This window comes from Haemophilus parahaemolyticus (assembly GCF_002015035.1).
Taxonomy (GTDB): Bacteria; Pseudomonadota; Gammaproteobacteria; order Enterobacterales; family Pasteurellaceae; genus Haemophilus_A; species Haemophilus_A parahaemolyticus.
On the sequence record NZ_MUXY01000003.1, the window covers coordinates 57,672 to 115,342 of the forward strand.

A 57,671-nucleotide genomic window follows, 5' to 3' on the forward strand; every position below is an offset into this window, starting at 1 on the left:
AATAAATGCCATCAAAGACACAATGCATCACCGTTGTTTTTTTCTCTTCAGGAATAAGTGTGTCAAAAAAACGTTGTTGATAATGATTAAAGGAAAATTGATAAATACCGTGCGGAGCATTCTCTACATAAGCTGGCAATTCAGGCAGGTTATAATGTAATAATAATGGGATAAGATAAAAAACGTGCTTGAAATGGGCATCATTTGAAGCCAATGCTCGACGAATGCGATATTGATCCAATGCATTCACTTTTATAATTACTTTGGCAAGTTGCACATCAGCATGAGAGGAAAGATCACGATCAATAGAACGCATATGAATCGAATTGAGAGCTATTGATGTTAGACTTTTCACCTTAGAGTCCCTTCTATTAAATTTTGTATCACTCTAACAGTTTAAACAAAAAAGTAAAGATAAAGCCTCTTTGCTACAAACAAGAAGATTAATTTTGCCCAAAGAACAGCTCGGATCACATAATCAATTCGCTAAAATGGTTCAGAGAAAAGGCAAAATTGTGTAGAATAAAGCAGTTTTTCTGGCTTTCTCATTATTTTGATGAAAGTTTGAACGATTTATTATATTTCCAAGTACTTGAAGGATAAAAGATGAAAAGAGTCGTTATTACAGGTTTAGGTATTATTTCTAGTATCGGTAACAACAAAGAAGAAGTGTTAGCTTCATTAAAAGAAGGTAAATCAGGGATTGAATTCGTACCTGAATTTGCAGAAGTAGGAATGCGTAGCCAAGTGGCCGGCACCATTAAATTAAATCCAGCAGAGTTAATCGACCGTAAAGTTTTTCGTTTTATGGGGGATGCTGCCGCTTACGCTTACCTTTCAATGAAAGAAGCGATTGCAGATTCGGGCTTAACCGAAGAACAGGTTTCAAATGACCGTACAGGTTTAGTGATTGGTGCAGGTACAGGTTCTGCACACAGTCAATTGGTGGCGTGTGATGCGGTGCGTAGTCCACGTGGTGTGAAAGCGATTGGTCCTTATGCGGTAACCAAAACCATGGCATCGAGTGTTTCTGCTTGTTTAGCAACACCGTATAAAATCCGCGGGGTGAACTACTCAATTAGCTCAGCCTGTGCGACTTCAGCTCACTGTATTGGTCACGCAATGGAGTTAATCCAATTAGGCAAACAAGATGTGGTTTTCGCAGGTGGCGCGGAAGAACTTTCTTGGGAGTGTGCAACCGAATTCGATGCAATGGGTGCTGTTTCAACTAAATATAATGATACCCCAACTAAAGCAAGTCGTGCTTATGATGCAAACCGTGATGGTTTCGTTATCGCGGGCGGTGGTGCGGTTGTTGTAGTCGAAGAATTAGAACACGCTTTAGCACGTGGTGCAAAAATTTATGCAGAAATCGTGGGCTACGGTGCAACGTCAGACGGTTTCGATATGGTTGCACCAAGCGGTGAAGGTGCAGAGCGTTGTATGAAACAAGCGATGGCAACCGTAAATGGTGAAATTGAATATATCAATGTTCACGGCACATCAACCCCTGTAGGTGATGTGAAAGAGTTAGGGGCAATCAAAAATATATTTGGCGACAAAACTCCAGCAATTTCTTCAACTAAATCAATGACGGGGCACTCATTAGGTGCTGCGGGTGCACATGAAGCAATCTACTCATTATTGATGTTAGATAATGGCTTTATCGCACCAAGCATCAACATTGAAACATTAGATGAACAGGCACAAGGCTTAAATATCGTAACAGAATACCAAGACAAAGCATTAACAACCGTAATGTCAAATAGTTTCGGCTTCGGTGGTACTAATGCTTGCTTAGTGTTCCAAAAATATAACGGTTAATAAAATAAATTTATAATGAAAACTAAATGCCTTTACGGTTAAAATCGTAAAGGCATTTTCCTTTAGCGGTTAAAAAGAAAGAAGATTTGTAAAATACTCTGTAAAATAGACCGTTTACTCACTTTCATCAAAATAATGATGTTTTTTCCACAGTTTGCACTACGCAAACGTTTTCTTTTTTTGTAAAATAGGGCGGATATTGCCCGTAGAGGTTTATATGGTTGATATTATTATCGTTGGTTTGATTGCATTTTCTATTCTGATTAGTTTATGGCGCGGCTTTGTGAGTGAAGCATTATCGCTAGCTGGTTGGGTATTGGCGTTTTGGGTAGCAAGTAATTTTTACCCTTATTTGAGTGGTTATCTTACCCAAGTTAACTCCATTTACTTGCAAAATTCAGAATATTTACGCAATGGCGTAGCGGCGGCAGCACTTTTCGTGCTCGTGCTGATTGTATGCGGTGTCATCAATGCGTTATTAAATAAAATTATTTCAACCACGGGTATTTTATCTACTACAGACCGTATTCTCGGTGGGGCATTTGGTGCATTGCGTGGGATTTTAATCGTCTCTGTAGCACTTTTCTTCCTTGATACCTTCACATCAGTAAGCCAAAATGAGCTTTGGAAAGAATCGCAACTTATCCCGCATTTTGACTTCATTGTGCAATGGTTTTTCGAGCAATTACAGGCAAATTCTAGTTTCTTAAATTCAACTAAATAGAGGTTACTTTTTTATGTGCGGCATTGTCGGGATTATTGGGGGATCGCCTGTAAACCAAGCGATTTATGATGGTTTAACATTACTTCAACACCGTGGGCAAGATGCCGCAGGTATTGTCACCATTGATGAGGAAAATCGTTTTCGCTTACGTAAAGCCAATGGCTTAGTGAGCGAGGTTTTCCACCAAGAACATATGTTACGCTTGCAAGGTAATGCAGGTATCGGGCACGTACGTTACCCAACCGCAGGCAGCTCAAGCGTTTCGGAAGCTCAGCCTTTTTATGTGAATGCACCGTTCGGCTTAACCCTTGTGCATAACGGTAACTTAACCAACAGTGCAGAATTAAAATCCTTGCTTTTCACAGAAGCACGTCGCCACGTGAACACCAATTCTGACTCAGAAGCATTACTTAATATCTTCGCTTACTATCTTGACCAATATCCAACCCCCCATCTTTCTCCCGAAAATATTTTTGAAACCGTTCGCAAAACCAACCAAATTATTAAAGGTGCTTACGCTTGTATCGCAATGATTATTGGGCATGGTATGGTGGCATTCCGTGATCCATTCGGAATTCGACCTCTTGTGTTAGGTAAACGTGTGGTTGATGGCAAAACAGAATATATGTTTGCCTCTGAAAGTGTGGCGTTAGATATTGTGGGCTTTGAATTCGAGCGTGATGTAAAACCAGGCGAGGCGATTTACATTACCTTTGATGGCGAATTCCACTCACAAATCTGTGCGGATAACCCAACGCTTAATCCGTGTATTTTTGAATATGTTTACTTTGCCCGTCCAGATTCGGTCATTGATGGTGTATCAGTTTATGCATCACGCGTGCATATGGGCGAAATGTTGGGCGAAAAAATTAAACGTGAGTGGGGGAGAATAGTGGATGAAATCGATGTGGTTATCCCTGTGCCTGAAACCTCAAACGACATTGCGGTTCGTATTGCGAATGTGCTTTATAAACCGTATCGTCAAGGTTTTGTGAAAAATCGTTATGTGGCTCGCACCTTTATTATGCCAGGTCAAGCACAGAGGAAAAGCTCGGTTCGCCGTAAACTTAACGCGATCGCGGCAGAATTTAAAGGCAAAAATGTGTTGTTGGTGGACGATTCTATCGTACGTGGCACAACCTCTGAGCAAATTGTTGAAATGGCACGTGCCGCAGGAGCGAAAAAAGTGTACTTCGCTTCCGCAGCACCAGAAATTCGCTATCCAAACGTGTATGGGATTGATATGCCAACTAGTGAAGAATTAGTGGCGTATCATCGCAATGTGGATCAAATTGCAGAGATGATTGGTGTAGATAAATTGATTTTTCAAGATTTAGATGCCTTAATAAAAGCGGTTCAAACTGAAAATCCAGCAATCAAAAACTTTGATGCATCGGTGTTTACAGGCAAATATATTACAGGCGATGTAGATCAAGTATATTTAGAGGCAATTGCTGCAGCTCGTAACGATAAAGCGAAAGCAAGAAATGCGGCTCAATCAGGCAATTTAGAAATTCACAACATTAGTGCAAGTGCATAATCGGTGAAAATCGGGTAAACTAAGAAAAAAGGGCGTTTTTTTACGCCCTTTCTCTCATTCTTTAACAGGAAAATATGATGGCACTTTTACCTCTCAACGAGGCTTTGGCAAATATGCTTGCTCAGCTTCCAACCCCAACAGAAACAGAAACTCTTTCCCTTAATCAAGCAGCAAATAGAGTACTCGCTCAAGATATTATTTCTCCGATTAACGTCCCAAATTTTGATAATTCAGCGATGGATGGCTATGCAATCAAATTGGCGGATTTAGATCAATTTTCTACTTTTACCATTGCAGGCAAAGCTTTCGCAGGTAAGCCGTTTGAGGGCGAAATCAAATCAGGCGAGTGTGTGCGAATTATGACGGGTGCAATGCTGCCAACAGACTGCGATGCCGTGATTATGCAAGAAGAAACCGAACAAGCGGGCGAAAATCAGATTAAATTTACCAACAGTATTAAGCTTGGGCAGAACATCCGCCGCGTGGGCGAAGATGTGGCTAAAGGTAGTCTTGTGCTTGCTAAAGGTAGTTTATTAAACGTGGCGAGTTTACCGTTGTTGGCATCGCTTGGCATTGCGAAAGTAGAGGTATTTAAACGCACTAAAGTCGCCATTCTTTCTACAGGTGATGAATTAGTGAGTGTGGGCAAACCACTTTCTACAGGGCAGATTTATGATACTAACCGTTTTGCGGTACGTTTAATGCTGGAGAAACTGAATTGCGAGATTTTAGATTTTGGCATTTTGCCAGACGATCCAACCATTTTCGAAGAAACTTTTGTTAAAGCACAACAAGCGGCAGATGTGTTAATTACCAGCGGTGGCGTTTCTGTTGGTGAAGCGGATTTCACCAAAGATGTGCTGGAGAAATTAGGCAAAATCGCATTCTGGAAAATCGCAATAAAACCAGGTAAACCATTCGCTTTTGGTTTTTTGGGAGAGAGTGAAAAACAAACGGTGTTCTTTGGTTTACCTGGCAACCCTGTTTCTGCATTGGTCACTTTCTACCAACTAGTCCAGCCAGCATTAGCAAGACTTTCAGGCTTAAACGATGATTATCTTGCAAATTTAACGCCAAAAATGACCGCTTGTGCGGCAACTAATTTAAAAAAAGCAGCTGGTCGTCAAGATTTCCAACGTGGTTTTTATTTCATCAACGAGCAAGGAGAATTGATGGTAAAACCAGTCGGGCAGCAAGGCTCGCATATTTTCAGTGCTTTCTATGAAAGTAACTGTTTTATCGTGCTAGAGGCTGAACGTGGTAATGTGCAAGCAGGAGAAAAAGTGACCATTCAGCCGTTTAATGGCTTACTGAGATAGTTAAAAATGGAATTAACCGATCACGAAATGTTGCGTTACAACCGTCAAATTAGCTTGAAAGCAGTAGATTTTGACGGGCAAGAAAAGCTCAAAGAGAGCCGCGTGTTAATTGTCGGTGCGGGTGGGTTAGGCTGTTCTGCAAGTCAATATTTGGCAAGTGCTGGAGTGGGTAAAATCATTCTGGTGGATTTTGACACTATCTCGCTTTCTAATTTGCAACGCCAAATTCTTTATACAGATGCCGATATAGGTAAACCTAAAGCGGAAGTAGCAAAGGTTCGTTTGCAAGCAATTAATCCGAATATTGAAGTGCAAGCAGTCGTGAAAAAATGTGATGATGCAGAATTTGCCGAACTCATTAGGCAAGTAGATGTGGTGGTGGATTGTACCGATAATATTGATGTGCGAAACCAGCTCAACTTGCAATGTTTCGAGCAAAAGCGACCGCTTATTTCAGGTTCAGCAATCCGTTTTGAAGGGCAAATTTCCGTTTTTACCTATGCTGAAAATGAAGCGTGCTACCAGTGTTTAAGCCAGCTTTTTGGAAGTGATACGTTAAGCTGTGTAGAAGCGGGTGTTATTTCCCCCATTGTAGGCGTGATTGGCAGTTTACAGGCATTGGAAGCTATCAAAGTCCTACTCAATATTGGTAAAACTTTAACAGGAAAATTGTTAATTATTGATGGTTTACATTTTTCTGTGCAAGAAATGAATTTGCCGAAAATGGCGAGTTGTTCTGTTTGCAGTGTATCGCACGAGTAAGATGCATAAATAAGGCTAATATGACTTATAATTTTATTTGTGAAATAATCAGTTTGACAGCTAAAACGCTTTAGCCTAAAATACTAACCGTTTTATTCCTCCTTAGTTCAGTCGGTAGAACGGTGGACTGTTAATCCATATGTCGCAGGTTCGAGTCCCGCAGGAGGAGCCAACTAATTTCCTTTAGTTTTACTTTTGTTCTTGTTTTATTTGTCTCCTTTTGTAAAACAGTAATTCTTACCTCCAGAATTAGAACAAAAGATTTGCCCTATAGCCCTTTTGCTATAGGGTTATTTTTTATCTTAAAACAAGTACTATTATTACTCTAAATTACACTCCAATTGATCTTTCTTTACATTTGAAAACCACGTTACATAATCAAATTGGTCGTAATATTTCCGCCCGTTCCAGCCTGAAAATTCAAATAAATTACCAACTTGTCCTCTTTTCTCAAAACCTTTGATGTAAAAACTAGATTTGATTTCAGGGTAAGGCTTATGTGTAAACACTACTTTATGTTTAAATGGCAGTTGGTCAAAATCTTGTAAATCTTGCTCGGTGCAATTATCGCGATCTGTCATCATAATAAACAGATTATCTAAATTTAGTCTTTTGAGACGCTCTTCCCATTTTGCTTTCGCTTCTTGCTCACTGTGATAATGCATAAAATGTAGCGTAATATCACTTAATTTTCCTACTGGATAAGGCTTATCAGTCGTTATAAAACCTAGCTCCATCTGATTATAAGCGGTGAAATTTTGCAGATATTTTACAAAGTCAGCTGGCTCAAGATAGAGATTAACAAAAGGAGAGCGGAATCGTTCGCCTAAATCGTGCAGAATAAACGCACCATTGCAATTACTGGCAATCACAGACATTTCGTGATTGGTCAAACGCTGTTGATTTTTCTGGTCAATTGATTTTCGCATCTGGCGATTAAACCAATTTCTAAATTTAGTAAATAACAAAATACTTTCCTCTTTCCAAAAATACAAAAGAACAGCAATTTATGGTTGCTGTTCTCTATGACAAAAAGTTTAAAGTGAAGTTTAGAATGTTTCTTTCGCTTCTTTTAATAATGCTTCTGGAATAGTAATACCATAGGCTTTTGCGGTTTGCGTATTTACAGAAAGCTCCATTTTGCTCACTTCATGTGTTGGAATTAAACCTGCTTTTTCGCCTTTTAACACTCGAGCCGCCACTTTACCTGTTTCCACGCCAATATCATATTGATTTACCGCATAAGCCGCTAATGCCCCACGTTTTACCGTGTCACGGTCAGCTGCAATCACAGGCACTTTAATTTCTAATGCAGCTTTGTGCAATGCTTCATAAGCAGAAACCACTGCATTATCTTCAGAGATATAAATTGCTTGCACTTTACCCGCTAAACTGCGTGCTGCTGTGCCAATATCTGCACTACGTTGTACGGCAACAGGCACTACTTTGATATTTGCTTTCGCAGCTTCAGCCTGCAATTCTTTTAATACAATCGCTGAGTTTACTTCACCTGCACTAAACACATAGCCAACCGCTTTAAGCTCTGGTACAAATTTATGGATCAACTCCAATTGCGGTTCAATCACTTTATGGTCTGAAACACCTGTTACATTCGTGCCTGTTGGCTCCCAAGATTTGACTAACTTAGCGGCTACGGGATCAGTTACCGCAGAATAAACCACAGGAATAGTTTTAGTTGCTGCGACAACAGGTTGAGCTGATGGGGTTGAAATTGGAATGATGATCTCTGCTTTATCGCCTACAAATTTACGGGCAATTTGAGCCGCTGTTGCAGTGCTGCCTTGAGCAGATTGATAGTCGATTTTAATCGTTTTACCATCTTCAAAACCTTGATTTGCGAGCTCATCGACAATCCCTTTACGAATAGTATCTAACGCAGGATGCTCAACAATGGCAGTAATTGCCACCTTCGGCAGTTCTTGAGCAATTGCATTGAGTGAAAACGCAACTAAAGCAGAAATAATTAAGGTTTTATAAGATTTCATAACATCATCCTCTTTAAAATCAAATTTAACTTCAACTGAACTATTAAACTAGTACATTTAAATTAAAGATACTCTACCTTTTAAAGAATGTAAAGCAAAATTATTCAATATGGTACTCTAGGTGGATATTCTATCTAGTTATATCAAATAGTTTTTTGTCTCTACAAATTTAATCAAAATGGCGTATGCTTAATCCAACTTTAACCTAATTCAAAATAAGGAATTTTCCATGACAATTTATACAGACAACTCATACACCATTGGTAACACCCCTCTTGTTCGCTTAAAACATTTCGGCAATAACGGTAATTTGGTCGTAAAAGTAGAATCACGTAATCCAAGCTTTAGCGTGAAATGCCGTATTGGTGCGAATATGGTATGGCAAGCGGAGAAAGATGGTATTTTAACCAAAGGCAAAGAGATTGTAGATGCAACTAGCGGTAACACAGGGATTGCACTTGCTTATGTAGCAGCTGCTCGCGGTTATAAAATTACTTTAACAATGCCTGAAACAATGAGTCTTGAGCGTAAGCGTTTATTACGTGGTTTAGGCGTAAACCTTGTATTAACCGAAGGTGCAAAAGGGATGAAAGGTGCGATTGCAAAAGCTGAAGAAATCGTAGCAAGCGATCCAAATCATTACGTGATGTTAAAACAGTTTGAAAATCCAGCAAACCCAGCGATTCACCAACAAACGACAGGCCCTGAAATTTGGAATGCGACTGAAGGTAAAGTGGATGTTATTGTGGCTGGCGTCGGAACAGGTGGTACAATTACAGGGATTTCTCGCCATATCAAACAAGATCAAGGTAAACAGATTATTTCTGTTGCTGTTGAGCCGAAAGAGAGTCCAGTAATTACGCAAACCTTAAATGGCGAAGAAGTGAAACCAGGTCCTCACAAAATTCAAGGTATCGGTGCAGGTTTTATTCCAAAAAATTTAGATTTAAGTTTAATTGATCGTGTAGAACAAGTTTCAAGTGATGAAGCTATTGCAACCGCTCGTCGATTGATGGCAGAAGAAGGTATTTTAGTGGGTATTTCATCAGGTGCTGCAGTAGCCGCTGCGAATCGCCTAGCACAACAACCTGAGTTTGCGGATAAGTTGATTGTAGCCATTTTACCATCAGCATCAGAGCGTTACTTAAGTACCGCATTATTTGAAGGTATTGAGATTTAATTTATTGTAATATTTTAGAAGGCAAGGATAATCCTTGCCTTTTTCTCGTCTTTACGTTTTTATTTCAATTCATCTAAATACGCTTTATTTGCTTTTTCAAAAGTTTCAGATGTTTTGGCATTTGGTGCTGGTGTAATGAGAGAAATCACGACAATCATCAGTGTTGCAAGTAAGAAACCAGGGATCATAGAATACATTTCTGGCAGTTCAAATAAAGCGGTTAAATCTTTCCAGAAATACACAATTAATGCACCTGTGAGCATTCCGGCCATTGCGCCTAAACCATTCATTCGTTTCCAGAATAACGAAAGCAAGACGATAGGGCCAAATGCTGAGCCAAAGCCAGCCCACGCATCTTTTACTAATCCAAATACTTGGCTGTTTGGATCTTTAGCGATGTAAATCGCAAGCACAGCAACAGCGAGCACCATTAAACGACTTAACCAAACGAGTTCTTTATCAGAGGCTTTTGGACGAAGGATGCCTTTGTATAAATCTTCGGTAATTGCACTTGAGCAGATCAAAAGCTGAGCTGAAAGCGTGCTCATTACAGCGGCTAAAATGGCGGAAAGTAAGATGCCTGCAACCCAAGGATTGAATAATAATTTTGCAAGCTCAATGAAAATCTGTTCGTTGTTTTGGCTCACTATACTGGCTTTTTCTGGATATACGAAGAAATAAGCCATACCAAAATAGCCGATACCAATTGCACCTGCAAGGCAAATAATCATCCACGTCATACTAATACGACGAGCATTTTCGAGTGATTTAACACCTTCTGCCGCCATAAAACGAACGACAATATGAGGCTGACCAAAATAACCTAATCCCCATGCCATTAAACTCGCTACACCTAGCAAGGTTGTGCCTGTAAACATATCGTTGTAGTTGCGTTGAGTTATTGCTTCTGTGTACTCAATAGCGGTTTCCATTACCTCAAAACCACCAATATTTATTAGAACAAAAACGGGCGTAAGAATTAACGCAAAAAGCATTAATGTAGCTTGAATGGTATCCGTCCAACTTACCGCTAAAAAGCCACCGATAAAGGTATAAAGAATTGTAGCAACGGCACCATACCAAATTGCATCCGCATAAGGAACACCAAATAGGTTTTCGAATACGCGAGCACCAGCCACAACCCCAGAAGCACAGTAGACTGCAAAGAAAAGTAAGAAAATCAGTGCAGATAAGATTTTAATGATGCGAGTTTTATCGCCAAAACGGTTGTGGAAATATTCTGGTAAAGTTAAAGCATCGCCAAAATATTCAGTTTGGGCACGTAAACGACCTGCAACCAATTTCCAGTTAAGATATGCCCCTAATGTTAAGCCAATTGCCAACCAGGCTTCAATTAAACCACCTGCATAAATTGCCCCTGGTAATCCCATCAATAACCAACCAGACATATCTGATGCCCCCGCAGAAAGTGCGGTAACAAAGCTACCTAAGCGACGGCCGCCTAAGATGTAATCAGAAAGATTATTGGTAACACGATAGGCGGTAAAGCCAATAAAGATCATTCCTAACAAATAAATCAGAAAGGTAGTTACGGTTGGATCTAAGCCAAACATTATGCATCCTCTTAAAATTTTAAAGGAAAAAGATTACTGATTTTTAGTAAAATTTCAACTTAAACCGCATAAAAAGGAAGATTTTTTTGATTTAATCGGGCTTATTCCGCAATAATTAAATGATGCAGTGGTTTATCCCAAGGTTCAAGCGGTAACTTTTCTACACACTGACAAGCGTGAGCCAGCCCTATGCGAGTAGTATTCGGATTTTGTTCAAAAGTGCGATCGTAAAAACCACCGCCATAGCCAAGTCGCCCAAGCTGTTTATCACAACCAACAAGCGGTGTAACAATCATATCAATTTGCGAAGTCGGGATCACATTTCTCACATCTAATTTCGGTTGTAACAAACCCCACGGATGTTTTTCTAACGGGGTGTCTGATTCAAAATGAGAGAAAAGCAAATTTCCCTTTGAAAAAGGATGAATAATTGGTAAGTAGCATTTTATGTCCCGTTTGCGTAACTCTTCAACTAATACAAGCGGTGAAATTTCGTGTTTAAATGGCAAATAAACGGCGATATGTTCAGCTTGCTGTTTTTCGATAATATCTAATGCAATAGGAACGAGATCGTGTGAGGCTTGTAACTGTTTTTCAGCCGATAAATGTGAGCGTTTTTCAAGAAGTTGTTTACGAAGAACTTGGCGGTCTGTTTGAATGGAAGATTGCATAGCAAATAGATGATGAGGTGTCCGAAGTGCCGCTATCGGTAATAGTCCTTGAACCAGAAGGTTCAAGGGAGTCGAACGTATTTGTTTTTAGGCTTCTTACTTAAAGTAAGCATGCTCACCAACAACTGGATGTCCAACTCAAAGTTTTAAATTATCGGCTCAGGGACGTAACCAACAACGCACACCCCAGACTGGTTAGAATATTAACGGAATTTTGCCTTTTTTCCTAGTCTTAAACGTAATTTATTTTACGTTTGCCTAGCTTTTAGGCGAGCATATAACAGTTATTCATCAACCGTAATTGATGCGGCTGGCTGAAGTTTATTCAATGAACTATCTAGCTGCTGAATGCAGTTTTGTAACACATTTTTATTGTTTTCATTGCGTTGTTTTTCAAGCTCAAGTTCATAGTTTAAATTAAGTGCCACGATTGCCAATACTTTTTCTAACTGAATAATGCCTGATTGTTCTTTTAGAACGCCTACACGTTCTTCCAAACGTTGAGCAGAGGCAAGTAAATTATCTTTCTGTTCTGGTGGACAATGTAATCGTAAAACTTGCCCAAAAATTTGTATCTCAATATTATTTGCCGACATAACAAGCCGCCCTTATAAAGAATAAATTAGTTTATTATGCCATTATTCAATTTAATCATAAATAGAAAAATCGCTAAATTCCATTCAACAATTTTAATTATTTATAGGTAAATCAGTATAATAGCCCGATTTTTATCCCTTATTTTATGTTTTTTTGCTATTATGCGAGCCTGATTGATCATCCTCTGATTTTATTAATATGACAATACAAGTAGAATTTAAACAACTCGTTGCCCAACTGCAAATTGAGCTTACACCTGCCGAATTTCACGGCTTTTTAAGTGGCTTAATTGTTGGCGGTGTTCAAGATGAATCTTGGAAAACATTAACCTACCAATTTACCAATGATGGGCTCGCATTTTCTCAAGCTCCTCTCAAAACATTGGAAAACTTTTATCAAGAATTGACCGCTAGTTATGCGGAAGCTAACACGCTTTTCAGCCTTTGGTTACCTGAAGATGAAAATGATGGCTTCGCTCTTGCTGACAGCATTGCGGAATGGACAAGCCACTTTATTTTGGGTTTAGGTTTAGCACAACCCAAATTAAGCGAAGAAAAAGATGAAGTAGGCGAAGCAATTGATGATTTAGAAGAGATCTCACGCCTTGGCTACCAAGATGATGACAAAAACGAAGAACTCATCGAAGCGGGCGAAGAAGTCGTCGAATATTTACGCGTGCTGGCTCTTTTCTTGCACAGCAATTTCGCATTAAATGTCACACCTGCAAACAAAGCTCAACTGCACTAATTTTGAAGAATAAGGATAATTATGACTCAGCTTAAAAATGATCGTTATTTAAAAGCCCTATTACGCGAACCTGTGGATATGACGCCCGTTTGGATGATGCGTCAAGCAGGGCGTTATTTGCCAGAATATAAAGCAACCCGTGCACAAGCAGGCGATTTTATGTCGCTTTGTCGCAATGCTGATTTAGCTTGTGAAGTGACTTTGCAACCTTTACGCCGCTATGCACTAGATGCAGCGATTTTATTTTCAGATATTTTGACCATTCCTGATGCAATGGGCTTAGGTTTAAGTTTTGGTGCAGGCGAAGGTCCTAAATTTGCTCGCCCAATTGAGAATAAAATCCAAGTGGATAACTTGCCCATTCCCGATCCTGAAGGTGAATTACAATATGTAATGAATGCAGTTCGCACCATTCGCCATGAATTAAAAGGCGAAGTACCGTTAATCGGTTTCTCTGGCAGCCCATGGACTTTAGCGACTTATATGGTCGAAGGCGGTTCAAGCAAGGCATTCACTAAAATTAAAAAAATGATGTATGCCGATCCGCAGATTTTACACGCATTATTAGACAAACTTGCAGACAGCGTCATTCTTTATTTAAATGCACAGATCAAAGCGGGTGCACAAGCGGTCATGGTGTTCGACACTTGGGGCGGCGTGTTGGCTCACGAAGAATACAAAACCTTCTCATTGCAATATATGCAAAAAATCGTGGAAGGCTTAATTCGTGAAAATGAAGGCAGAAAAGTACCTGTTACACTTTTCACCAAAGGCGGGGGCTTATGGCTTGAAGCGATTGCAGAAACAGGTTGCGATGCAGTTGGTTTAGACTGGACAGTCGATATTCGTGAGGCGAAAAAACGCGTAGGGCACAAAGTAGCACTGCAAGGCAATATGGATCCGAGCGTATTATATGCTCCAGCTGCACGCATTGAGCAAGAAGTTAAAAACATTCTTGCAGGTTTTGGCGAAGGCTCTGGTCACGTATTCAATCTAGGGCACGGCATTCACCAAGATGTTCCAACCGAAAGCCCGAAAGTGTTTGTAAACGCTATTCACGAGTTTTCGAAGCAATATCATAAATAATTAGCTGCAAGCGGTGGAGTGTTGTAAAACTTTTACGAATTCGACTGCTTTATCATTAACTATCGCGAGGAATTATATGCGAAACCCCATTCACAAACGTATGGAACGCTTTGAACCTTGGCAACACCTGACCTTTATGGCGTGTTTGTGCGAAAGAATGTATCCGAATTTCCAAATGTTCTGCCATGTAGCTGAACAAGAAGAGAATACGAAGCTCTATCAGAATATCTTAAATCTTGTCTGGGAGCATCTCACTGTTAAGGGAGCGAAAATCAACTTTGATAATCAGCTCGAAAAATTAGAAAACATCATCCCAGATGTGAACGAATATGAATTTTTCGGCGTGCTTCCTGCCCAAGATGCGTGCGAAGCACTTTCTGAATTGCTACACAGCATCATTGCTGGTGCAACACTTGAACAAGCGATTCGCATTAGCCAAATCTCGCTTGGCACAGTGGCAAGCTATTTAGAGATGCAAAATGAACGAGAATTAAGCGAAGTAGAGCTAAAAAATTCAGAAGAAATTCAAGAAGAATTAGACGTACAATGGCAAATTTACCGCCTTCTCAATGAATGCGAAGAGCGCGATGTTGCCTTGATTTTAGACCTTAAAAATGAGATCAGAAGTGCGGGAATAAGCAATATTGGTGTGATTTTTAACCAGTAGAATTATTTTTCAATAAAAAATAATATTTGCCTATTTGAGAAATTTGAACTTTGAATTAAGCTACACCAAGTTATATCAACCCTTTCGGCGATTTTCGCCATAACTAAACAATCTTTGAGGATTAAACTATGAACAAAAGTGAATTAATTGATGCTATCGCAGCAAAAGCAAACTTAAGCAAAAAAGATGCTAAAGCAGCTTTAGAAGCAACGTTAGAAGCCGTATCTGAAAGCTTAAAAGCTGGTGATGCTGTTCAATTAATCGGCTTCGGTACATTCAAAGTAAACAAGCGTGCAGCACGTATTGGTCGTAACCCAAGTACTGGCGAAGAGATCCAAATCGCGGAAGCTAAAATCCCAGCTTTCGTTGCAGGCAAGGCATTAAAAGATTTAGTGAAACAGTAATAGAAAATTGCCATTAAAAAACGTTCTAAACCTTATATGATAAGCATAAGGTTTAGACCGTTTTGATGTCTTTTATGCCAGATTATTTTTGTTCTTCTTTAAAAGGTTGTGATTTAGATTCAGCATTTTGTTCTGGCACAATTTCATACTTCTTTATCAATTCTTCTTCTAGTGTCTTACCTTCTTTTGCTACTTGATCTAATTTTGCCTGTAATTCACTAAAGATTTTATGTGACTCTTCCGTTGGTTGGTGAACTACTTTTTCTCCTTCTGTCATCAATTGTATGCCCAATGATAAAGCTTCTAAAGATTTTTCTTTAAGCTGTTTTACTTTCTCATCAGCAATTTGCAAAGTATCTGCACTTTGTTTAATGACATTAGCTTGAGCTAATAACGCTCTATTCATTGCATCACGCAATAATTTTTCATCTTTCGCTTTGTCGCCTAGTTTTTCTACTTCAGTGGTAATCACATTTTCGATACCTTGTTCTTGAGCTTTTTGCCATTCACGGAATTTTTTGTAATCTTCCGCTCCAGTGTCTACTGCTTCCGCAGATTTCTCCTCAGCTTTCACTTCCGCTTTTTCTTGATTGCTTGACGCAGTTTCTTGTTCCGTTTTTGTTTGGGCTGCTGGTGCTGTGTTTGCAACATTAGCTGTTGTTTCTGTAGGTTGATCACAAGCGGTTAAAAGTACAGATAATAATGCAATCGCACTTAATGTTTTTAATTTAGTCATATTAACCTCAAAAAAATGGCTAGCGAAACACTAGCCATTGTTATTATTGTTTGAATCTAAAATTATTCGCCGAAAGTTTGTTGTAATTCAGCTTGTAATTGTTGTAACACATTGCCTTCTTGGATAAGTTTCTGTGTTTTCTCTGCTAATGCATTTTGTGATTCAGGCGTTGGCTGAGACATTACTTTTACAGAATCTGCTACGATTGAACTAGATAAAGTTAAAACTTCTTTAGTTTTTGCTTTAAATGCAGCAACTAATGGGCTTTTGACTTCTACGGCATCTAAAGTTTTTACTGTTTCATCTACAGTTTTTATAAATTCAACTAATGCTGTTTCTACTTTTTGGGGGTCATTTGTTGCTAATTCAGTTTGAAGTTTTTGTTGAGCTGCATTTGCTGCTTGCTCTTGTGCTTTGTTCCAATCTAAGATTTTTTGTAAATCTGCTTTACCTTGAGCTAACTCTTCTGCACTTAATTGCACCGCTGGTTTTGCGGTTTCAGTTTGAGCAGGTGATTGAGCTTGTGCTGCTGGTGTTGTGGTTTCAGCTTGAGCAGGTGATTGAGCTTGTGCTGCTGGTGTTGTGGTTTCAGCTTGAGCAGGTGCTTGAGTTTGTGCTGCTGGTGTTACTTCTGCTTTTGGTGCTTCAGAGGCTTTATCAGCTGGTTTATCACAAGCGGTTAAAAATAATGCAAATAATGCTGTTGCACTGATTTTAGTAAATTTAGTCATTTAAGTTTCCTTTGTCTAAAATAAATATCCCTCAATAGAGAGGTTTCTATATTGTACGCTGTATAGACCGACTTTCAAAACAAATGTTCCGTAAAGTCTTGTATATTTATGTAAATTTAAGCTTTTTTGTGATGTTTTTCTAAACTACGATGGCGAATTTGCACTTTTTTGCCTTTCGCTTGGAAATATTTGGCGAGCTGTTCGGTCACAAAAACAGAACGGTGTTTGCCTCCCGTACAACCAATTGCAATAGTTAAATAACTTCGGTTGTTTTTTTCAAGCTGAGGCAACCACTTTTCTAAATAGTTACGTGTATGATAGATAAATTGGTGCACCTCTGTTTGTCGCTCTAAAAAATCAATTACAGGTTGCTCTAGTCCTGTCATTGGACGCAGATCTGGATTCCAATGCGGGTTAGGTAAGAAACGCACATCAAACACATAGTCAGCATCAGCTGGCAAGCCATATTTAAAGCCGAAAGATTCAAACACGATATTTAGCTCTTTCTCTTGATGCCCTTGTAACAGTGTTCTTAAATTTTCTGCCAGTTCGTGTGAAGAAAGGTGGGAGGTATCAATAATGTAATTGGCTTGTTGAAGCAATGGTTCAAGTAAGCGTTCTTCCAAATCAATCGCACTTTCGAGAGATAAATCTTGGCTAGAAAGCGGATGTAATCGGCGAGAATCACTGTAACGGCGAATAAGCATGCTCCGTTCGCAATCTAAGAATAACAATTTTACGTGATAAGGTGAAAGCTGGGCAAATAGTTCATCTAAAACTTTTGCATCTTCTGGTAAATTTCGGACATCAAGACTAACCACCGCTGATTCTTTTGACTTAGAGAGATATTCTGCTAATTGAGGGATTAACGGAAGCGGAATATTATCCACGCAGTAATATCCAACATCTTCTAATGCACGTAATGCAACCGATTTACCCGAGCCTGAACGCCCACTAATAATGATAAGTTCCATAATCCCCCTACCAACTACTCTTCTGTTTCTGATTGTCTATCAATATATGCCAAAATCTGCCAGATTTCATCTGTCGATTGTGTTGCTCTGAGCTGTTTGGCTAATGTTTTATCGCTAAGTTTTTGGGCAATTTGCTGCAAACAGCCTTTGTATTTTTCACAACAGCCTTCAGGAAACATCATGGCATAAACCAAATCAACCTCTTTATTGTCACTGGCTTCATAATCAATCGGTTGTTCTAATTTAAAAAAGAGAGCAATGGGTTGATTAAGTTCAGCACAATCAGATGGTAATTTTGCGTGTGGTAATGCAATACCATTACCGATGCTAGTGCAGCCTAATTTTTCACGTTTGAACAAATTTTCAAAACAGATAACAGGGCATACCTCTTTTTCATTGAGACGGTATTCTAACTGGATAGATTCAGCAACTGTTTTGCCCACTAACTCTAATAAGCGTTTTTTACTTGAAACGACCACATCATGATAAATATGATCTGGGGTTAAAAATTCTGTTAATTGCATAATAAAAGTGCCATTGAAATTCAATGGCATTTGTTATTGGAAGGATTAAAGTTTAAACTGATCACCTAAGTAAACTTCTTTTACTTTTGGATTTTCAAGCACTTGGCTTGGTGTACCTGTCGCAATCATCTCACCACTACCGACAATATAAGCACGCTCACATACATCAAGTGTTTCACGTACGTTGTGATCGGTAATCAACACGCCTAACCCACGTTCTTTTAGATTGACGATAATTTTTTTTATATCAATAACCGAGATTGGATCCACCCCTGCGAAAGGTTCATCTAACAAGATAAATTGCGGATTAGCCGCCAGTGCACGAGCAATCTCCACGCGACGGCGTTCCCCCCCTGAGAGCGCTTGTCCAAGGCTGTTGCGGATATGCTCAATATGAAATTCTGAAATTAACTCATCAGCACGTTCACGGCGCTGTTTATCATTCAGATCTTTACGCACTTGCAACACTGCCATCAAGTTATCATATACACTTAAACGGCGGAAAATGGAGGCTTCTTGCGGAAGATAGCCGATCCCTTGTTTTGCACGATCGTGCATAGGTAGCGAGCTAATATCTTCGTGATCAATACGAATTGTACCGTTATCATGGCGAACTAAGCCCACCACCATATAGAATGAAGTAGTTTTACCCGCCCCATTCGGACCAAGTAATCCTACAATTTCACCCGTATTTACGTGAAAGCTCACATCTTTCACTACCTTACGATTTTTATAGCTTTTCGCCAAATGTTCTGCATAGAGCGTTGCCATAACTTTCCTATTTTTTATTCTGATTTAACTGATTGGGAATAAGTACCGTTTTCACGCGTGTTTTTCCACCGCTTGTTGCTTTAAGCTGCTGTTTTTTTACATCATAAGTGATTAATGGCGCCTTAATAAAGCTATCTAATTGCTTCAATTCCGCATCACCCGTTAAAGTTAAAAATTCACTATTCAAATCATATTTTACGCTTGAACCTTTCCCATTTACAGGTTTACCATCATCCAGAGTTTGCTGGAAAGTAACAGGCGAACCTACTGCATCTAATGTCTCTTTTTTACCTTCTTGACGAACGATTGTCACTTTATTCGCTTTCACAATAATTGAACCTTGTGTAATGGTAACACCATCAGCAAAAACGACCGTGTTTGTATTCATATCTAATGATTGACTACCTGAATCAATGTTAATCGGTTGGTCAGTATCATTTTTTAGTGCCTGAGCTGATAAACTCACGCCTAATAAAGCGGTTAAAATTGTTGTTTTTATTGCAAATTTCATTGTTTGTCCTTCTCTTGCTCATTTGCTGCCTTAATTACCGTCGGCTCAATATAGCTTTTCACATCTTTTAGCAAGGTTGCCACTTGCTGTTTTAAATTTCCTTTCAACCCTATACCGCTAGTAGTAAAACCTAAGCCTTGTGATTTAACTTCACTGTCAGTAAACACATCTTGCGTAGTTAAATTAACTGAAAGATGATCCGTTTCAATACGTTGTAATTTTGAAGTTGGCTCAAGTGCTTGCAATGTTACATTACCTGAAAGAGTTAAAATTCTCTCTGCATTGATTTCTGCGTGATCTGCACTCAATTTCCACTGCTTTAAAGCGGTCAATTTATCAAATAAATTAACTAACGGGTTTGTAAATTCGGTTTTTTCGCTCTCTTCATAACGCTTGATTTCTTCCGCTTCAGCGTAATATTCTGGTTTGCCTTCTAAATCAAACACCGACGTAGACATTCGATTACCTGTGTAATCTGGCATTCCCTCTTTTTTAATCAGATTATCTAGTCCGTTTGTCTCGTCTTTGGCTTGATATTGCATCCAGCCTAGCAAGGTAGCCACAATCACCAATAGCAGGGCAGTTATTCGTTTATTCATATCCCATACCTATAAATTTAACGCTAAATCATAACATAATTTTGATATTCATAGAGAAAGTTAGTTCAGGGATTTTGTAAATTTTGTAAAAAAATAAACCGCTTGTAAATTTTTTAATACTTACAAGCGGTTAGTTTTCACGGTAGTTTTACTAAACTCTAACCTGTATTTCGCATTCCTGCTGCAATCCCCGTGATAGTAATCATCAAGGCTTGTTCAAGCTCTGGATCTGGGTTCTCCGTTTGGCGTAAACGGGCAAGCAACTCAACTTGTAATAAGTTAAGTGGGTCAGTGTACACATTACGTAAGGCGATAGAATCGGCAATCCAAGGTAAATCACCCATTAACTGACCATCGCTTGATAAAGCAAGGATGGTTTGAATATCCTCACTCAATTGCGTACGGAGATTTTGCCCTAGGCGTTGCAACTCTTTAGCGACTAAGCGTTGATCATAATATTCTGCCAACCATAAATCTGCTTTGGAGAACACCATCTCAAGCATACCGATACGGGTTGAGAAGAAAGGCCACTCTTTACTCATCTCTTTAAGCGTTGTTTCATCACCTGCTTCAATCATTTTACGCAATGCAGCTCCCGCACCAAGCCATGCTGGTAGCATTAAGCGGTTTTGCATCCACGCAAAGATCCAAGGAATAGCACGTAAACTCTCCACGCCACCATTTGGATTACGTTTTGAAGGGCGTGAACCTAGCGGTAATTTCGCCAACTCTTGTTCTGGCGTTGCAGAACGGAAATATGGCACAAAATCAGGTTCGCCACGCACCACGCTGCGATAAATTTCACATGAAATTTCTGAGCCTTTATCCATTACATCACGCCAGCTCTGTTTGGGCTCTGGCGGCGGAAGTAAGTTCGCTTCTAACACCGCACTCGCGTATAAATTCAAGGTATCAACAGCCACTTCCGGCAAGCCAAGTTTAAAGCGAATCATCTCACCCTGTTCTGTTACACGTAAGCCCGATTTCAATGAGCGAGGCGGTTGTGATAAAAGTGCTGCGTGAGCAGGTGCACCGCCACGACCAACCGTACCACCACGACCGTGGAATAAAACGAGCTCAATATTATGTTTTTCTGCCAAGTTCACTAAGGCTTCTTGTGAGCGATATTGTGCCCAAGAAGCGGCTAACATTCCCGCATCTTTTGCAGAATCGGAATAGCCGATCATTACCATTTGGTAGTTATTGATAATGCCGCGATACCAGCCGATATTGAACAAATCGGTCATTACTTTTTCACTGTGATCTAAGTCATCCAATGTTTCGAATAGCGGGGCAACGGGAATCGTATATTTACAGCCTGCTTCTTTGAGTAATAAATGCACTGCTAACACATCCGATGCTTCACGAGCCATAGAGATCACATAAGCCGAAATCACGCCTTCTGGCTGCTCAGCGACAACTTTGCAAGTGTCTAAAATTTCTTGCGTTTCTGGGCTTGGCGTCCAATTAGTTGGAATAAGCGGGCGGCGTGAGCTTAATTCACGCACTAAAAACGCCTGTTTATCATTTTCAGTCCATTGTGAATAGTCGCCTAAGCCAATATAGCGGGTGATTTCTGCAATTGCCATTTCATGACGGGTACTCTCTTGGCGAATATCTAAGCGAGAAAGACTTAAACCAAAGCAGCGAATGCGACGTAAGCAATCTAGTAAACCACCGTTTGCGATGATACTCATTCCGCAAGCGTGTAACGATTGGTAGCAATCGAAAAGCGGTTCCCAAAGCTCTTCGTCATTAAATAACACTTCATCTTTTCTGATGGTAACGGGTTTACCTTCAATTAACTCGCCAAAGTAAGTTAAAGTATTTTGTAATTTGCTACGTAAGCCTTTTACCACCACACGGTATGGCTCGATATGATCGCCATATTTTTCACGGAATTCAGGCGTGCAGTGCACCACTGAAAGCTCTTCAGCTAAATTACTAATATCGCGTAAGAAAAGATCTGCGGCTTTCCAACGGTTCATATAGAAAACTTTGCGAGTTACTTCAGAGGTCACAAACGGATTGCCATCGCGGTCGCCACCCATCCAGGAAGAGAAACGCACAGGGACAAGTGCTACATCGTGTTGCACGCCAAAATGTTTTTCTAATTGGAAATTCAACTCGCGGCAGAAGTCTGGCACAGCAGTCCAAAGGCTATTTTCAATAATAGCCATTCCCCATTTAGCTTCATCAATTGGAGTTGGACGAGCGGCACGAATTTCATTGGTATGCCACGCGAGTGCAATTAACTGCATCAAACGGCGTTGTAGGCGGAATTTTTCGCCCTCGGTTAAATCATCGTGCTCTAATTGTTCTAAACATTTATTGATCTCAACATGTTTATGCACTAAAGAACGGCGTGTTACTTCGGTTGGGTGAGCGGTTAAAACAAGCTCAACCAGTAATTTTTCAACGGTTTGAATGACTAACTCAACAGGCGTATTTTGTGCTTTCAAGCGGGCGAAAAGTGCACCTAGAGCACGATTACCTAAGGTTTCATCATAATCATGTCGAGAGATCGTTTGATATTGTTCTGCAATATTGGTGAGGTTTAAGAATTGGCTAAAAGCTCGTGCCACAGGCAAGACATTTTCTGTCGAAATATGAGCAAGTTTATTCAGCAACTGCTCGCGGGCTTGTTCATCACCACTACGAGATTTTTTTGAAAGCTGACGAATGCTCTCAATGAGATCTAAAATTTCGCTTCCTTGTGCTTCTCGAATGGTTTCTCCTAAAAATTCGCCCAACATATGAATGTTTTGACGCACGCCAGAATGAGGTTGGCTCATAATGTTTCCTCTTTAGATTTTAAAAATTAACTGAAAATAGATATATCGAATTTGAGTTAAAATTTCAACCTAGAATTTTTTTATTTATGAAAAAAATAATAAAATACGAATTTTATTCTGGAAATAAAAAAACGTAGAGCATATCACTCTACGTTTAACTTACATAATTAACCTGCAACAGACGGTAAAATTCCAGCTTGCATTAAGAATGGAATGACCATAATAATCACGCCCATAATCAACGCAATCACTAACGCGGTATTCCCACCTGCAACACGATATGGTAGATTTGGGTGCAATTGACGAGCACGCCATGCCAAGCCGATTGGAAGCACTAATCCGTAGAAAGCAAAGAGTAAACCTGCATAGCCTAAGGCTGCGATAAAACCATTTGGATAGAACAATGCAAACGCAAGCGGTGGAATAAAGGTTAATGGTGTCAAAATCAAGCGATTGTTTGGCAATTGTACGCGTTTTAATAAGTCGCCCACACCTTCAAAAATCCCCATTGCTACTCCTAAGAATGAGGTAATTAATGCTAATGTGGAGAAAATTCGTACCATTTCACCTAACACGGTGTTGCCCGTGATTTGACTTGTTGCTTTCACTAAGCCGTTTAAGGTTGCATCTTGTTTTAATAATGTCGCAAACTCATTTTGGCTCAACACCCCGTGCGTTGCCAATTGCCATAATAGATAGGCTGAGAGTGGGATAATGGTTCCGATTAACACCGCAACACGGATTTTTTTGATGTCTGCTTCTAAATAGCTGTTGATGCTCCCCATAATCACATGGAAACCAAACGACGTGAAGAAGATAGGAATTGCAGAAATCACTAATAAATTATCTAACGGCACGGAGGTGAGGTTTTCTAATTTAGCTTTTGGAAGCATCATCATCAATACGCCAATGAATGCTACAATTTTTCCTATAAAGAGTATACGGGTTAGGCCATCGACACCTTTAATCCCAATAACAACAAAAGTACCAAGAATAAAGGTAAAAATTAAAATCCCGAGTTTTAATGCATTATCTGCCCCTAAATTTTCAGGCAATACCCCTGAAACCAATGAGCCACCACCCGTAATATAGGCAGCTAATAAGGCATAAAGTAAAATTAATAAGCTAGCGGTGGCAAGTACACGCCCTGTGATACCAAAATATTGCTCGGCAAGCGTTGCTACGCCGACATCTTGCTGTTTAGCTGTTTGGTATACTTCCATAAAAAGCAAGCCTGTATAGGTAAGTAATAACCATAAACCAATGAGTAAGACGAGCGTCATGCCAAAGCCCATTCCTGCAGAAGTAAGCGGCATCGCTAACATTCCCGCGCCAATGGTCGTGCCTGCAATCATTAAGGCACTGCCCAAAATTTTATTTTTCATAAGATCTCCTGTATATAAGAAGTTTGCATTCTAGCAAATCTAAAAGTATTCATTTAAAGCGATGGTTGTTTTCTATGCTAAATTTCATTATTTGTAGCGATACAAGCAGTGTTTTTTATCTATTTTAGACAAATTTTAATGCATCTTCTACAATTGACACATTCGCCCCTGGTTTACACGCATTTTCACTTAAATGGCGACGCCACTGTCTTGCACCTTTGCAATTTTGGAATGCTCCAAGAATATGACGAACGATATGATTAAGGTAAACCCCTTTCGCTAATTCCTGTTCGATATAAGGCAACATCTTTTCCACTGCTTCTCGGGCAGTAACAAGCGGTCGATTTTCGCCAAAAATTTGCGAGTCAATTTCTCCCAATAATGAAGGATTTTGATAAGCCTCGCGCCCCACCATCACACCATCAACGAATTGAAGATGATGTTTAATTTCTTCAATGGTCTTAATACCACCATTGATAGAGATGTTGAGATGTGAAAAATCACGCTTGAGCTGATAAACGCGTTCATAATCAAGTGGTGGAATTTCTCGATTTTCTTTCGGGCTTAAGCCAGAAAGCCATGCTTTACGAGCGTGCACGATAAAATCGTTCGAATAAGGTTGCACTTTTTCAATGAAATCGCAGAGAAATTCGTAGCTGTCTAAATCATCAATTCCGATGCGATGTTTAACCGTCACAGGGATTTGGACTGCATCTTGCATTGCTTTAATGCAGTCTGCAACTAAATCGGCTTTACCCATCAAACAAGCGCCAAACATGCCATTTTGTACGCGATCAGACGGGCAACCTACATTTAAATTCACTTCCGCATAACCGCGTTCTTCTACCAATTTTGCACAATGTGCCAGCTGTTTTGGATCGCTTCCGCCTAATTGCAATGCTACTGGGTTTTCAGCAGGATTGTACTCCAACAGATCATATTTGGCATGAATGATTGCTGGAGCGGTGATCATTTCGGTATAAAGCAAAGCGTGTTGGCTAAATTGGCGATGAAAATAACGGCAATGACGCGTAGTCCAATCTAGCATAGGGGCAACAGAAAATCGCCCTGAATAAAAATTTTTCTGCATAGTTTTATAAATTGAAAGGGATTAAATTTTCTGAGAGTTTTGCAAAAGAGTTCAGAAATATAACCGCTAGTGATAAGGATGAAATATGGCAAGATAATACTATAAATCAAAGCGCTTTGCTTTAATTTTCTGGTAAAAAAGAAAGATATACACAAGATATCCATAAGCAAAACAACACAATATATTGTGCTTTTATAACACTGAAGCACAATATATAGAACAAAATCGTCTAAAAGATTTTCTCTTTATAAATCAATAAACTAGTAAAGGAGGAGTAGAAAATGTGCTCAAAAGCATTTTGTCAAGACTTGTTCTTACCAAAGAAATTCCCTAGAATTCGCCCTCAATTTCAACAAGGAAACATAGGGCAAAGTATGAAAAGACGTAATCTTTTTGAAAAACGCTTGAACATCAAACCATACGAATATCCTGAGCTACTTGAGTTTAAAGATGCTATTCGTCACTCATATTGGCTACACACCGAATTCAATTTTACAGGTGATATTCAAGATTATCGCACAACCATTAGCGACCACGAACGCCACGTTTTAACACGTGCAATGCTGGCGATTTCACAGGTAGAAGTGAATGTAAAACGTTTCTGGGGTGAGCTCTATCATTATTTTCCAAAACCTGAAATGGATGATGTGGGGGGGACTTTTGCTGAATCAGAGGTTCGCCACAAAGATGCTTATTCATTTTTGCTTGAAAAATTAGGCTTAAATGAGATGTTTAGCCAAATTCAAGAGATTGAGCCGTTAATGAACCGCATCCGCTACATGGAAGCCTTTATGAAAGATAAAGATGCAGGCAAAGGCGAGTTTGTACTTTCTTTAGTGCTTTTCTCTTTATTCGTTGAACATATTTCATTATTTGGTCAATTCTTGATTATGATGTCTTTCAATAAGTATAAAAACTTATTCAAGGGGATTTCAAATGCGGTTGAAGCAACTTCTAAAGAAGAAGAGATTCATGGTAAATTTGGTATTGCATTATATGAAATTTTACGTGATGAACATTCAGAATTATTTACAGATGAATTCTTCGTTGAATTAAAAACCTTAGCAGATCAAGCATTTGATGCAGAAAAAGACATTTTAGATTGGATTTTTGAAGACGGTGATTTGAGCTTTATTAGCAAAGAAACTGTGCTCAATTACATTAAAAGCCGTTGTAACAATTCATTGATGATATTAGGTTTAGAACCACCACACGACATCAATCCTGAATTGTTAAAAGAAACAGAGTGGTTTGATATTGAGATTCTTTCAACCAAAGAAACGGATTTCTTTAACAAACGTAGTACCGATTATAGTAAAAAAATGAAACAGATTACCGCAGATGATTTATTCTAGTTCCCGTCCCGATTTTGCTTGGCTAAACAAAGATAGCCGTTTATTTTTAGAACGTGGTTATTTACTTGAAGGAACAACCGCTTTAGACCGTATCCGTTATATTGCTGAACACGCTGAAAGAAAATTAGGTATTGAAGGTTATGCGGATAAATTCTTCCACTATATGGCTCGTGGTTATTTCTCACTTTCATCGCCAATTTGGTCAAACTTTGGCTTAGACCGTGGTTTACCAATTTCTTGTTTTGGTAGTTATATTGGGGATTCTATCCACGAAATTATGGAAACTACTGCAGAAGTGGGGATGATGAGTAAAATCGGTGGCGGTACATCAGGCTATTTTGGCGATATTCGTCCACGTGGTTCATCAATCAGAAACAACGGTAAATCAGATGGCTCATTTAATTTCAGTAAGTTATTTGACACCGTTATCGATGTAATTTCTCAAGGGACTTCCCGTAAAGGTCAATTCGCAGGCTATATTGATATTGAACACGGCGATATTAATGAATGGTTAGACATTCATACTGAAGGTAATCCAATTCAGTTAATGTATTATGGTGTTTGCGTAGGGCACGAATGGTTAGAGTCAATGAAAGCTGGCGATCCATATAAACGCCAGCTTTGGGCAAAATTACTGCAACGTAAAACCGAAACGGGTATTCCATATCTATTCTTTAAAGACAATGCGAATGCAGGTCTCCCAGACGTTTATAAAGATAAAAATATGACCGTACATGCTTCAAACTTGTGTACGGAGATTATGTTGCCATCAAGCTCTGATGAGAGCTTTGTATGCTGCTTATCTTCAATGAACCTGCTCTATTTTGATGAGTGGAAAGATACCGATGCACCAGAAGTATTAACCTACTTCTTAGATGTAGTAATGAGTGAATTTATTGAGAAAAGTAATGAAATTCCATTCTTGCATCGTGCAAATAAATTTGCTCGTCGCCACCGTGCATTAGGTTTAGGGGTATTAGGCTGGCACAGTTATTTACAAGCGAACAACATTGCGTTTGATAGCTTCCAAGCGATGCAAAAAAATAATGAAATTTTCCGTACCTTACAGGAAAAAACATTAAAAGCGTCAAAAGAATTAGCACAACGTTTTGGTGAGCCTGAAATCTTAAAAGGCTACGGACGCCGTAATACCACATTGATGTCAATAGCACCAACTAAATCAAGTAGCTTTATTTTAGGTAGCGTATCGCCATCGGTTGAACCATTTAAATCGAACTACTATGTAAAAGATTTGGCTAAAATCAAAACCATTTACAAAAACCCATTCTTAGAGAAATTACTCAAAGAAAAAGGTTTAGATAACGAAGAAATTTGGGAATCTATCTTACATAACGACGGTTCTGTGCAACATTTGGCACAACTAACTGATGAAGAGAAAGAAATATTCAAAACCTTTTCTGAAATCAGTCAATTAAGTGTAATTCAACAAGCAGCACAACGCCAAAAATATATCGATCAAGGTCAGAGTATTAATATTATGGTGCATCCTGCAACACCTGCAAAAGATTTGAACCAGTTATACTTAACCGCAGAAGAGTTAGGTTTAAAATCAATTTACTATCAATACTCAATGAGTGCAGCACAAGTGTTTAACCGCAACTTATTAAGTTGTTCAAGTTGTGAAGGCTAATCCTAGAAATGAAAAAAGCAACTGTGTTTTTAGGTAAACACAGTTGCTACAATACACAAATTTTATTTATTCGTTTTATGATTGTCCTTCATATTCGAGAAAATATTTGCTAAAACTGGACCTGAAACGTTGTGCCAGAAACTAAATAAAGCACTTGGTACAGCAGCTATTGGATTAAAATGTGCAGCGGCTAATGCGGCACCCAATCCTGAATTTTGCATTCCTACCTCAATGGCAATAGCTTTGCTATCGACTACATTTAATTTGAATAATTTTGCAGAAAAGAAACCAATTAAATAGCCTAAACAGTTGTGCAACACTACTACACTGAAAATCAACAAGCCTGATTCTACAATTTTATCTTTACTTACCGCAACCACAGCAGCCAAAATTAATACAATTGAAATAACGGAAACTAACGGCATGGTTTGGCTTGCTTGTTCAATTACTTTCTTAAATAATGCACGCACAACTAGTCCCAAGAAGATTGGGAAAAGCACCATTTTTAATACGGATAAGAACATTGCAGATGCATCAATATCTAACCATTGGCTAGCAAGAACGTAGAAGATTGTAGGCGTTAATAATGGTGAAAGCAACGTAGAAATCGTTGTACAAGCAACTGAAAGAGCCGTATTTCCTTTTGCAAGATACGTCATTACATTTGAAGAGGTGCCGCCAGGACAAGAACCGACTAAAATAACCCCAACGGCTAAATCAGGCGGTAAGTCAAAGGCTTTAGCAAGAACAAAAGCGATTGAAGGCATAATAACAAATTGTCCAACTACGCCAATAAAGACAGATTTTGGATGCTTTGCTACTTCGCCGAAATCATTAAAGGTAAGCGTAATCCCCATACCAAACATAACTAAACCTAATAGGTAAGGAATATAAGGTGCGAAGATTTTAAATTCAGAAGGGAAATAGAAAGCAAGAACAGCAAAAACAATTGCCCAGAGTGCAAAAGTTTTACTAACAAATTGTGTAAGTTTAAGAAGAGTTTGCATATAAAGTCCTATTCATTATTAAAAAATTAAGAAAGGTTCTGATTTTAGAGCGGATTATCCTACTTGTCTATCTCCACGATAAAAAATCAGAAACTACCAAACCACACTCATTTATTTTATCTTTACAATCCGATCTTCATTGCTAACCCAACAAAAATGGTGCCACAAATTTTATTTAACCCGCTGCCAATTGTTTGATTATTTCTTAATAAACAACCCAATGGGGAGGCTGCTATCACTAATATGATGCACCAAACGGTACTTGTGCCGAGTAAAGTGAAGCCCAGTAATAAAAACGGTAAAAAGGTATTTTCTAAGTTTGAGGTAACAAATTGTGGCAATAATGCCAAGAAGAATAACACCACTTTAGGATTTAATATGTTAGTAATCACGCCTTGACGATAAATTTTACCGAGTGGTAATTTGTCTAAATTTGGATTATCAATGACCAAAGGTTCACGCCACATTTTGATGCCTAAGTAAAGCAAATAAGCTGCACCTGCATATTTTAGAATGGCAAATAGCATTGTGGAGTGAGCAACCACGCCCGCCAAACCTAAGGAAACGGCTAACACGTGAAATAGCATTCCCGTTTGAATACCGAGAGCGGAAACTATGCCCGATTTTTTGCCTTCCGCAATGGTGCGGGTAATAATATAAATGGTATCCGATCCAGGAGTAAGATTTAATAAAATACAAGCGGTTAAAAATCCCCAATAATTTACAATATCATTCATCGTTTTAATCTTCCTTGTCTGAAATTATCAATAGTTAATAATGTAATTGAAATGGCTAAACAGATCATTAATATATAAGATTTCGAATCTAAACTTTCGCCAATAATAAATGAAATAGCAAGCATAACTAAAGGCTCCATATAACCTAATAGCCCCAATACATTCACAGGCAATAGATTACTAGAAGCAATATAAAAAATAAAGGCTATACCATTTACCAATCCAAATAGAGCAAGAATCGCATAAAGATAATGATTTTCCATTAAAATTAGCTGCATATTTGTTTGAGAAATAAAATATAACGCAAAGGGGGTAACTAACAATAATTCAACAAAAAATGTGGCAAGATTATTAATATTAAAATAGCGACGTAATGTAATATAAAGAGGATAACCAATACCTGCAACAAGTGTTGCCCAAGAAAAAGAGCCAGTTAAAATAATATTCGTGCTTACGCCAATAATTGCAAAAATTAAAGAAAGCCACTTTAATAAAGTAAAATGTTCTTTAAACACGATTTTACCTAATGCTACAGCAACGATAGGTAACAATAAATAGCCAATAGACACAGGAATAGCCTGACCATTATTAGGAGCCCACATAAAAAGCCAAAGTTGTACACCTATGTTTAGTGCAAGTAATAATAAAATAAAGATAAGCGGTGGATTTTCCTTTATTTTTTGCCAAAGTTGTTTAAAATTTTGTATCTGTTTAAATAATAAAATCGCCAGTAAAATAAATGGAATCAATACAATAATACGAAAACCAAACATACTTTCGCCATTTAACGGACGCAATAAAATTGCAAAATAATACCCTAAACCAAATAAAAAATTAGCGGTGATACAAAAAAACATGCCTTTTAACATTACTTTACCTTCATTTGTGCTTTATATTTTCGATGGCTACAGCGAACAGCCTGAATACCGTCTAATATTAATAATAAAACGGCAATTAATAAGCAGGACATTAAAATATAAGCATCGGGATTTAATTTTTCACCAATTAAAAATGAGATGAGTAACATCACACACGGTTCAACATAACCCAATAAGCCTAATAAATTAAAAGGTAAAATAGTGCTTGCCAACGTATAAGAAATTAAAGCTGCCCCGCTAATAATGCCTAATAAAGCAATAAAAATATAAATATGTGGATTCACCTGTTGCACTGTTTGAATGTCGGTTTTAGAAATAAAATAAATTGCCACAGGAATTAAAAATGCAATTTCAAATACAAAACTGTGTAAATGACTTAAGCCAAATTTTCGGCGTAAATAAAAATAAATTGGATAACCCGTACAAACAAACACGCTTTCTAAAGAGAGTTTCCCCGCTAACATAATGTTACTTACCACGCCAATAAAGGCAAAAATAATTGCCAGCCATTTATTTCTTGAAAGTGGTTCTTTATAAACGATTTTGCCAAAAGCAACCATAACAATAGGCATTAATAAATAGCCTATGGAAACTTCAATCGCTTTCCCGCTATTTGGTGCCCATAAAAATAGCCACATTTGCCCGCCAACAATCGTCGAGGTGGTAAGAATCAACAGAAATAATTTTGGCTCACGTTTTAATCGTTGTAGAAATAAACTAAATTCATCCCACTTTTTAAATAATAATAAAGCCAAAAATAAGCAAGGAAGCGTTAACACCATACGAATACCGAAGATGCTTTCTCCTGCAAGTGGTTTTAAGTGAATAGCTAAATAATATAAACAACCAAATAAAAAAGAGGCTGTTAAAGAAAAGAGGACGCCTTTTAACATAAAGAATGGATAAATGAGAAAATTTATCCTCCCCCATTTACGGAAGGAGGAAGCAAAAGGATAAAAATTAATCTTGTTTATAAGTTTTTAAGAATTTCGCTAATCGTCCAAGTGCTTCTTCAAGCTGATGGACATAAGGCAGAGTTACCACACGGAAATGATCTGGTTTATGCCAGTTAAAGCCAGAACCTTGCACCAGTAACACTTTTTCTGCTTGAAGCAAATCGTAGATAAATTTCGCATCGTCTTTAATGCCATACATCTCGGTGTCTATTTTCGGGAACATATACATCGCCCCTTTTGGCTTCACGCAGGTAATACCTGGAATTTGTATCAATAACTCCCACGCTTTGTTGCGTTGTTCGAGTAAACGTCCACCAGGGAGGATAAATTCATTGATGCTTTGATAGCCGCCCAGTGCGGTTTGGATCGCATGTTGCATTGGTGTATTTGCACACAAACGCATTGAAGCCAACATATCCAAACCCTCAATAAAGCCTTTCGCTTGGTTTTTGGGACCGTTCAACACCATCCAACCTTGGCGGAAACCTGCCACGCGGTAAGCTTTGGATAAACCGTTGTAAGTGACTGTCAACACATCAGGTGCAAGAGCTGCGATATGGTGATGAACTGCACCATCGTATAAGATTTTTTCGTAGATTTCATCAGCAAAAATAATCAATCCATGTTGGCGTGCCAGTTCAGCAATTTCTAACAAAATCGCACGGCTATACACCGCACCCGTTGGGTTGTTTGGGTTGATGATCAAAATTCCTTTGGTACGTGGGCTGATTTTTGCTTTGATATCTTCAATATCAGGGAACCACTCGTTCTCTTCATCGCAAAGGTAATGCACCGCTTTCCCGCCTGCTAGCGTTGCTGCTGCCGTCCAAAGTGGATAATCAGGCATTGGAATAAGGATCTCATCACCTTCATTCAAGAGTGCTTGCATTGACATCGTAATCAGTTCTGACACACCATTACCGATATATACATCATTCACGTCCATTCCACGCATACCTTTTGATTGGTAATACTGCACAATCGCTTTACGTGCAGAATACAAGCCTTTAGAATCACAATAACCTTGTGCGGTTGGTAGGTTACGAATAACGTCTACTAAAATCTCATCAGGGGCTTCAAACCCAAATGGAGCAGGGTTGCCGATGTTGAGTTTGAGAATTTTATTGCCCTCTTCTTCTAATCGAAGAGCCTCTTTGTGAATAGGACCGCGAATATCGTAGCGAACCTGTGCTAATTTATCTGATTTTGGAAAACGTTCCATAATGCTTCCTGTGTTGTGTTTGGATTTAAAACGGATTTTTGAACTTTACTCTGATTTTTAAGGAAAAAAAAGAGGATTTGAGCTAAAATAAACATCTTTTTTACAAATAGCGGTTTGATTTTCTGAAAATTTTGCGTATGTCAGTTTTTACTCAATTAGAACAACAACTTAGCGAGCAACTTTCACAGCTGCAATCAACTCAAGGATGGATTCAACTGACGGCAGAAGTCAATTTATCTGTAGAAGAATCCTTGTTATTAGGCTGGCTAAAATCGCAAAATCAGCATTTCCCACACTTTTTCTTTGAAAAGCGAGATGAAAATCAAACGATTGCTACTATTGGGGCAGTAAAAACTTTTTCTTCGTTAGAAGAGGCACAAGTCTTTGTACAATCTACCTCACTTTCGCTCGTCGGAGGCATTCAATTTGAAGGTATTTGCCAATTTGTCTTACCACGCTTGATGCTAGTAAAAAATTCGCAAAATTTGACCGCTTACCTGACATTAAACCTAAGCGAGCAAGCGGTTGATTTTACTGAATTTTTTACCGAGCTAAATTCAACTTCTCCTGTTAAAAACTATCAAATATCAGCACCTCAATCTGCTTGCACATTTGAACAATGGGAAATGAATATTGAACGAGCTATTACCCAAATCAGCATGGGCGATTTGCGTAAGGTCGTGTTAGCGAACGCCATTCAACTTACCTTTGAAAATCTCATTTCTGCTTATGATTTAGTTGAACAAAGCAGAGCAATTAACCTTGGTTGCTACCATTTTTTATGGGCAGAAAATGCACAGAATGCTTTTGTGGGCTCAACGCCTGAGCGTTTATATTATCGCAAGGGCAATCAACTTTTTACTGAAGCTTTGGCGGGAACAGTTGCCGTTTCTGATAACCCAATCGAAACCGAGCAAAACGCCCAATGGTTGTTAAAAGATGCTAAGAATATCTACGAGAATCAGCTTGTGGTGGAAGATATTGAGGAGCATTTGAATGCTTATGTGGAGGCATTTGAGGTACATCTACCTGAAATCAAACGTTTACATAATGTGCAACATTTAAGAAGACGGATTGAGGCAACCTTAAAAGCCGATGTGCTCGATCAAGATTGCTTACGACAGATTCACCCCACCGCAGCTGTTGCAGGCTTACCGCGAGCTAAGGCGAAACAATTTATTGCCCAAAATGAACCTTTTAAACGTGGTTGGTATGCGGGGACATTAGGTATTTTCAACCCGCAAGAAGCCGAATTTTGCGTTACCCTTCGTTCAGCCAAAATTGAATATAATCAGATCACTCTTTATGCAGGGGCGGGCATTGTTAAGGAATCAGAGCCTGTTTCTGAGTGGCAAGAAATTGAGAGAAAATCGCAAGCATTGTCTAAATTATTAGGTTAATCACGCCAACCCAATAAAAATCGCTAATAACAATGGTGCAGCAAGATTTACGATAAAACCAAAGCTAATTGCAAGCGGTACAACTTGCATTCCGCCCGATTTTTGAATAATAGGCAAAGTACAATCTAATGAGGTTGCACCGCCTAATCCAACTGCAGTGGATGGGAAATTCCGCATAAAAAATGGGATCATAAAGAGACATAAAATTTCACGCGAAAGATCATTGAAAAAGGCGATACTTCCATAAAAAGCCCCCCACGCATCGTGCATCAAAACACTTGAGAGAGAATACCAACCAAAAGCAGAAGCGTAAGCAAGCCCTTTCATTACAGAGAAATCAAGCCACCAAGCAGCAATCACACCTCCAATCAAACTACTCACCATAAAGATAATTGAGGCTTGGATACCTCGCTTATTCAAAAAAACTTCTCGCAATGGAATACCGCTATTTCTGAGTTGAATGCCCACGCCTAAAATCATTACTACCAGCACAACAGAACTTGCGTGCGAAGGAAATACAAAGAAATCTTTGGTGAAAAAGCCAAATAGCCCACCGAGAATAGTCACCCCGATCAATTTTAACGACATCATTAATTGTGCTAACCGAGAAGGCATTTCATCTTGTGCAACAACTTTGCGAGCCATTGGCTGCCATTTATCATAAATCACAAGGCTTAAGATGTTGCAGGTATGAATAGAAAGGCTAAATACCAATGCTGCTGAGCCAATTTGTGGGAGTTTTTCGACAATATTATCCAACTGCCCAAGCGAAACACCGATGACGAGCAAAATCAAATAGAGGCAAAGGCTGACAATGCGATTGACCCAATACAAAATCATTGGGTGAGAAATGCGAGAAAAATAACCTAAAAAGAGAGGGATGAGCACAATCGACAAGCCGTATAACATTATTTTATGCCTTGGACAATGAATTATTGTGGAAATTTTACCAGTATTTAGCTAAAATAAAACTGGTTTTATATCCATTTGTAAGCGGTGTGTTTTGAAAAAAATTTTACAAATGACGGCAGAGCAAAAAACGAGAAAAATTATCCATATTGATATGGATTGCTTCTATGCCGCCGTTGAAATACGGGAAAATCCTCTGTTAAAAGGTAAGCCCGTTGCGGTGGGTGGCAAAGCAAATCAGCGAGGTGTGCTCACCACTTGTAATTATGAAGCTCGAAAATTTGGCTTGCATAGTGCAATGCCAACGGCAACCGCCTTAAAACTTTGCCCAGGCCTAATTTTGCTGCCTGTTAATATGCCGTTGTATAAATCGGTTTCTGCTCAAATTCATCAGATTTTTCGCCGTTACACACAAATTATCGAACCGCTTTCATTGGATGAAGCCTATTTGGATGTAACCGATTGTGAACAACATTCTGGCTCTGCAACTTGGATTGCGGAAAATATCCGCCAAGCAATTTGGAATGAATTGCACCTTACAGCTTCAGCAGGTGTCGCTCCGCTTAAATTTTTGGCAAAAATTGCTTCCGATCAGAATAAACCAAACGGTCAATTTGTGATTCCGCCTGAAGAGGTGCAAAATTTTGTTAAAAATCTACCGCTAAAAAAAATCCCTGGTGTGGGTAAAGTCACTCAAGAGAAGCTCGCACAAATGGGCTTGCTCACTTGCCAAGATGTTCAACAAAGCTCGCAAACGGTGATTTATCAAGAGTTTGGTAAATTTGGACAACGCCTGTGGGATTTCTGCCACGGCATTGATATTCGTGAAGTGGAGATTGATCGCCCGCGTAAATCCCTTGCAGTGGAAAATACGCTTTTGCAAGATATCAATACACTCGCACAGGCAGAACTGATTATCGATGAACTTTATCACAAGCTGCTTTTCCGAATTCAACGTAATTGGGCAGATACACCTCTGCATGAATTTAAAAAACTGGGCATCAAACTAAAATTTGAAGACTTCAACCAAACAACGATTGAACGCACCACAGAGGGGCTTGAATTTGAACGATTTAAAGAATTACTACATCAAGTTTGGACACGCAGAAATGAGCGTAATATTCGTTTAATTGGCTTAAATGTACATTTTCCAAGCAGAAAAATTACAAATCAGTTAAATTTATGGGAATAAATGTTGTCTGATAGCTTGAATTCTCACACATTTCCCTCATTATAGGGAGAATTTTCTTACCTTTATTTGGAGTTTAATCAATGGCAAAACGTGTCATTCTCTTTTTATTAACCAACCTTGCGATTACCTTCGTATTAGGGATTGTGTTAAACATTATTTTTAAAGTAACGGGTATTCAAAGCCAGAGTACCGCAGGCATTTTGGTGTTATCGCTTGTGTTTGGTTTTTCAGGTTCTTTAATCTCCCTGTTCTTATCAAAAACAATGGCATTACGTTCAGTAGGGGCGGAAGTAATTCAACAACCTCGCAACCAAGCAGAACAATGGCTGTTCAACACCGTTCAACGCCAATCTCAACAAGCGGGCATTCCAATGCCAGATATTGCGATTTACCACTCTGCTGACGTAAATGCATTTGCAACGGGGGCAACTAAAAATAACTCGCTTGTCGCAGTAAGTACAGGTTTGTTGGACAATATGACCGAAGATGAAGCAGAAGCAGTTGTTGCTCACGAAATTGCCCACATTACGAACGGTGATATGGTAACAATGACTTTATTACAAGGTGTGTTAAATACCTTTGTGATTTTCCTTTCTCGTATGATTTCAACTGCAGTGGCAAGTACCAAAGATGAAAATGGTAATTCAAGCACAAACACAATGGTGTTCTGGATTACAGATATTGTTTTACAAATGGTATTTGGTGTGATTGCAACCATGATTGCAATGTGGTTCTCTCGCTACCGTGAATACCGTGCGGATGCGGGCTCCGCTAAATTAGTAGGCAAAGAAAAAATGATTATGGCATTACAACGTTTACAACGTGTTCATGAACCGCAAGAAATGGAAGGTTCATTAGCAGCATTTATGATTAATGGTGTACGTTCAAAAGAATTGTTTATGAGTCACCCTCCACTTGAAAAACGTATTGAAGCGTTGAGAAATTTATAAACTAAAAGGGCAGTTCTACATAATATCAAATTGCCTTTAGCATGCTGAAATAAATATCGAAAATACGCCGTCATAATAGATAAAACAGTTGCTAATGTTTATTTTTCAAAATATTAGCAACTATTTTTATTTAGAAAATCCTTTATAAACATAACCTGATATCTTTTAGTTCATTCGTTGTGATTATTTAATTGGTGCTTAAGATGCTTAAATAATCCCTCAAGTCTATTTTCGTCCTTTCAATTTTTATTTCGGCATGATTTTCGAAGATAAAATTCATTTTTGAACTCTCTAGCAATATTTTTGCAATTATTTTTAACTTTTTACTCGCTTGTGATTGATGTTTTTTCCTTAACTTTCTCATCACGATGGCTATCATATGAAACTGGCACACCTGCACTGGTGCATTAAAAAGATCTTTTATTAGACCTTGCCCACCCTCATGGGTAATTGGCTGAATTATATAATCTTTTCCTCGTAATCGGTCCAAAGTAAGCGTGTAGTAAATATCTTTTTCTATCCAATAAAATGATAGCTAACAACCTTATCTGTTTTCGAATCCATCAGGACTAAAATATCTGAACAGCGATGGAAAAATATATCCATGATGCTCAGATATCTATTTTTAAATGCGGTTTAGAGGCTTTATCAATATATCTTTGGATTGTGCTGACCAAACATTGATATTTTATTGAAAGTTACTGGTAGGTTTGTTTTCCAGAAGTGTAATCAGACTAAATTTTAATAGAAGCTAATTTATTCCTAAGGATAAAGGTTTTATTACATTGATGGTAAAAGTAACGCTGAACATTATTTTGTTCATTTTTCAAAAGAGGGCTTAAAGCCTTGTAATATAAGGCTTTAAGCCACTTTTTACCAACACTTTGGTCTATTATATAGAGATTATTGAATCGCTTTCGTTCTTGTTGTTTTCTTTACCTTCACCGCTTTACTCGGCACAATTTCAATACCAAGCGGTGGATTTTCAAGGGCTATAGCCAACACTTCGTCAATAGTTTCCACGGGGTGAATAGAAAGTGCTGCTTTCGCATTAGCTGGAATCTCTTCCAAGTCTTTCTCGTTCTCTTTTGGAATGATGACAGTAGTAATGCCGCCACGATGTGCCGCTAAAAGTTTCTCTTTTAAGCCACCGATTGGTAACACTTTACCACGCAAGCTGATTTCTCCTGTCATCGCTACTTCTTTACGCACAGGATTACCTGTGAGGCTAGAAATCAAGGCGGTACACATTGCAATGCCTGCACTCGGGCCATCTTTTGGCGTTGCTCCATCTGGAACGTGGACGTGAATATCGCGTTTCTCATGGAAGTCGTCAGCAATACCGAGTTTATCAGCACGTGCACGCACGACCATCATCGCCGCTTGGATAGACTCTTTCATCACATCGCCTAAAGAGCCTGTGTAAGAGAATTTACCTTTACCTGGTACAGAAGCAGTTTCAATGGTAAGCAAATCTCCTCCGACTTCTGTCCACGCCAAACCGGTTACCTCACCTACGCGGTTTTGATTGTCCATTTTGCCGTAATCAAAACGTTTCACACCTAGATAATCGGTAATGTTATCTTCATTGACAGTAATAGATTTTAATTTTTTATCCAACACTAACGCTTTTACTGCTTTACGGCAAATTTTGGCAATTTCACGCTCAAGGTTACGCACACCCGCTTCACGGGTATAGTAGCGAATAATACTCATAATCGCCCCATCTTCGATAACCAATTCACCTTTTTTCAAGCCGTTATTTTCTTGCTGTTTCGCAATTAAATGCTCACGAGCAATGTGTAATTTTTCATCTTCGGTATAACCTGAAAGACGAATCACTTCCATACGGTCAAGCAACGCTGGCGGAATATTCATTGAGTTTGAGGTTGCCACAAACATCACATCAGACAAATCGTAATCCACTTCTAAATAATGGTCGTTAAACGCTTTGTTTTGCTCTGGATCTAACACTTCTAATAATGCCGAAGCAGGATCGCCACGCATATCTTGTGCCATTTTGTCTATTTCATCAAGCAAGAAGAGCGGATTTTTCACACCTACTTTTGCCATTTTCATCATCAACGAGCCTGGCATTGAACCGATGTAAGTACGACGATGCCCGCGAATTTCTGCTTCATCTCGTACACCACCTAACGCCATACGCACATATTTACGCCCTGTGGCATTGGCAATCGATTGACCGAGTGAGGTTTTCCCTACTCCTGGTGGACCTACCAAGCAGAGAATAGGACCTTTGAGCTTGTTCAAACGACTTTGTACTGCAAGGTATTCCACAATGCGTTCTTTCACACGCTCTAAGCCGTAGTGATCTTTATCTAAAATCTCTTGTGCTTTGGCTAAGTCTTTTTTCACGGCTGATTTTTTGTGCCACGGCATTTGTAAAATCCAGTCGATATAACCACGGATCACCGCTGCTTCAGAAGAACTTTGTGGCATCGCTTTGAGCTTTTTGAATTCTGCTTCTGTTTTTTCTAACACATCCACAGGTAATTTCGCTTCATTGATTTTTGCTTTCAGTTTATCTAATTCGCTCTGCTCAACATCTTCATTATTGCCGAGCTCTTTTTGGATCGCTTTGATTTGCTCATTTAGATAGTAATCGCGCTGATTTTTTTCCATCTGCTCTTTCACGCGTGCACGAATGCGGCTATCCATCTGCATCGAATCAAGCTCAGTTGCCATTGCAATCAACAAAGCTTCGAAACGTTTGAGTAAGCTAGCCTCTTCTAAAAGCTCTTGTTTTTTCGCAACAGGCGTTAAAAGATTGGCTGAAATCGTATCCACTAAGCGTTCTTGATCGCTGATTTTCTGCAATTTAACTAAAATCTCAGTGGGAATTTTTTTATTATTTTTAACGTAATTTTCGAACTCAGCAAAGGTAGTTTTTGTAAGTGCAGCTAGCTCTTCAGATTCGGCATTATCCGTTGTTTCAATCACGCTTAGCTCTGCCCAAAAACCAGATTCATCATCGTGAGCCTTCTCAATTTTGGCTCGAGTCTGACCTTCCACCAACACTTTCACCGTACCATCTGGTAGATTTAGCATTTGGATAATATTAGCAGTTACACCGATGTCATACATATCATCTAATGTCGGATTTTCATTTTGCGGATCTTTTTGGGTAACAAGAAACAGTTGCTTGTTTGCATCCATCGCAGCACGTAGTGCAAGCACCGACTTTTCACGTCCAACAAATAATGGCATTACCATATTCGGGAACACCACTACATCACGCAGTGGCAAAAGTGGCAATGCAATAGTTTTCTTTTTTCTTGGTGCCATAAATTTGCTCTCTTCTTTAGTTTTAAAATAATTTTCTCATTATGGGGGGTAAAAATGGAAAAACAAGTAATTTTATTACTTTTAATAAGAGTTAAATAAAAATTCCCTCACTAAATAGCAAGGGAATAAGTAAAAGTGAGTATCAATGAATTATCCAGCTCTTCTTGCCTCAATCACATCATCAAGAAGCGTAATACGAGCCAAGATTTTATTCAGCATTGCCACATTGTTCATCTGAATTTCCATATTGATAATTGCAAGGCTACGTTTGGCATCAATACGGCTAGCAACGCTTAATACATTGACTTTCTCGTTTGCCATAATTGCACTCACATCACGCAGTAAACCATTACGGTCGTTGGCAATAATACGAATAGTAAGACTTAAGCCTTCGCCAGCATAACTTCCCCATTGGGCTTCTACCACACGAGTTGGATTAAGGCTTTGTAATTCAAACAGCTGTTCACAATCAGCTTTGTGAATTGAAATACCGCGACCTTGAGTGATATAGCCTACAATCGGATCGCCTGGAATTGGTTGGCAACAGCGTGCAATGGAGTGCATTAAGTTACCCACGCCTTCAATAATTACTTGACCATTTTGGGCTTTTTGATGCGAGTTTTTATTAAGCTGTTTCAATACCGCTTCATCTTCTTGCTCGGCGGTAGGTTTAATTAAACGGCTTTGTAAATAGTGGCTGAGCTGGTTGAGTTTAATATCGCCACCACCAATGCCCGCATACAGATCATCCATCTGTTTGAGGTTGTAACGTGGCAATGCATAAGTTTCGATTTGCTTGTGCGTTAAGCCTAATTTGATTATTTCTGCCTCAAGGGCTTCACGTCCAATCGGGATATTTTTCTCACGATCAAGTTTTTTGAACCATGCAATAATTTTAGAACGTGCTTTTGAGGTATTCACAAAACCTGTGTTTGGATTGAGCCAGTCACGACTTGGATTAGGTTGTTTTTGAGTAATAATTTCAACCTGATCGCCCATTTTGAGATTGTAGGTAAATGGCACAATCTTGCCCGCTACTTTCGCCCCAATGCAGCGGTGACCAATTTCGCTATGAATTGCATAAGCAAAATCAAGAGGCGTTGCATCTTTTGGTAAATCAATCACTTCGCCACGCGGAGTAAAGACATAAACGCGATCGTCAAACACTTGTGAACGCATCTCATCGAGCACATCGCCAGAGTCCGCAATATCATTTTGCCACGCTAAGAGTTTACGCAGCCAAACAATTTTCTCTTCATAGCCTGAACGCCCCGCAGTTGCCCCTTCTTTATATTTCCAATGAGCAGCAACGCCAAGTTCAGCATCATCGTGCATTTTTTGCGTGCGAATTTGCACCTCAATGGGCTTATCTCCTTTGCCGAGTACTACGGTGTGAATAGATTGATAGCCGTTAGGTTTAGGTTGAGCGATATAGTCATCAAAGTGCTCTGGTAGATGTTTATATTGGGTATGAATAATACTCAGTGCAGTATAGCAATCTTCTAATTTTTGCACGATGACGCGAACAGCACGAATATCAAACAATTGATCGAAACGCAGATTTTTTTTCTGCATTTTTTTCCAAATGCTGTAAATATGTTTTGGACGACCATAAACCTGCACTTCGTCTAATTCTTCTTTTAGTGAAGCGGTTAAATCCGCCACAAAATTTGCAATATATTTTTCACGATCGACACGGCGTTCTCCAAGATCAAATTTCGCAATTTGGCGGTAACATTGCGGGTGCAGAGCACGAAAGCAGTAATCTTCAAGCTCCCATTTCAATTGCCCAATGCCCAAACGATTGGCAAGAGGTGCATACACGTGCGAGCACTCTTTTGCCGCAAGTACAATATCTTCTTCGCTATAACGATTTTTGGTTCTGAGATAAGTGATGCGTTCGGCAAGCTTGATGACCACACAGCGGAAATCATCCACCATTGCCAACAGCATACGGCGAATATTGTCGATTTGCAGATCGGAAGCAGAATTAGATGAGAGTTGGCGGATGTTTTCCATCTCCAACACGCCTTTTACCAAGTTTTTCACTTGGTTGCTGAAATCTTCTTTGACTTGCACAAGGTCAATAATATTGCCTTTAACAAGAGGGAAAAGCATTGCGGCAACAAGGCTATCATCATCCATATTCAAGCCATAGAGAATTTCTGCCATTTCAATGCCATCCCACATCAATTCATATTGAGTGGGGTCTAGCTTTTCTTGCGAATATCGCCACGCATTCTGCAATTTATCAAAGGTAACAGGAGACATATGCAACGACTCACTCCAACCAGCGAGTTCAAATGTTGCAGGGTTAAGTTCGTGAGAGTGTCGAATAGCTACCATAAAACCTCCATTGTAATGCAGAGTATAAACGTATTAGGTTGCACTCCATTATAGCCTAAAATAGGGTGAAAAAAAGCCTAGAATTTCCATTCTAGGCTCTCAATTCAAATTGGCTTATAGATAGAATTTCTCTACAAAGTTTAGTTTGTCATCAAGTTTTAACACTAATGGCTGCCCCGTTGGGATTTCGAAATCCATAATTTCAGCATCAGAAATACCTATAATGTGTTTTGCTAATGCACGTAATGAGTTACCGTGAGCCGTTACAAGAACACGTTTACCAGATAATAATGCTGGTGCGATTTGGTCTTCCCAGAAGGGTAAAACACGTTCTAATGTGATTTTTAAGTTCTCAGCATTTGGAATCACATCCTTTGGTAAATGTGCATAACGGCGGTCATTGTGTGCAGAGTTTGGATCGTTCGGATCTAAATCTGGTGGTGAAATATCGTAAGAACGACGCCAGATATGAACTTGCTCATCACCATATTGTTCCGCTGTCGCTTTTTTATCTAAGCCTTGTAATGCACCGTAGTGACGTTCGTTTAAACGCCAGTTTTTCACTTGAGGAATCCATAGTTGATTAGATTCTTCTAATACAATGTTACAAGTTTTGATTGCACGGGTTAATACAGAAGTGAATGCGATATCAAATTCGTAACCAGCGTCTAATAATTTTTTACCCGCTGCTTTTGCCTCTTCGATACCACGTTCTGTTAAATTAACATCACGCCAACCTGTAAATAAGTTTTTAGCATTCCACTCACTGAAACCGTGGCGAATAAAGACTAATTCCATAGGAGCTCCTATTAAGTTGAGTTGATTATGAAAACGGGCTATTTATAGCAAAAAATCCTTGATTTTTAAAGGGTGAGCCACTTTCTTTTTGTAAAAGGGTATAAAAAGTCGTAGAAAAGCTGATTTTCCTCAAAAATTTCACTAGAATAGGCACTGTTTACATCTGCTCTCTTAAGGAATTTTTTGTGAAAATTCACCATCTTTTTGTTCTTATATTTAGCTTATTTGGTTTAAATAGCCTAATTGCGATAAGCAACGCTAATCAACTTTCTGAAATCAACCAAAAAATCGAAAAGCAGAAAAGTAAAATCAATGAAAACCGCCAAAAACGTAATACACTGCAAGCCACACTTAAACAACAAGAAGTGGAAATGGGGCAAGTCTTTACCAAGCTAAAAGATACCGAGAGTTCATTGGCGGATATTCGAGCTTCGATTAAACGTACCGAGCAAGAGATCAAGCGGTTAGAACAGCAAGAAAAAGAGCAAAAAGAGCGATTAAAAGAGCAATTGGAATCAGCGTATCGTTCGGGCATTCATCCTTCTGTGCTTGAGCGGCTGATGTCCGATTCTGCAAAAAATGCAGACAGAATGACCGCTTACTATGAACATATCAATCAAGTTCGCATTGATTTAATTAACGATTTACGCCATACTCAAGAGGAGCTAAAAGCTCGCCGAGATGAGCTAAAAGAGCAGCAGAAGGGACATCAGACGCAGCTTTCGACCCAAAAGAAGCAAGAGCAAGATCTGAAAAAAATGCAGCGTGAGCGTGAAAATACGTTAAAGGCGATTGATAAAACACTGGAAAAAGACCAAAGTCAGTTAGAAGAATTAAAAGCAAATGCTGTAGCTCTTCAACAAAAATTGGTAGTAGCAACTCGCCAAGCAGAAGAGCAGGAAAAACGCGATATTGCTCAGTTAGATGCCAAGAAAAGCCGAGAGGAGAACCGTAAAGCCACGGAAAGCGAGAAGCAGCAAGTGCGAGCTGGCAGTGGTTTAGGCTCAAGCAAATATCCTATGCCTGTTTCAGGTAAAGTGATCACTAAATTTGGTAATGGCTGGAATGGCGTGGTAATTTCAGCTAGTGCTGGCACCCCTGTTCAGGCAATTGCTGGCGGTAAAGTGATGGTAGCGGGCTGGTTACAAGGCTATGGCAATGTCGTAGTCATTAGCCACGGTCGTGAGGATTTATCTGTTTACGGTTACATCCAAAGCATTTTAGTTAAAGAAGGCTCCCGTGTTTCTGCAGGGCAAACAATTGCAACCGTGGGGAACTCTGGCGGTCGAAGTAGCCCCGCCCTTTATTTTGGTATTACCCGTGCTGGGGTAGCGGTAAACCCGTTGAGGTTGGTGAGATAAGTTTATTACTGTCAGTACCATCCTAAGACTCTCGCTCTAGATTATGCATCAATCGGCTCCTATAGGGCTAAAATGACCAAATGATTACTGCCCCGTAAGAACATATTTATAACTAGCCTAGGGGTGTAGCCCTAGGGAATTATTGAACTAAAGTCCTAAATTTTAGGCATTTCAAGGAAATAACGTGCATTTTAAACTTCGTTTTTTAACATTTTGTTGCCTAGTGGCAATCTCTTCATTGAGTTATGCAGAAGAAATCGTAAAAGAAGAACATTCGACCGCTTCTAAGCCGTCAGAAAATAGCAAACAAGCTCAAGTCGATTTAGAGGTCAGAGGTATAGCAAACAGAGATAAAGATGCATGGGCAAATGTACAGATTTTTTTATCTCAAATTGCTCCCGAATATGCCGATGGTTCGGATCGTTACCAATATTTAGTCAAAAATGCCGTCGATAAAGGCTTGCGTGCGAAAGGTTTTTACAATACTAAATATCAGTTTATGCTAGAACCGCGTGAAGGAAAAAAAACACTTTTGGTATTGAATGTTGAGCTTGATAAAGAAACCGTCAAAATTAATGAAACTGATGCACAGATTACTGGCGAAGCGAAGACTGATCCTGATTTTGAACAGCTGCTCACTACCATGCCGAAAAAAGGGGTAACCTTATATCATCGCGTTTATGATAATTTCAAAAGTAGCCTAGAAGGTCTCGCCTTTAAAAAAGGCTATTTTGATGGGCATTGGCTCTATCATCGCCTTGAAGTATATCCAAACGAGCATTCCGCCGATTGGCGATTAGGTTACGACAGCGGTGATCGTTATCGCTATGGAGAAATCCAATTTACCGATAATCAAATTCGTGAAGATTATTTACAGAATATTCTTAAAATCCATACGGGCGAGCCATACAACAGCAATGATTTAACTACACTGACTTCGGATTACACATCAAGCAATTGGTTCTCTTCCGTATTAGTTGAGCCAAAACTGAATGAAGAGCAAAAAACGGTGGATCTCAATGTTCTGTTCCAGCCACGTAAGCGTAATGAGATGGAAATTGGTTTAGGTTTTGCAACAGATGTTGGCCCACGTTTGCAATTTAACTGGAAGAAGCCTTGGATTAACAGCCGAGGACATAGTTTTGAATCACGCACTTACATTTCTCAGCCTGAACAGACTGCAGAATTTGGCTACAATATTCCTGTGCGAGCGAACCCGATTCACTACTATTACCAAGTGTCTGGTGGGATTGAGCGTGAAGATCAAAATGATACCAAATCAACCGCTGCAACTTTGGGCTTAATGCGATTTTGGACACGTGAGACTGGCTGGTCGTTTTCGACTGGCTTGAAAGTACGCTACGATTCCTTCACGCAAGCAAATATTTCTCATAAAACGTTGCTAATTTATCCAACAGCATCTTTAAATCGTACGCGTTCAGATGGGCATCGTTTCCCATTGTGGGGCGATACGCAAAAATTAACGGTGAACTGGGGTTTGAAAGATCTGACTTCGGATGTTAATTTTTATAGCTGGAAACTCTCTACTGCTTGGATTCGAACTTACTTTAAAAATCACCGCTTTGTACTACGTGGCGAGGTGGGCAGTATTCACGCTAAAGAGTTTGAACAAATACCACCTGCATTACTCTATTTTGCAGGAGGAGATATGAGTGTGCGAGGCTTTGGCTATAAAGATATTTCGCCACGTGATCCAAATAACGGAAAACAGATAGGTGGTTCTCGTTTAGCCACAAGTTCGATGGAATATCAATATCAAGTTTATCCAGATTGGTGGGCTGCAGCTTTTTATGATACAGGATTAGCTTCCAACAAATTCAACCGCAAGGATTTACATGCAGGAGCAGGCATTGGTGTGCGTTGGGCATCCCCCATTGGTTCCATCAAACTTGACGTCGCAATGCCAGTGAAATCGCCAAATAATAAAAAAGGCGTGCAAATTTATATTGGATTAGGTTCAGAACTTTAGTATGCAAGAACAAGAAATGACAGAAAAATCAAGCGAAACAGAAAGCAAACAGTCAGTTACAAAACCAAAAACAAAGGGTAAGTTTCTCCGTTGGGTGTTGTGTGGGATTCCGCTACTTTTGTTTGGCGGGATAGGCTATCTTACTACAGGTTACGGGCAACGCTCGGTCATTCATTTGGCTGATCGCTTATTAGATGAACTTTCTATTGAACAGGTTGAAGGTAGCTTGCAAGAAGGACTAACGCTTACTAATGCCCAATACAAAATGGCGGGTATAGATGTTTCTACTGGCTTAGCACAGTTACATTTCGATTTTTCTTGCTTATGGCAATATGATGCTTGCCTTGAAAACTTGAGCTTAAAAGATATGCAAGTTGCGATTGACACCAGTAAACTTCCGCCATCTAAACCTCAAGAAGAAAGCGAGCCTTTTACCGAACTTAACCTACCGCTTGGGATTACCGCGAAAAAGATTGCGTTGGATAACATCAGCGTAAAAGTGGATGAGTTAGATATTCAACTTGATCATTTCCAGTCAGGCATTCAAGGTAAAGGGCGTTCTGTTATCCTTTTCCCAACCGAGTTAAGTGGCTTGGCAATTTCGCTTGCTCCAATGGAAGCAGAGAATTTAGAGGCGAAACAAACGCTTCAATCTGAAGAACAATCTGCAAAAGAGCCGATTGATTGGGCTACTATTCAGCAAACGCTAAATTCGCCATTTTTAACCAAAAAACAACCGCTTGTTTTGCCGCTTGATTTCAATATTGAACAGCTGAATTTAGCCAATATCAACATCACTCAAAAGCCATTAACCCCAGATGAGAAACCGAGCCAGGTTTTTAATTTAGATCAGGCAACCTTAAAGGCAAAAGCAGATCACCAAACGGTTGAAATTAGCCGTTTAAATCTGAAAAGTCAGCAAGGCAATCTTTCCGCACAAGGGCTGCTGATGCTAAACGGGGATTACCCGCTTGATTTGCAACTACACGCAGAAGGTTTACAAAACTTCTCATCGGCTATTCCTATGGATAATGCCGATGTCGCCCTTTCTGGCGATCTTTTCCAGAAAACTGCCTTAAATGTGAAAACGATAGGGGCAATTCAAGCCGAATTAACAGGCGATATTGCCTTAACCACGGAGAAAAATCCGTTTAATCTCAGCCTAAAAATCCCATCGGCAAGCTATGCTATCACGCAGGATAAAAATGACCCGCTGAAATTAAATAATGTTGCATTGAATTTACAAGGCAATATGAGCCATTATCAACTCTCACTTTCTGGCAATACGAAGGGAGCGAATATTCCTGCTACAAGTGTGAATTTAAAAGGTAATGGCACTATTACCCATTTTGCCATTGATGACCTAAATTTAACCGCTTTAGACGGCAAAGCTCAGCTTTCTGGCTCAGTGGATTGGCGTGATAGAATAGAATGGCAAAGCAAATTACAGTTCAATAATATCAACACAAAATCTCTCTCTCCAGATTGGGCTGCAGTATTAAGTGGTGATCTTGAAAGTAAAGGTTATGCCGCTCGCGGGGAAGAGCACAATGAATGGGCGGTAGATGTGCCCAAAATGGACATCAAAGGGACTCTTTCACAACGTACTTTACAGCTTCAAGGACAATTGAAGTCCGATCATCAAACCTTGTTGAACGTACCAAATGCAACCTTGATTTATGGCGAAAATCGCATCGCAATGCAAGGCGTGTTGGGTGACAATTCAAACTTTACCGCCAATCTAAACGCCCCTAATTTACAAGGTTTAGTGCCACGTTTAAAAGCGGGCATCAAAGGTGATATAACGCTTTTGGGTAAAGTGAGCGAGCCAAACTTAGTGCTCGATCTAACTGCCAATAATGTGGCGTATGATGATCTTAATTTACAACATTTAACGGCGAAAGGGAAAGTTACGACCGAAAAAACCATTCAAGGAGATGTAGCATTAACTCTGCAAAAATTTGCCTATGGCGAAATTAAAGTTGAAAAGGGCGATCTCTATGCGAAAGGCTCGGAGGCACAACATAGCCTCACATTCAATGTAAAAGGCAATCCGATCTCTGCTAATTTGCAACTTTCTGGCAAATTTGACCGCTTGCAACAGGTGTGGAATGGACAAATTAACCAATTAGTAATTGAAAACCAAGAACTAGGTAAGTTTAAAACTAATCAAGCTGTGAATGTGAACTACAACAATCAGCAAATTAACGCTCAAGTGTCTCCACATTGCTGGTTAAATTCGCACGCAGAACTCTGTTTCCCACAAACCTTTAATGCGGGGCTAGAAGGAAAAATTCCATTTGAGATCAAACGATTAGATTTAGCAATGCTAAAAAGCTATTTAGATAACAGCACGCAATTATCAGGCATTCTTTCGGCAAAAGGTGATGCTGCATGGTTTAAAAACAGAGCACCGCAAGTAAATTTGGAGGTCAATTCACATAGACTAAAATTTACGCAAGCTTTATCGGAGGGCAAAACGTTTCCTATTACTGCGAGCCCACTTAAAATCAACGCTCATTTGGCAGACAATAATCTGAACCTCAAAACAGATTTACGAATTGAAAATAACGGGCGATTAGCAACAGATTTAGTGATCAAAGACATTACCAAGTCACGAACATTATCTGGACAAGTTGAGATTGATCAGCTTTCGCTTCGTTTAATCAAACCGCTATTAACGGGAGGAGAATCGGTCGATGGAAATATCAATGCGAAATTGACGATGGGCGGAAATGTGCTTGCACCACAATTACACGGGCAATTGGGCTTGAGTAATTTACGTGCGAAATCGGTTTCAATGCCGTTTGATATTACCGATGGACACTTGGCGATGCATTTTCACGGAGCGAGTTCTACTCTTTCGGGTGTCATTCAAACTCCAGAAAGTGATCTGCATTTAGACGGTTCCGCTGACTGGCGAAAACTAGATGCGTGGAGAAGTACAATTAATGCCCGTGCGAATCGTTTTAAAGTAAGTATGCCAAATATTGGAAAAGTCGAAGTAAGCCCGAATATTTCGGTTTCAATCACACCAAAAGAGCTTGAATTAGGCGGCAACATTGATATTCCGTGGGCAAGAATTGAGGTTGAAGAATTGCCAGAAAGTGCGGTAAGTGTGAGCGATGATGAAGTGATTATGGATGGTTCAATGAAGAAAAAAATCCCTCTGAGACAGCATCAAATTCCTCAAACCACCTCAAGCGGAATGGCAATTAAATCGAACATTAACATTCATATTGGCGATGATGTGAAGCTCAATGCTTATGGCTTGCAAGCAAATTTAGATGGAACCATTGCGGTGCGTCAAGGCAAACAGGGTTTAGGACTGTATGGACAAGTAAATTTAACCAAAGGGCGATATGCTTCATTCGGGCAAGATTTAATTATCCGCAAAGGGCAAATTAGCTTTGCAGGTCTACCTTCTCAGCCAAGTTTGAATATTGAGGCAATCCGTAATCCAGAGGCAATGGAAGATAGCTCAATTACGGCTGGCGTAAAAGTGATAGGCTTGGCGGATAGCCCTGAAGTTAAAGTCTTCTCAGAACCTGCCATGTCGCAAAATAATGCTCTTTCTTATGTACTAACTGGACGCTCTCTTGATAGTGGGGGCGATGGTAACCCGAGTAATTCAATGACAGCAGCATTACTGGGATTAAGTTTAGCTAAAAGTAGTAAAGCAATTGGGAAAGTAGGTAGTGCTTTTGGGTTAAATGATTTAAATGTAAGTACAGCAGGCATTGGAGATAATACTAAAGTAGAAGTAAGTGCAAACCTAACCCCTAAATTTAAAGTGAAATATAGTGTGGGAATTTTTGCCCCTTTAACTGAACTCACTTTACGCTATAATCTCGCACCAAAATTGTATTTACAATGGATTTCTAGTGTAAACCAAGCAATCGATTTAATGTATCGTTTTGACTTTGATTAAAAATATGTCAAGCATTTACAAAGAAATAAATGAAAAAAGAACGACAAAAATTTATACAGAAATGGCTACGTGAGCAGCAGAAAACAGTAAAAAAATACCTGCTGTTAAATGTGCTCTTTGGGGCAATCAGTGCCTTGTTTATGATCGGGCAGATGGCATTAATTGCCTTAATGTTGCATAAAATAATTATTGAACACCAAACTGCAAACCAATATCTAGCTGAAATAGGATTATTATTTGGCTGTTTCACTGCCAGAGCGGTATTGATTTGGTTGCGCGAAAGAATGGGCTTTAAAGCGGGACAAGCTTTGCGATTACATTTACGCCAGCAGATTATTGAAAAACTCTTAGCTGTAGGCCCGATGTCTATTCAGCAGAAAACAACGGGCAGTTGGGCGAATTTAATTCTGGAACAGGTCGAAAATCTGCATAATTTCTATGCTCGTTATTTACCTCAGCAATTTTTATCACTGATTGTACCCATCTTAATCCTCTGCATAGTGTTTCCAATCAACTGGGCTGCAGGCTTTATTTTATTTGCGACGCTACCTCTACTCCCTATTTTTATGGCATTGGCAGGAATTAAAGCTGTGGAAGCCAACCAACGCAATATTGGCGTACTTTCAAGGATGAGCGGTCAATTTTTGGATAAACTTCGCGGATTAGAAACGATCCGCCTATTTGGGCAAGCTGAAAAGCAGGCGGAGCAAATTTACCAAAGCACCGAAGAGTTCCGCTTGAGCACTATGGATGTGTTGAAAATGGCATTTCTCTCTTCGGCTGTACTCGAATTTTTTACAGCAATTTCCATTGCGGTCATGGCGGTTTATTTTGGTTTTACCTTCTTAGGTGAGTTAGATTTTGGTGGTTATGGCGTTGCTGTTGGATTATTTACGGGCTTTTTCTGCTTGATGCTTGCACCAGAATTTTATCAGCCACTGCGTGAATTAGGCGTTTTCTACCATGATAAAGCGGCAGCGATCGCAGCAGCAGATAATATCGAAGCCTTTTTAAATGAAGAGGTGTTATCTCGCCAAACTTCGCAAAAAGATTTCAAAAATCAACCGCTTGTTATTCAAGCCAAAGATTGCGTGGTGCTTTCTCCACAAAGTAAACGCCTAACTCAACCACTCAATTTTGATATTTGCGAAAAACAACATATCGCTTTAGTTGGGCAGAGTGGAGCAGGAAAAAGCTCATTGATGAATATGCTACTTGGTTTCTTGCCTTATGAAGGTTCAGTGACCATCAATGGCATTGAGCTACGTGAATTAAATTTAATCCAATGGCGAGAAAAGTTAGCTTGGGTGGGGCAAAACCCTCAGCTTATTCGTGGTTCATTAAAAGAAAATATTTTGCTGGGCAATTACGAAGTATCAGAACAAGCCCTTACACAAGCCCTTTCGCTTTCTAAAGCGGATGAGTTTGTTTACCGTTTAGGCTTGGAACATCAAGTGCAAGACAGCAATGCAGGCATTTCTGGAGGACAGGTTCAGCGTATTGCCATCGCTCGAGCGTTGCTAAGAGACTATGAACTATTGATGTTAGATGAACCGACTGCCAGTTTAGATTTGCAATCTGAGCAACAAGTGCTACAAGCCTTGCAGCATTTAAGCCAACAACACACAACGCTGATGATCACTCATCGCATTGAAGATTTAGCGAGTTGCGATGAAATTTGGGTAATGAAAAAAGGACAGATTATCCAAAAAGGAAAATTTGCAGAGATTAAATCTCAAGGAAATTTTGCGGAGTTATTAAGATAGGATGAAAAATAGAATAAGTCTGTAGTAAAACATATAAGGGCGGAGGTACGCTCCGCTCTTTATATTGCAATATAAAACTAATGACGCACAATTTCTTCTTCATCAAAGTCAAAATCTTCATCGTGCTCTTCAAAAAACTCACCATCGTTGCCGTATTCATCATCCTCACCATTCGGATCTTCAAAATACGTGCCCCAACCTTCATATTCTGCCCCTGCTTTTTCAATCAATGGGAGCAATTCTTTTTGCTGGGCGGTAATTAAATCCGCATTTAAGTTGATTTCACTCACAATATCACACACGAAGAAAACGTTGCCATCTTCTTCCACTTCTTCCGCTTCTGAAATCTCATAGCCAAGTTTATAAGCATCCACCACTAATTTTTCGAGCTTATCAAAATCGTGGTGAGCCACGTGATGTTCGATAATATAAAGTGCTTCAGGAGCTGAACCATCAGCTAATAAGTTTTCGATAATTTCGTCAGTTTCTTGTCGTAATTCGGTTAAGTTGTACATTTCAGTTCTCCTATTCTGCTGCTGAAAGTTCAAATGCTGGCGTGAACCAGCGGTCTAATTTACTTGATAATTTGTCAATGCCGATACGTTTTAATGCAGAGTAAGCTTCCACTTGCACATCACCCTGGAAAGGTAAAATCGCTTCACGCACCATTTTTACCGTTTTGCTACGTTCTGATTGGCTGAGTTTATCCGCTTTGGTAAGAAGTAATAACACCGGCAGCTCTGCCGAAACAGCCCATTCGATCATCTGTTGGTCTAAATCTTTAAGTGGATGGCGAATATCCATCAAAATAACAACACCACGCAAACAGTCACGTTTTTGTAAATATTCGCCCAATGCTTTTTGCCATTGAATTTTCATCTGTTCAGGCACTGCTGCGTAGCCATAACCAGGCAAATCAACTAATTTGCAGTTTGGTTCTACTTCAAAAAGGTTAATAAGTTGAGTTCGCCCTGGCGTTTTTGAAGTGCGAGCCAAGTTTTTTTGATTGGTTAATGCGTTAAGTGAGGTCGATTTCCCTGCGTTTGAACGCCCTGCAAAAGCGATTTCAATGCCACTATCTTCGGGTAAATGGCGAATATCGGGGGCTGAGGTTAAAAATTTGGTTTTGTGATAATTTAATTTAATTTGTTCTGTCATAATTTCTGTTTCTAATTTCAAAAGTTATTTTAATTTCAACGATAATCCTTGCTCACCATATTGGTTGGTTTGCGGGAAGCTGGCAAAAAAGCCCCATTCTAAAAAGACAATCGTGCCAATCAACATCGGCATCAACAAACCAAGCAACCACGCATTAGTTTCACCTGCAAGTGGGGCAATGAAGTAGCAAATCATTGGCACGGCTAAAATAAAGACATGTTTACCAGAGCGATTTCTGTCGTGTAAGCGTTTCACGGCAATGGAAAGAATACTATACAAACTTCCCCCTAGCGGGGGGAGCATTATCGGGTTGAAAGCGGTCGAATGGGTGAAAAAATTTACCACAATAAATAAAAAAGCAAAGTTGATGCCAATTCCTACCCAAAAACCTTGCCGATTTAAACGTCCTTTAAAGCTAAATAAAAGTTGGAGTAAGCCCATTTTATTCCTAATGTTTATTATTCTGACTAAAAATGTAGTCATTCACGGAGGTGGTATTATAGCTTAATTGAGCATATTTCGAAAAATAGAAATATAAAATCAAGAAAGATTTTTCATACTCATAAAATCATTTTTTTGGTAAACTTAACGCACTTTTAGTATTTATTTTGGAATAGATTATGTCGGAAAAGAAAAAAGGTTTTTGGTCTTGGTTAGGCTTCGGGAAAAAAGAAGAAATTACAGAACAAGTTTCGCAAGAGCAAACCATTGAAACAGATTCGCAAAACATAGCAGAAAATGCACCGCTTGTAGAAGAAAAACACGAAATAGTAAGCGAATTTATTGAACAAAAATTAGATGAAGCAAAACATTTTGTTGAAGAAAAATTGGATGTTGCTGAGCATATTATTGAGGAGTTAGAAGAGAAAATCGAACAATCCTTCGAAGAAGAAAAAGAGGAGAGCGTAGCTATTATTGATACAGCTCATCATAATTCGAATGAGAATTTGCAAGCGGATGAAATTGCAGAAGACATTGCCACAATGGCTGAATCTCTGAAAGAAAATGAAATCGTTGAGGAAACTCAACTTGAAACAGAGGTTATTTCTGAATCAGAACAAGCAATCGAAATTTCTGAAGAAATTGCAGAGTCTGTTGTTGAAGACATTGTAGAAACTGCTGAAGAAGCGGAAAAAGTAAAAGAAGAAACCCAAGATGAATATCAAGAGAAACCAGCGAATAAAACAGGCTTTTTTAGTCGTTTAATTCAAGGGCTAATTAAAACCAAGCAGAATATTGGTTCAGGTTTCTTAAACTTTTTCCGCGGTAAAAAAATTGATGATGATCTGTTCGAAGAGTTGGAAGAGCAGCTTTTGATTGCGGATCTTGGTATGCCAACCACAACCAAAATCATCAATAACTTAACTCAACACGCAACCAAACAACAACTTAAAGATGCTGAATTACTTTATCAGCAATTAAAACTTGAGCTTGCCGATGTGCTAAAGCCAGTGGCTCAACCACTTGAAATTGATACAACTAAAAAACCATATGTGATTTTGATGGTTGGTGTGAATGGAGTAGGTAAAACAACTACAATCGGTAAATTAGCGAAAAAATTCCAAGATGAAGGTAAATCTGTGATGCTTGCTGCGGGTGATACATTCCGTGCTGCAGCGGTTGAACAGCTTCAAGTTTGGGGTGAACGTAACAATATTCCTGTGATTGCACAATCTAGTGGTTCCGATTCAGCTTCAGTGATTTTTGATGCGATGCAATCCGCTTCAGCAAGAAATATTGATGTATTGATTGCCGATACCGCAGGGCGTTTACAAAATAAAAATCACTTGATGGATGAGCTAAAAAAAATTGTGCGTGTAATGAAAAAATATGATGAAACTGCCCCACACGAAATTATGCTCACTTTAGATGCTGGCACAGGTCAAAATGCGATTAGCCAAGCAAAACTCTTTAATGAAGCGGTGGGCTTAACAGGTATTACGCTTACTAAATTAGATGGCACAGCAAAAGGAGGCGTTATTTTTGCTATTGCGGATCAATTTAATATTCCAATTCGTTTTATCGGGGTGGGTGAGAAAATTGACGATTTGCGTCCGTTTAATTCAGAAGAGTTTATCGAAGCCCTGTTTAGTCACGAAGAAGAAAAATAGTTGCACAATATAAAAACAAAATAAAGGCAAAACAATGATCAAATTTAGTAATGTCAATAAAGTTTATAAAGGAAATAAAGCGGCACTGCAAGGTATCAGCTTTCATATTCCAAAAGGCGGAATGGCGTATCTCACGGGGCATTCTGGTGCAGGGAAAAGTACGTTATTAAAACTAATTATGGGTATTGAACGTACCAATGGTGGGAGTATTGAGTTTAACGGCTATGATATTACCCGCCTTGCCTCACACGAATTACCATTTTTGCGTCGCCAAATTGGAATGGTACACCAAGATTATCGCCTGCTAACAGATAGAAACATTTTAGATAACGTGGCATTACCCTTGATTATTCAGGGAATGAACCAACAAATTGTTGAACGCGAAGCAAAGTTAGCACTTGCTCGAGTGGGATTAGTGGGTAAAGAAAACTACTTCCCGCATCATCTTTCTGGTGGGGAACAACAACGCGTAGACATCGCTCGTGCGATTGTGCATCGCCCAATTTTACTGCTTGCCGATGAGCCGACGGGCAACTTAGATGAAAAACTGTCGTTTGAGATTTTCCGTCTGTTTGAAGAGTTTAATCAACAAGGTACGACGGTGATTGTGGCAACCCATGACACCAACATCATTACAATACGCCCCAAACCTTGCCTTGTGTTAGAACAAGGGCATCTACAAATGAATTAAGCAAAAGGACTGAAAATGGCTTCTTTATTGAATACACGATTAGGTGCACAGACGTGCTATATCTTGCGAGCCGTTTGGCAGGATTTAATACAACGCAAGCTAGGTACGTTTTTAACGGTATTGGTTATTGCATCATCGCTGACCATTCCCATTGTTAGCTATCTATTATGGAAAAACATCAACCACGCAGCAACAGAATTTTACCCTGAGCCTGAATTAACTATTTATCTCAATAAAAATCTGTCGGATAACGAAGCCAATATTGTCGTACAAAAAATTCATCAATTCGAAACCGATAAAATTGAAAATCTGAATTTTATCTCACGTCAGCAGAGCTTAGAGGATTTCCAAGCATGGTCTGGATTTGCCGAAGCCTTAGATATTATTGAGGATAACCCGCTTCCTGCCGTCGTAGTACTTAAACCGAAAAAAGCCTTTGCCAACAACGAAGAAATGTTGATACTTCGCAACGGTCTGCAAAGCATTAAAGGTGTGCAGGAAGTGAGATTAGATAACAGTTGGTTAGAAAAATTAACTGCTTTAACCTGGCTTTTTGCACGCGTTGGCACACTCTGTACGTTATTGATGATGATTGCTGTCTTTTTAGTAATTGGTAATGTAGTACGTACTGATGTGGCAAATAGCAGTGCTTCTATTGAAATTCAGCAGCTTTTAGGTGCGACTAATCATTTCATTGCTCGTCCATTTTTATACAAAGGAATGATTTACGGCTTTTTGG

50 protein-coding genes, 1 tRNA gene and 1 other RNA gene (2 of these 52 cut by a window edge) are annotated in these 57,671 nt (G+C 39.3%); 23 read left to right on the forward strand and 29 right to left on the reverse strand.

The genetic code is table 11. From position 1 onward, the window contains the following. Positions 1-316, reverse strand: partial view of a class I adenylate cyclase gene (locus tag B0185_RS04655; protein WP_005706825.1) — the 5' end (the start) only. The gene continues 2,153 nt to the left of window position 1, outside the view; the window shows 316 of its 2,469 coding nt (coding positions 1-316); the start codon lies at positions 314-316; its stop codon lies off the left edge, out of view. Positions 317-606: 290 nt separating this feature from the next. On the opposite strand from B0185_RS04655, the gene fabB reads away from it, so the two are divergent. From fabB to B0185_RS04685, 6 genes are all read left to right on the forward strand, one after another. Then, complete coding sequence (gene fabB / locus B0185_RS04660) at positions 607-1,824, forward strand: beta-ketoacyl-ACP synthase I (protein WP_005706771.1); 1,218 nt, start codon at positions 607-609, stop codon at positions 1,822-1,824. Positions 1,825-2,041: 217 nt separating this feature from the next. Continuing rightward, the gene (locus B0185_RS04665) at positions 2,042-2,548 is read left to right on the forward strand and encodes a CvpA family protein (protein WP_005706881.1); all 507 of its coding nucleotides are present in this window, start codon (positions 2,042-2,044) and stop codon (positions 2,546-2,548) included. A gap of 13 nt (positions 2,549-2,561) precedes the next feature. Next, a complete protein-coding gene (gene purF, locus B0185_RS04670; protein ID WP_005706905.1) occupies positions 2,562-4,088 on the forward strand; it encodes an amidophosphoribosyltransferase in 1,527 nt (508 codons plus the stop codon). A 77-nt stretch (positions 4,089-4,165) separates the two neighbouring features. Continuing rightward, positions 4,166-5,407 carry a molybdopterin molybdotransferase MoeA gene (gene moeA / locus B0185_RS04675; protein WP_005706818.1) on the forward strand — a complete coding sequence of 414 codons (1,242 nt, stop codon included), beginning with the start codon at positions 4,166-4,168 and terminating at the stop codon, positions 5,405-5,407. 6 nt (positions 5,408-5,413) lie between these two features. Continuing rightward, on the forward strand, positions 5,414-6,169 hold the full coding sequence (gene moeB / locus B0185_RS04680; RefSeq protein WP_005706808.1) for a molybdopterin-synthase adenylyltransferase MoeB: 756 nt from the start codon (positions 5,414-5,416) through the stop codon (positions 6,167-6,169). Positions 6,170-6,265: 96 nt separating this feature from the next. Beyond that, positions 6,266-6,341 (forward strand) — tRNA-Asn (locus tag B0185_RS04685). Positions 6,342-6,489: 148 nt separating this feature from the next. Here the strand turns inward: B0185_RS04685 and B0185_RS04690 are convergent. Together B0185_RS04690 and B0185_RS04695 are read right to left on the reverse strand one after the other, a co-directional pair. Beyond that, positions 6,490-7,098, reverse strand: coding sequence for a DUF1919 domain-containing protein (locus tag B0185_RS04690; RefSeq protein WP_050855324.1), 609 nt, complete (start codon positions 7,096-7,098; stop codon positions 6,490-6,492). A gap of 120 nt (positions 7,099-7,218) precedes the next feature. Then, on the reverse strand, positions 7,219-8,175 hold the full coding sequence (locus tag B0185_RS04695; RefSeq protein ID WP_005706778.1) for an ABC transporter substrate-binding protein: 957 nt from the start codon (positions 8,173-8,175) through the stop codon (positions 7,219-7,221). A gap of 229 nt (positions 8,176-8,404) precedes the next feature. On the opposite strand from B0185_RS04695, the gene cysK reads away from it, so the two are divergent. Continuing rightward, complete coding sequence (gene cysK / locus B0185_RS04700) at positions 8,405-9,355, forward strand: cysteine synthase A (protein ID WP_005706776.1); 951 nt, start codon at positions 8,405-8,407, stop codon at positions 9,353-9,355. Positions 9,356-9,414: 59 nt separating this feature from the next. Here the strand turns inward: cysK and putP are convergent, their stop codons facing one another. From putP to B0185_RS04720, 4 genes are all read right to left on the reverse strand, one after another. Next, the gene (putP, locus tag B0185_RS04705) at positions 9,415-10,929 is read right to left on the reverse strand and encodes a sodium/proline symporter PutP (RefSeq protein ID WP_005706774.1); all 1,515 of its coding nucleotides are present in this window, start codon (positions 10,927-10,929) and stop codon (positions 9,415-9,417) included. A gap of 101 nt (positions 10,930-11,030) precedes the next feature. After that, a complete protein-coding gene (locus B0185_RS04710) occupies positions 11,031-11,600 on the reverse strand; it encodes a 5-formyltetrahydrofolate cyclo-ligase (protein ID WP_005706835.1) in 570 nt (189 codons plus the stop codon). A 14-nt stretch (positions 11,601-11,614) separates the two neighbouring features. Beyond that, positions 11,615-11,796: non-coding RNA, 6S RNA (gene ssrS / locus B0185_RS04715), on the reverse strand. Between the two features lie 88 nt (positions 11,797-11,884). Beyond that, entirely contained in the window at positions 11,885-12,196 is a 312-nt protein-coding gene (locus B0185_RS04720) for a cell division protein ZapA (RefSeq protein WP_005706879.1), read from the reverse strand. A gap of 193 nt (positions 12,197-12,389) precedes the next feature. On the opposite strand from B0185_RS04720, the gene B0185_RS04725 reads away from it, so the two are divergent. The 4 genes from B0185_RS04725 (at position 12,390) to B0185_RS04740 (ending at position 15,101) form a co-directional block, all read left to right on the forward strand. Continuing rightward, positions 12,390-12,944: a UPF0149 family protein gene (locus B0185_RS04725; protein ID WP_370447473.1), complete on the forward strand. Its 555-nt coding sequence runs from the start codon at positions 12,390-12,392 to the stop codon at positions 12,942-12,944. A 21-nt stretch (positions 12,945-12,965) separates the two neighbouring features. Beyond that, positions 12,966-14,030: a uroporphyrinogen decarboxylase gene (gene hemE, locus B0185_RS04730; RefSeq protein ID WP_005706782.1), complete on the forward strand. Its 1,065-nt coding sequence runs from the start codon at positions 12,966-12,968 to the stop codon at positions 14,028-14,030. A gap of 76 nt (positions 14,031-14,106) precedes the next feature. Continuing rightward, positions 14,107-14,697: a YjaG family protein gene (locus B0185_RS04735; protein WP_005706819.1), complete on the forward strand. Its 591-nt coding sequence runs from the start codon at positions 14,107-14,109 to the stop codon at positions 14,695-14,697. 128 nt (positions 14,698-14,825) lie between these two features. Then, positions 14,826-15,101 (forward strand): HU family DNA-binding protein, encoded by a 276-nt coding sequence (locus B0185_RS04740; protein ID WP_005706777.1) that lies wholly within the window; start codon positions 14,826-14,828, stop codon positions 15,099-15,101. 82 nt (positions 15,102-15,183) lie between these two features. On the opposite strand, the gene B0185_RS04745 is transcribed toward B0185_RS04740, so the two are convergent. The 10 genes from B0185_RS04745 to dusA all read right to left on the reverse strand — a co-directional run bounded on the left by B0185_RS04745 (position 15,184) and on the right by dusA (position 25,217). Further along, positions 15,184-15,837, reverse strand: a complete 654-nt coding sequence (locus B0185_RS04745; RefSeq protein WP_005706867.1) for a hypothetical protein — start codon at positions 15,835-15,837, stop codon at positions 15,184-15,186. A gap of 62 nt (positions 15,838-15,899) precedes the next feature. Next, positions 15,900-16,568: a hypothetical protein gene (locus B0185_RS04750; RefSeq protein WP_005706810.1), complete on the reverse strand. Its 669-nt coding sequence runs from the start codon at positions 16,566-16,568 to the stop codon at positions 15,900-15,902. A gap of 116 nt (positions 16,569-16,684) precedes the next feature. After that, positions 16,685-17,542, reverse strand: coding sequence for an RNase adapter RapZ (gene rapZ, locus B0185_RS04755; protein ID WP_005706843.1), 858 nt, complete (start codon positions 17,540-17,542; stop codon positions 16,685-16,687). A 14-nt stretch (positions 17,543-17,556) separates the two neighbouring features. After that, positions 17,557-18,066, reverse strand: a complete 510-nt coding sequence (locus B0185_RS04760) for a PTS sugar transporter subunit IIA (protein ID WP_005706821.1) — start codon at positions 18,064-18,066, stop codon at positions 17,557-17,559. A gap of 45 nt (positions 18,067-18,111) precedes the next feature. Beyond that, the gene (gene lptB, locus B0185_RS04765) at positions 18,112-18,837 is read right to left on the reverse strand and encodes an LPS export ABC transporter ATP-binding protein (protein WP_005706837.1); all 726 of its coding nucleotides are present in this window, start codon (positions 18,835-18,837) and stop codon (positions 18,112-18,114) included. Positions 18,838-18,844: 7 nt separating this feature from the next. Then, positions 18,845-19,348 carry a lipopolysaccharide transport periplasmic protein LptA gene (gene lptA / locus B0185_RS04770; protein ID WP_005706872.1) on the reverse strand — a complete coding sequence of 168 codons (504 nt, stop codon included), beginning with the start codon at positions 19,346-19,348 and terminating at the stop codon, positions 18,845-18,847. Further along, positions 19,345-19,947 (reverse strand): LPS export ABC transporter periplasmic protein LptC, encoded by a 603-nt coding sequence (gene lptC / locus B0185_RS04775; RefSeq protein ID WP_005706861.1) that lies wholly within the window; start codon positions 19,945-19,947, stop codon positions 19,345-19,347. The genes lptA and lptC overlap by 4 nt, the downstream gene beginning before the upstream one ends. 158 nt (positions 19,948-20,105) lie before the next feature. Further along, the gene (gene ppc / locus B0185_RS04780; protein ID WP_005706869.1) at positions 20,106-22,742 is read right to left on the reverse strand and encodes a phosphoenolpyruvate carboxylase; all 2,637 of its coding nucleotides are present in this window, start codon (positions 22,740-22,742) and stop codon (positions 20,106-20,108) included. 167 nt (positions 22,743-22,909) lie between these two features. After that, a complete protein-coding gene (locus tag B0185_RS04785) occupies positions 22,910-24,127 on the reverse strand; it encodes an aromatic amino acid transport family protein (protein WP_005706789.1) in 1,218 nt (405 codons plus the stop codon). A 124-nt stretch (positions 24,128-24,251) separates the two neighbouring features. Continuing rightward, on the reverse strand, positions 24,252-25,217 hold the full coding sequence (gene dusA, locus B0185_RS04790; RefSeq protein WP_005706840.1) for a tRNA dihydrouridine(20/20a) synthase DusA: 966 nt from the start codon (positions 25,215-25,217) through the stop codon (positions 24,252-24,254). A 374-nt stretch (positions 25,218-25,591) separates the two neighbouring features. Here dusA and B0185_RS04795 point away from each other — a divergent pair, with 374 nt between their 5' ends. Both B0185_RS04795 and B0185_RS04800 read left to right on the forward strand, forming a co-directional pair. Then, on the forward strand, positions 25,592-26,572 hold the full coding sequence (locus tag B0185_RS04795; protein ID WP_039863308.1) for a ribonucleotide-diphosphate reductase subunit beta: 981 nt from the start codon (positions 25,592-25,594) through the stop codon (positions 26,570-26,572). Next, positions 26,559-28,223 (forward strand): ribonucleoside-diphosphate reductase subunit alpha, encoded by a 1,665-nt coding sequence (locus B0185_RS04800; RefSeq protein WP_005706798.1) that lies wholly within the window; start codon positions 26,559-26,561, stop codon positions 28,221-28,223. The genes B0185_RS04795 and B0185_RS04800 overlap by 14 nt, the downstream gene beginning before the upstream one ends. A 62-nt stretch (positions 28,224-28,285) precedes the next feature. Here the strand turns inward: B0185_RS04800 and B0185_RS04805 are convergent, their stop codons facing one another. From B0185_RS04805 to B0185_RS04825, 5 genes are all read right to left on the reverse strand, one after another. Beyond that, entirely contained in the window at positions 28,286-29,230 is a 945-nt protein-coding gene (locus B0185_RS04805; protein ID WP_005706805.1) for a bile acid:sodium symporter family protein, read from the reverse strand. A gap of 122 nt (positions 29,231-29,352) precedes the next feature. Then, entirely contained in the window at positions 29,353-29,967 is a 615-nt protein-coding gene (locus tag B0185_RS04810) for a LysE family translocator (protein ID WP_005706900.1), read from the reverse strand. Further along, positions 29,964-30,836 carry an EamA family transporter RarD gene (gene rarD / locus B0185_RS04815; RefSeq protein WP_005706895.1) on the reverse strand — a complete coding sequence of 291 codons (873 nt, stop codon included), beginning with the start codon at positions 30,834-30,836 and terminating at the stop codon, positions 29,964-29,966. The genes B0185_RS04810 and rarD (B0185_RS04815) overlap by 4 nt, the downstream gene beginning before the upstream one ends. Continuing rightward, a complete protein-coding gene (gene rarD / locus B0185_RS04820) occupies positions 30,836-31,738 on the reverse strand; it encodes an EamA family transporter RarD (protein WP_005706791.1) in 903 nt (300 codons plus the stop codon). Before rarD (B0185_RS04820) ends, rarD (B0185_RS04815) begins: the two co-directional genes overlap by 1 nt. 67 nt (positions 31,739-31,805) lie before the next feature. Continuing rightward, positions 31,806-33,023, reverse strand: a complete 1,218-nt coding sequence (locus tag B0185_RS04825) for a pyridoxal phosphate-dependent aminotransferase (RefSeq protein WP_005706803.1) — start codon at positions 33,021-33,023, stop codon at positions 31,806-31,808. A 137-nt stretch (positions 33,024-33,160) separates the two neighbouring features. Here B0185_RS04825 and B0185_RS04830 point away from each other — a divergent pair, with 137 nt between their 5' ends. Then, positions 33,161-34,423, forward strand: coding sequence for an isochorismate synthase (locus B0185_RS04830; protein WP_005706912.1), 1,263 nt, complete (start codon positions 33,161-33,163; stop codon positions 34,421-34,423). Here the strand turns inward: B0185_RS04830 and B0185_RS04835 are convergent, their stop codons facing one another. Beyond that, positions 34,424-35,332: a LysO family transporter gene (locus B0185_RS04835; RefSeq protein ID WP_005706846.1), complete on the reverse strand. Its 909-nt coding sequence runs from the start codon at positions 35,330-35,332 to the stop codon at positions 34,424-34,426. Positions 35,333-35,444: 112 nt separating this feature from the next. Here B0185_RS04835 and dinB point away from each other — a divergent pair, with 112 nt between their 5' ends. Then, positions 35,445-36,524, forward strand: coding sequence for a DNA polymerase IV (gene dinB, locus B0185_RS04840; RefSeq protein ID WP_039863307.1), 1,080 nt, complete (start codon positions 35,445-35,447; stop codon positions 36,522-36,524). An 80-nt stretch (positions 36,525-36,604) separates the two neighbouring features. Next, positions 36,605-37,474, forward strand: coding sequence for a protease HtpX (gene htpX / locus B0185_RS04845; RefSeq protein WP_005706829.1), 870 nt, complete (start codon positions 36,605-36,607; stop codon positions 37,472-37,474). Positions 37,475-38,377: 903 nt separating this feature from the next. Here the strand turns inward: htpX and lon are convergent. The 3 genes from lon to B0185_RS04865 all read right to left on the reverse strand — a co-directional run bounded on the left by lon (position 38,378) and on the right by B0185_RS04865 (position 43,924). Then, on the reverse strand, positions 38,378-40,780 hold the full coding sequence (gene lon, locus B0185_RS04855; protein ID WP_005706832.1) for an endopeptidase La: 2,403 nt from the start codon (positions 40,778-40,780) through the stop codon (positions 38,378-38,380). A gap of 150 nt (positions 40,781-40,930) precedes the next feature. After that, positions 40,931-43,126: a GTP diphosphokinase gene (relA, locus tag B0185_RS04860; RefSeq protein ID WP_005706801.1), complete on the reverse strand. Its 2,196-nt coding sequence runs from the start codon at positions 43,124-43,126 to the stop codon at positions 40,931-40,933. Positions 43,127-43,240: 114 nt separating this feature from the next. Next, positions 43,241-43,924: a 2,3-diphosphoglycerate-dependent phosphoglycerate mutase gene (locus tag B0185_RS04865; RefSeq protein WP_005706845.1), complete on the reverse strand. Its 684-nt coding sequence runs from the start codon at positions 43,922-43,924 to the stop codon at positions 43,241-43,243. A gap of 185 nt (positions 43,925-44,109) precedes the next feature. Here B0185_RS04865 and envC point away from each other — a divergent pair, with 185 nt between their 5' ends. The 4 genes from envC to cydD all read left to right on the forward strand — a co-directional run bounded on the left by envC (position 44,110) and on the right by cydD (position 52,972). After that, a complete protein-coding gene (gene envC, locus B0185_RS04870) occupies positions 44,110-45,285 on the forward strand; it encodes a murein hydrolase activator EnvC (RefSeq protein WP_005706814.1) in 1,176 nt (391 codons plus the stop codon). 184 nt (positions 45,286-45,469) lie between these two features. Next, a complete protein-coding gene (tamA, locus tag B0185_RS04875) occupies positions 45,470-47,275 on the forward strand; it encodes an autotransporter assembly complex protein TamA (RefSeq protein WP_005706857.1) in 1,806 nt (601 codons plus the stop codon). 1 nt (position 47,276) lies between these two features. Beyond that, positions 47,277-51,206 carry an autotransporter assembly complex protein TamB gene (gene tamB, locus B0185_RS04880; RefSeq protein WP_005706784.1) on the forward strand — a complete coding sequence of 1,310 codons (3,930 nt, stop codon included), beginning with the start codon at positions 47,277-47,279 and terminating at the stop codon, positions 51,204-51,206. Between the two features lie 29 nt (positions 51,207-51,235). Continuing rightward, positions 51,236-52,972: a heme ABC transporter permease/ATP-binding protein CydD gene (gene cydD, locus B0185_RS04885; RefSeq protein ID WP_005706853.1), complete on the forward strand. Its 1,737-nt coding sequence runs from the start codon at positions 51,236-51,238 to the stop codon at positions 52,970-52,972. Between the two features lie 77 nt (positions 52,973-53,049). Here cydD and rraB read toward each other — a convergent pair whose 3' ends face one another. The 3 genes from rraB to B0185_RS04900 are packed head-to-tail and all read right to left on the reverse strand — an operon-like array spanning position 53,050 to position 54,571. Then, positions 53,050-53,487, reverse strand: coding sequence for a ribonuclease E inhibitor RraB (gene rraB, locus B0185_RS04890; RefSeq protein ID WP_005706841.1), 438 nt, complete (start codon positions 53,485-53,487; stop codon positions 53,050-53,052). Between the two features lie 10 nt (positions 53,488-53,497). Beyond that, positions 53,498-54,130, reverse strand: a complete 633-nt coding sequence (yihA, locus tag B0185_RS04895) for a ribosome biogenesis GTP-binding protein YihA/YsxC (RefSeq protein WP_039863298.1) — start codon at positions 54,128-54,130, stop codon at positions 53,498-53,500. 24 nt (positions 54,131-54,154) lie between these two features. After that, a complete protein-coding gene (locus B0185_RS04900) occupies positions 54,155-54,571 on the reverse strand; it encodes a DUF805 domain-containing protein (protein ID WP_005706860.1) in 417 nt (138 codons plus the stop codon). A 179-nt stretch (positions 54,572-54,750) separates the two neighbouring features. On the opposite strand from B0185_RS04900, the gene ftsY reads away from it, so the two are divergent. The 3 genes in view from ftsY to ftsX are tightly spaced (at most 34 nt apart) and all read left to right on the forward strand, a layout consistent with a single transcriptional unit that may run on beyond the window. Next, a complete protein-coding gene (gene ftsY / locus B0185_RS04905) occupies positions 54,751-56,241 on the forward strand; it encodes a signal recognition particle-docking protein FtsY (protein WP_005706878.1) in 1,491 nt (496 codons plus the stop codon). Between the two features lie 34 nt (positions 56,242-56,275). Further along, complete coding sequence (ftsE, locus tag B0185_RS04910) at positions 56,276-56,932, forward strand: cell division ATP-binding protein FtsE (protein ID WP_005706773.1); 657 nt, start codon at positions 56,276-56,278, stop codon at positions 56,930-56,932. A gap of 15 nt (positions 56,933-56,947) precedes the next feature. Beyond that, positions 56,948-57,671: the 5' portion of a permease-like cell division protein FtsX gene (gene ftsX / locus B0185_RS04915; protein WP_005706794.1), read on the forward strand. It continues 212 nt past the right edge of the window; only the first 724 of its 936 coding nucleotides appear in the window; it begins with the start codon at positions 56,948-56,950; its stop codon lies beyond the right edge, outside the window.

What these genes read in the sequence shown, in the direction of transcription:
- fabB (WP_005706771.1), top strand. Translation starts at nt 607, where the DNA reads ATGAAAAGAGTCGTTATTACAGGTTTAGGTATTATTTCTAGTATCGGT.
- B0185_RS04665 (WP_005706881.1), top strand. Translation starts at nt 2,042, where the DNA reads ATGGTTGATATTATTATCGTTGGTTTGATTGCATTTTCTATTCTGATT.
- purF (WP_005706905.1), top strand. Translation starts at nt 2,562, where the DNA reads ATGTGCGGCATTGTCGGGATTATTGGGGGATCGCCTGTAAACCAAGCG.
- moeA (WP_005706818.1), top strand. Translation starts at nt 4,166, where the DNA reads ATGGCACTTTTACCTCTCAACGAGGCTTTGGCAAATATGCTTGCTCAG.
- moeB (WP_005706808.1), top strand. Translation starts at nt 5,414, where the DNA reads ATGGAATTAACCGATCACGAAATGTTGCGTTACAACCGTCAAATTAGC.
- B0185_RS04690 (WP_050855324.1), bottom strand. Translation starts at nt 7,098, where the DNA reads ATGCGAAAATCAATTGACCAGAAAAATCAACAGCGTTTGACCAATCAC.
- B0185_RS04695 (WP_005706778.1), bottom strand. Translation starts at nt 8,175, where the DNA reads ATGAAATCTTATAAAACCTTAATTATTTCTGCTTTAGTTGCGTTTTCA.
- cysK (WP_005706776.1), top strand. Translation starts at nt 8,405, where the DNA reads ATGACAATTTATACAGACAACTCATACACCATTGGTAACACCCCTCTT.
- putP (WP_005706774.1), bottom strand. Translation starts at nt 10,929, where the DNA reads ATGTTTGGCTTAGATCCAACCGTAACTACCTTTCTGATTTATTTGTTA.
- B0185_RS04710 (WP_005706835.1), bottom strand. Translation starts at nt 11,600, where the DNA reads ATGCAATCTTCCATTCAAACAGACCGCCAAGTTCTTCGTAAACAACTT.
- B0185_RS04720 (WP_005706879.1), bottom strand. Translation starts at nt 12,196, where the DNA reads ATGTCGGCAAATAATATTGAGATACAAATTTTTGGGCAAGTTTTACGA.
- hemE (WP_005706782.1), top strand. Translation starts at nt 12,966, where the DNA reads ATGACTCAGCTTAAAAATGATCGTTATTTAAAAGCCCTATTACGCGAA.
- B0185_RS04735 (WP_005706819.1), top strand. Translation starts at nt 14,107, where the DNA reads ATGCGAAACCCCATTCACAAACGTATGGAACGCTTTGAACCTTGGCAA.
- B0185_RS04740 (WP_005706777.1), top strand. Translation starts at nt 14,826, where the DNA reads ATGAACAAAAGTGAATTAATTGATGCTATCGCAGCAAAAGCAAACTTA.
- B0185_RS04745 (WP_005706867.1), bottom strand. Translation starts at nt 15,837, where the DNA reads ATGACTAAATTAAAAACATTAAGTGCGATTGCATTATTATCTGTACTT.
- B0185_RS04750 (WP_005706810.1), bottom strand. Translation starts at nt 16,568, where the DNA reads ATGACTAAATTTACTAAAATCAGTGCAACAGCATTATTTGCATTATTT.
- rapZ (WP_005706843.1), bottom strand. Translation starts at nt 17,542, where the DNA reads ATGGAACTTATCATTATTAGTGGGCGTTCAGGCTCGGGTAAATCGGTT.
- B0185_RS04760 (WP_005706821.1), bottom strand. Translation starts at nt 18,066, where the DNA reads ATGCAATTAACAGAATTTTTAACCCCAGATCATATTTATCATGATGTG.
- lptB (WP_005706837.1), bottom strand. Translation starts at nt 18,837, where the DNA reads ATGGCAACGCTCTATGCAGAACATTTGGCGAAAAGCTATAAAAATCGT.
- lptA (WP_005706872.1), bottom strand. Translation starts at nt 19,348, where the DNA reads ATGAAATTTGCAATAAAAACAACAATTTTAACCGCTTTATTAGGCGTG.
- lptC (WP_005706861.1), bottom strand. Translation starts at nt 19,947, where the DNA reads ATGAATAAACGAATAACTGCCCTGCTATTGGTGATTGTGGCTACCTTG.
- ppc (WP_005706869.1), bottom strand. Translation starts at nt 22,742, where the DNA reads ATGAGCCAACCTCATTCTGGCGTGCGTCAAAACATTCATATGTTGGGC.
- B0185_RS04785 (WP_005706789.1), bottom strand. Translation starts at nt 24,127, where the DNA reads ATGAAAAATAAAATTTTGGGCAGTGCCTTAATGATTGCAGGCACGACC.
- dusA (WP_005706840.1), bottom strand. Translation starts at nt 25,217, where the DNA reads ATGCAGAAAAATTTTTATTCAGGGCGATTTTCTGTTGCCCCTATGCTA.
- B0185_RS04795 (WP_039863308.1), top strand. Translation starts at nt 25,592, where the DNA reads ATGAAAAGACGTAATCTTTTTGAAAAACGCTTGAACATCAAACCATAC.
- B0185_RS04800 (WP_005706798.1), top strand. Translation starts at nt 26,559, where the DNA reads ATGATTTATTCTAGTTCCCGTCCCGATTTTGCTTGGCTAAACAAAGAT.
- B0185_RS04805 (WP_005706805.1), bottom strand. Translation starts at nt 29,230, where the DNA reads ATGCAAACTCTTCTTAAACTTACACAATTTGTTAGTAAAACTTTTGCA.
- B0185_RS04810 (WP_005706900.1), bottom strand. Translation starts at nt 29,967, where the DNA reads ATGAATGATATTGTAAATTATTGGGGATTTTTAACCGCTTGTATTTTA.
- rarD (WP_005706895.1), bottom strand. Translation starts at nt 30,836, where the DNA reads ATGTTAAAAGGCATGTTTTTTTGTATCACCGCTAATTTTTTATTTGGT.
- rarD (WP_005706791.1), bottom strand. Translation starts at nt 31,738, where the DNA reads ATGTTAAAAGGCGTCCTCTTTTCTTTAACAGCCTCTTTTTTATTTGGT.
- B0185_RS04825 (WP_005706803.1), bottom strand. Translation starts at nt 33,023, where the DNA reads ATGGAACGTTTTCCAAAATCAGATAAATTAGCACAGGTTCGCTACGAT.
- B0185_RS04830 (WP_005706912.1), top strand. Translation starts at nt 33,161, where the DNA reads ATGTCAGTTTTTACTCAATTAGAACAACAACTTAGCGAGCAACTTTCA.
- B0185_RS04835 (WP_005706846.1), bottom strand. Translation starts at nt 35,332, where the DNA reads ATGTTATACGGCTTGTCGATTGTGCTCATCCCTCTCTTTTTAGGTTAT.
- dinB (WP_039863307.1), top strand. Translation starts at nt 35,445, where the DNA reads ATGACGGCAGAGCAAAAAACGAGAAAAATTATCCATATTGATATGGAT.
- htpX (WP_005706829.1), top strand. Translation starts at nt 36,605, where the DNA reads ATGGCAAAACGTGTCATTCTCTTTTTATTAACCAACCTTGCGATTACC.
- lon (WP_005706832.1), bottom strand. Translation starts at nt 40,780, where the DNA reads ATGGCACCAAGAAAAAAGAAAACTATTGCATTGCCACTTTTGCCACTG.
- relA (WP_005706801.1), bottom strand. Translation starts at nt 43,126, where the DNA reads ATGGTAGCTATTCGACACTCTCACGAACTTAACCCTGCAACATTTGAA.
- B0185_RS04865 (WP_005706845.1), bottom strand. Translation starts at nt 43,924, where the DNA reads ATGGAATTAGTCTTTATTCGCCACGGTTTCAGTGAGTGGAATGCTAAA.
- tamB (WP_005706784.1), top strand. Translation starts at nt 47,277, where the DNA reads ATGCAAGAACAAGAAATGACAGAAAAATCAAGCGAAACAGAAAGCAAA.
- cydD (WP_005706853.1), top strand. Translation starts at nt 51,236, where the DNA reads ATGAAAAAAGAACGACAAAAATTTATACAGAAATGGCTACGTGAGCAG.
- rraB (WP_005706841.1), bottom strand. Translation starts at nt 53,487, where the DNA reads ATGTACAACTTAACCGAATTACGACAAGAAACTGACGAAATTATCGAA.
- yihA (WP_039863298.1), bottom strand. Translation starts at nt 54,130, where the DNA reads ATGACAGAACAAATTAAATTAAATTATCACAAAACCAAATTTTTAACC.
- B0185_RS04900 (WP_005706860.1), bottom strand. Translation starts at nt 54,571, where the DNA reads ATGGGCTTACTCCAACTTTTATTTAGCTTTAAAGGACGTTTAAATCGG.
- ftsY (WP_005706878.1), top strand. Translation starts at nt 54,751, where the DNA reads ATGTCGGAAAAGAAAAAAGGTTTTTGGTCTTGGTTAGGCTTCGGGAAA.
- ftsE (WP_005706773.1), top strand. Translation starts at nt 56,276, where the DNA reads ATGATCAAATTTAGTAATGTCAATAAAGTTTATAAAGGAAATAAAGCG.